Source organism: Maridesulfovibrio bastinii DSM 16055, assembly GCF_000429985.1.
GTDB classification, from domain to species: Bacteria; Desulfobacterota; Desulfovibrionia; order Desulfovibrionales; family Desulfovibrionaceae; genus Maridesulfovibrio; species Maridesulfovibrio bastinii.
This window is the reverse complement of the sequence record NZ_AUCX01000006.1, coordinates 115,344-173,014: the sequence shown is the minus strand read 5'-3', so window position 1 is coordinate 173,014 and position 57,671 is coordinate 115,344. Positions and strand designations below refer to the sequence as shown.

At 44.0% G+C, this 57,671-nt stretch carries 47 protein-coding genes and 1 riboswitch (1 of these 48 only partly in view); of the genes, 23 read left to right on the top strand and 24 right to left on the bottom strand.

Translation table 11 applies throughout. The features are described 5' to 3' along the window. Positions 1–296: 296 nt before the first annotated feature. The gene (locus tag G496_RS0101850) at positions 297–2,372 is read left to right on the top strand and encodes a S16 family serine protease (protein ID WP_034632032.1); all 2,076 of its coding nucleotides are present in this window, start codon (positions 297–299) and stop codon (positions 2,370–2,372) included. A 10-nt stretch (positions 2,373–2,382) separates the two neighbouring features. On the opposite strand, the gene G496_RS0101845 is transcribed toward G496_RS0101850, so the two are convergent. Next, positions 2,383–3,714 carry a sigma-54-dependent transcriptional regulator gene (locus G496_RS0101845; RefSeq protein WP_027177774.1) on the bottom strand — a complete coding sequence of 444 codons (1,332 nt, stop codon included), beginning with the start codon at positions 3,712–3,714 and terminating at the stop codon, positions 2,383–2,385. Continuing rightward, a complete protein-coding gene (locus G496_RS0101840; protein WP_027177773.1) occupies positions 3,714–5,123 on the bottom strand; it encodes a sensor histidine kinase in 1,410 nt (469 codons plus the stop codon). Before G496_RS0101840 ends, G496_RS0101845 begins: the two co-directional genes overlap by 1 nt. 327 nt (positions 5,124–5,450) lie before the next feature. Further along, positions 5,451–5,581, top strand: a riboswitch (cobalamin riboswitch). 223 nt (positions 5,582–5,804) lie between these two features. Here G496_RS0101840 and G496_RS0101835 point away from each other — a divergent pair. From G496_RS0101835 to G496_RS18510, 4 genes are all read left to right on the top strand, one after another. Then, a complete protein-coding gene (locus tag G496_RS0101835; protein ID WP_027177772.1) occupies positions 5,805–7,865 on the top strand; it encodes a ribonucleoside triphosphate reductase in 2,061 nt (686 codons plus the stop codon). A 130-nt stretch (positions 7,866–7,995) separates the two neighbouring features. Beyond that, positions 7,996–8,238: a hypothetical protein gene (locus tag G496_RS0101830; protein WP_027177771.1), complete on the top strand. Its 243-nt coding sequence runs from the start codon at positions 7,996–7,998 to the stop codon at positions 8,236–8,238. Between the two features lie 157 nt (positions 8,239–8,395). Continuing rightward, positions 8,396–10,711 carry a methyl-accepting chemotaxis protein gene (locus tag G496_RS0101825; protein WP_027177770.1) on the top strand — a complete coding sequence of 772 codons (2,316 nt, stop codon included), beginning with the start codon at positions 8,396–8,398 and terminating at the stop codon, positions 10,709–10,711. A gap of 339 nt (positions 10,712–11,050) precedes the next feature. After that, positions 11,051–11,965, top strand: a complete 915-nt coding sequence (locus G496_RS18510) for a cadherin repeat domain-containing protein (protein ID WP_051294763.1) — start codon at positions 11,051–11,053, stop codon at positions 11,963–11,965. 133 nt (positions 11,966–12,098) lie between these two features. Here the strand turns inward: G496_RS18510 and nhaB are convergent, their stop codons facing one another. The 7 genes from nhaB to G496_RS0101785 form a co-directional block, all read right to left on the bottom strand. Further along, positions 12,099–13,589 carry a sodium/proton antiporter NhaB gene (nhaB, locus tag G496_RS0101815; RefSeq protein ID WP_027177769.1) on the bottom strand — a complete coding sequence of 497 codons (1,491 nt, stop codon included), beginning with the start codon at positions 13,587–13,589 and terminating at the stop codon, positions 12,099–12,101. 51 nt (positions 13,590–13,640) lie between these two features. Continuing rightward, positions 13,641–15,077 (bottom strand): transferase, encoded by a 1,437-nt coding sequence (locus tag G496_RS0101810; protein ID WP_027177768.1) that lies wholly within the window; start codon positions 15,075–15,077, stop codon positions 13,641–13,643. 131 nt (positions 15,078–15,208) lie between these two features. Further along, entirely contained in the window at positions 15,209–16,675 is a 1,467-nt protein-coding gene (locus tag G496_RS0101805; protein ID WP_027177767.1) for an SLC13 family permease, read from the bottom strand. A gap of 20 nt (positions 16,676–16,695) precedes the next feature. Next, positions 16,696–17,247 carry a CBS domain-containing protein gene (locus G496_RS0101800; protein ID WP_027177766.1) on the bottom strand — a complete coding sequence of 184 codons (552 nt, stop codon included), beginning with the start codon at positions 17,245–17,247 and terminating at the stop codon, positions 16,696–16,698. 47 nt (positions 17,248–17,294) lie between these two features. Next, on the bottom strand, positions 17,295–17,675 hold the full coding sequence (locus tag G496_RS18505) for a response regulator (protein ID WP_051294762.1): 381 nt from the start codon (positions 17,673–17,675) through the stop codon (positions 17,295–17,297). A 245-nt stretch (positions 17,676–17,920) separates the two neighbouring features. After that, the gene (locus tag G496_RS0101790) at positions 17,921–18,268 is read right to left on the bottom strand and encodes a NifB/NifX family molybdenum-iron cluster-binding protein (RefSeq protein WP_027177765.1); all 348 of its coding nucleotides are present in this window, start codon (positions 18,266–18,268) and stop codon (positions 17,921–17,923) included. A gap of 1 nt (position 18,269) precedes the next feature. Further along, the gene (locus G496_RS0101785) at positions 18,270–19,667 is read right to left on the bottom strand and encodes a sigma-54 interaction domain-containing protein (RefSeq protein ID WP_027177764.1); all 1,398 of its coding nucleotides are present in this window, start codon (positions 19,665–19,667) and stop codon (positions 18,270–18,272) included. A 148-nt stretch (positions 19,668–19,815) separates the two neighbouring features. On the opposite strand from G496_RS0101785, the gene G496_RS21035 reads away from it, so the two are divergent. From G496_RS21035 to G496_RS0101770, 3 genes are all read left to right on the top strand, one after another. Beyond that, a complete protein-coding gene (locus G496_RS21035; RefSeq protein WP_156900570.1) occupies positions 19,816–19,953 on the top strand; it encodes a hypothetical protein in 138 nt (45 codons plus the stop codon). Between the two features lie 126 nt (positions 19,954–20,079). Beyond that, positions 20,080–21,075 carry a glycosyltransferase family protein gene (locus G496_RS0101775; RefSeq protein WP_027177763.1) on the top strand — a complete coding sequence of 332 codons (996 nt, stop codon included), beginning with the start codon at positions 20,080–20,082 and terminating at the stop codon, positions 21,073–21,075. Between the two features lie 63 nt (positions 21,076–21,138). After that, on the top strand, positions 21,139–21,954 hold the full coding sequence (locus G496_RS0101770; protein WP_027177762.1) for a TatD family hydrolase: 816 nt from the start codon (positions 21,139–21,141) through the stop codon (positions 21,952–21,954). Between the two features lie 117 nt (positions 21,955–22,071). Here G496_RS0101770 and G496_RS0101765 read toward each other — a convergent pair whose 3' ends face one another. Next, positions 22,072–23,121: a lipase family protein gene (locus G496_RS0101765; protein ID WP_027177761.1), complete on the bottom strand. Its 1,050-nt coding sequence runs from the start codon at positions 23,119–23,121 to the stop codon at positions 22,072–22,074. 550 nt (positions 23,122–23,671) lie between these two features. Between G496_RS0101765 and G496_RS18500 the strand changes: the two genes are divergently transcribed. Together G496_RS18500 and G496_RS0101755 are read left to right on the top strand one after the other, a co-directional pair. Then, positions 23,672–24,676 carry a polysaccharide deacetylase family protein gene (locus tag G496_RS18500; RefSeq protein ID WP_051294761.1) on the top strand — a complete coding sequence of 335 codons (1,005 nt, stop codon included), beginning with the start codon at positions 23,672–23,674 and terminating at the stop codon, positions 24,674–24,676. Continuing rightward, entirely contained in the window at positions 24,669–25,415 is a 747-nt protein-coding gene (locus G496_RS0101755; RefSeq protein ID WP_027177760.1) for a WecB/TagA/CpsF family glycosyltransferase, read from the top strand. The genes G496_RS18500 and G496_RS0101755 overlap by 8 nt, the downstream gene beginning before the upstream one ends. A gap of 27 nt (positions 25,416–25,442) precedes the next feature. Here G496_RS0101755 and G496_RS0101750 read toward each other — a convergent pair whose 3' ends face one another. From G496_RS0101750 to G496_RS0101735, 4 genes are all read right to left on the bottom strand, one after another. Continuing rightward, a complete protein-coding gene (locus G496_RS0101750; protein WP_027177759.1) occupies positions 25,443–28,085 on the bottom strand; it encodes a cobyric acid synthase in 2,643 nt (880 codons plus the stop codon). Positions 28,086–28,189: 104 nt separating this feature from the next. Then, complete coding sequence (locus G496_RS0101745; RefSeq protein WP_034632027.1) at positions 28,190–29,212, bottom strand: sensor domain-containing diguanylate cyclase; 1,023 nt, start codon at positions 29,210–29,212, stop codon at positions 28,190–28,192. A gap of 129 nt (positions 29,213–29,341) precedes the next feature. Next, a complete protein-coding gene (gltA, locus tag G496_RS0101740; protein ID WP_027177757.1) occupies positions 29,342–30,760 on the bottom strand; it encodes an NADPH-dependent glutamate synthase in 1,419 nt (472 codons plus the stop codon). Continuing rightward, entirely contained in the window at positions 30,753–31,589 is an 837-nt protein-coding gene (locus G496_RS0101735) for a sulfide/dihydroorotate dehydrogenase-like FAD/NAD-binding protein (RefSeq protein ID WP_027177756.1), read from the bottom strand. The genes gltA and G496_RS0101735 overlap by 8 nt, the downstream gene beginning before the upstream one ends. A 279-nt stretch (positions 31,590–31,868) precedes the next feature. On the opposite strand from G496_RS0101735, the gene G496_RS0101730 reads away from it, so the two are divergent. The 4 genes from G496_RS0101730 to G496_RS0101715 all read left to right on the top strand — a co-directional run bounded on the left by G496_RS0101730 (position 31,869) and on the right by G496_RS0101715 (position 36,987). Then, positions 31,869–32,285: a hypothetical protein gene (locus tag G496_RS0101730; protein WP_027177755.1), complete on the top strand. Its 417-nt coding sequence runs from the start codon at positions 31,869–31,871 to the stop codon at positions 32,283–32,285. Positions 32,286–32,782: 497 nt separating this feature from the next. Next, a complete protein-coding gene (lepA, locus tag G496_RS0101725; protein ID WP_027177754.1) occupies positions 32,783–34,588 on the top strand; it encodes a translation elongation factor 4 in 1,806 nt (601 codons plus the stop codon). A gap of 41 nt (positions 34,589–34,629) precedes the next feature. Further along, the gene (gene lepB / locus G496_RS0101720) at positions 34,630–35,232 is read left to right on the top strand and encodes a signal peptidase I (RefSeq protein WP_027177753.1); all 603 of its coding nucleotides are present in this window, start codon (positions 34,630–34,632) and stop codon (positions 35,230–35,232) included. A gap of 225 nt (positions 35,233–35,457) precedes the next feature. Continuing rightward, positions 35,458–36,987: a YifB family Mg chelatase-like AAA ATPase gene (locus tag G496_RS0101715; protein WP_027177752.1), complete on the top strand. Its 1,530-nt coding sequence runs from the start codon at positions 35,458–35,460 to the stop codon at positions 36,985–36,987. Between the two features lie 119 nt (positions 36,988–37,106). Here G496_RS0101715 and G496_RS0101710 read toward each other — a convergent pair whose 3' ends face one another. Next, positions 37,107–37,685: a flavodoxin family protein gene (locus G496_RS0101710; protein ID WP_027177751.1), complete on the bottom strand. Its 579-nt coding sequence runs from the start codon at positions 37,683–37,685 to the stop codon at positions 37,107–37,109. Between the two features lie 123 nt (positions 37,686–37,808). Here G496_RS0101710 and G496_RS18495 point away from each other — a divergent pair, with 123 nt between their 5' ends. Continuing rightward, on the top strand, positions 37,809–38,225 hold the full coding sequence (locus G496_RS18495) for a winged helix-turn-helix transcriptional regulator (protein WP_051294760.1): 417 nt from the start codon (positions 37,809–37,811) through the stop codon (positions 38,223–38,225). Positions 38,226–38,286: 61 nt separating this feature from the next. Here G496_RS18495 and G496_RS0101700 read toward each other — a convergent pair whose 3' ends face one another. The 3 genes from G496_RS0101700 to G496_RS18485 all read right to left on the bottom strand — a co-directional run bounded on the left by G496_RS0101700 (position 38,287) and on the right by G496_RS18485 (position 43,860). Then, a complete protein-coding gene (locus G496_RS0101700; protein WP_027177750.1) occupies positions 38,287–42,015 on the bottom strand; it encodes a hybrid sensor histidine kinase/response regulator in 3,729 nt (1,242 codons plus the stop codon). Between the two features lie 5 nt (positions 42,016–42,020). Beyond that, complete coding sequence (gene modA / locus G496_RS18490; RefSeq protein ID WP_051294759.1) at positions 42,021–42,800, bottom strand: molybdate ABC transporter substrate-binding protein; 780 nt, start codon at positions 42,798–42,800, stop codon at positions 42,021–42,023. 274 nt (positions 42,801–43,074) lie between these two features. Continuing rightward, the gene (locus G496_RS18485) at positions 43,075–43,860 is read right to left on the bottom strand and encodes a ParA family protein (RefSeq protein WP_051294758.1); all 786 of its coding nucleotides are present in this window, start codon (positions 43,858–43,860) and stop codon (positions 43,075–43,077) included. A gap of 212 nt (positions 43,861–44,072) precedes the next feature. Here G496_RS18485 and murI point away from each other — a divergent pair, with 212 nt between their 5' ends. After that, entirely contained in the window at positions 44,073–44,903 is an 831-nt protein-coding gene (murI, locus tag G496_RS0101685) for a glutamate racemase (protein WP_027177749.1), read from the top strand. Here murI and G496_RS0101680 read toward each other — a convergent pair. From G496_RS0101680 to G496_RS0101665, 4 genes are all read right to left on the bottom strand, one after another. Next, positions 44,900–45,487 (bottom strand): TetR/AcrR family transcriptional regulator, encoded by a 588-nt coding sequence (locus G496_RS0101680; RefSeq protein WP_027177748.1) that lies wholly within the window; start codon positions 45,485–45,487, stop codon positions 44,900–44,902. The genes murI and G496_RS0101680 overlap by 4 nt on opposite strands. Positions 45,488–45,632: 145 nt before the next feature. Next, positions 45,633–45,911, bottom strand: a complete 279-nt coding sequence (locus G496_RS0101675; protein WP_027177747.1) for a DUF4911 domain-containing protein — start codon at positions 45,909–45,911, stop codon at positions 45,633–45,635. Between the two features lie 139 nt (positions 45,912–46,050). Then, positions 46,051–47,127, bottom strand: coding sequence for a M24 family metallopeptidase (locus G496_RS0101670; RefSeq protein ID WP_027177746.1), 1,077 nt, complete (start codon positions 47,125–47,127; stop codon positions 46,051–46,053). Between the two features lie 6 nt (positions 47,128–47,133). After that, entirely contained in the window at positions 47,134–48,483 is a 1,350-nt protein-coding gene (locus G496_RS0101665) for a protoporphyrinogen/coproporphyrinogen oxidase (protein WP_027177745.1), read from the bottom strand. A 217-nt stretch (positions 48,484–48,700) separates the two neighbouring features. Here G496_RS0101665 and G496_RS0101660 point away from each other — a divergent pair, with 217 nt between their 5' ends. From G496_RS0101660 to pstA, 3 genes are all read left to right on the top strand, one after another. Continuing rightward, entirely contained in the window at positions 48,701–49,519 is an 819-nt protein-coding gene (locus tag G496_RS0101660; RefSeq protein ID WP_027177744.1) for a PstS family phosphate ABC transporter substrate-binding protein, read from the top strand. Positions 49,520–50,126: 607 nt separating this feature from the next. Further along, a complete protein-coding gene (gene pstC / locus G496_RS0101655) occupies positions 50,127–51,020 on the top strand; it encodes a phosphate ABC transporter permease subunit PstC (RefSeq protein ID WP_027177743.1) in 894 nt (297 codons plus the stop codon). A gap of 84 nt (positions 51,021–51,104) precedes the next feature. After that, positions 51,105–52,019 carry a phosphate ABC transporter permease PstA gene (pstA, locus tag G496_RS0101650; RefSeq protein WP_169725720.1) on the top strand — a complete coding sequence of 305 codons (915 nt, stop codon included), beginning with the start codon at positions 51,105–51,107 and terminating at the stop codon, positions 52,017–52,019. Between the two features lie 63 nt (positions 52,020–52,082). Here the strand turns inward: pstA and G496_RS0101645 are convergent, their stop codons facing one another. Then, positions 52,083–52,559, bottom strand: a complete 477-nt coding sequence (locus G496_RS0101645; protein WP_027177741.1) for a methylated-DNA--[protein]-cysteine S-methyltransferase — start codon at positions 52,557–52,559, stop codon at positions 52,083–52,085. A 1-nt stretch (position 52,560) separates the two neighbouring features. Then, complete coding sequence (gene mnmL / locus G496_RS18480) at positions 52,561–53,544, bottom strand: tRNA modification radical SAM protein MnmL/YtqA (protein ID WP_034632022.1); 984 nt, start codon at positions 53,542–53,544, stop codon at positions 52,561–52,563. A 246-nt stretch (positions 53,545–53,790) separates the two neighbouring features. Between mnmL and G496_RS0101635 the strand changes: the two genes are divergently transcribed. From G496_RS0101635 to mrdA, 4 genes are all read left to right on the top strand, one after another. Then, positions 53,791–54,831, top strand: coding sequence for a rod shape-determining protein (locus G496_RS0101635; protein WP_027177740.1), 1,041 nt, complete (start codon positions 53,791–53,793; stop codon positions 54,829–54,831). A 147-nt stretch (positions 54,832–54,978) separates the two neighbouring features. Further along, positions 54,979–55,833, top strand: a complete 855-nt coding sequence (mreC, locus tag G496_RS0101630; protein WP_027177739.1) for a rod shape-determining protein MreC — start codon at positions 54,979–54,981, stop codon at positions 55,831–55,833. Then, entirely contained in the window at positions 55,833–56,297 is a 465-nt protein-coding gene (locus G496_RS0101625) for a hypothetical protein (protein WP_027177738.1), read from the top strand. The genes mreC and G496_RS0101625 overlap by 1 nt, the downstream gene beginning before the upstream one ends. Next, a protein-coding gene (gene mrdA, locus G496_RS18475) for a penicillin-binding protein 2 (protein WP_034632019.1) crosses the window boundary here: on the top strand, positions 56,281–57,671 show its 5' portion. 433 nt of this gene lie beyond the right edge of the window; only the first 1,391 of its 1,824 coding nucleotides appear in the window; it begins with the start codon at positions 56,281–56,283; the stop codon falls past the right edge of the window. Before G496_RS0101625 ends, mrdA begins: the two co-directional genes overlap by 17 nt.

Sequence of the window (57,671 nt, the reverse complement as noted above, 5' to 3'; positions counted from 1 at the left end):
AATTGCGTTTAAATATGCAACACTATATTTGGCATTTAACCTCAAAATTGGCTTGAATTTGTTTCAATCTGAAAATTTTTTATGTTTATTTGCGGACTCATTTGCGCGGCTGTTTTAAAAAATGCAATAAAAACAAATATATAAATAATGTAAAAAATAATTGTTAGATTATTCACATAGTATATCCTGCTAAATGGTATTTTGTTGCGTTATGCAATGTTAACAGCCTTAATGGCCTGTGTTATTTGGTTTATATTGAAGTATAGTCAATCTTAATCAGGGACCGGGAGCTATATATGTTCGGTTTTTTTAAAAAAGAGAAGGCGGATGCTGTAGAACTTGAAAAAAGTGAATCTCCAACTCCTGTAAATCCTTCAAATAAAGGTGTTGAAGAGTCCAAAGCCGGTTCGTCAATTTTGCGTGACCTTAAAAGACGAATTGATAATGCCGGACTTCCTGAAGCGGTATATGATTCAGTTACAGCAGAATATGAGAACCTTATGGGTATCCAACCCGGTGGTCCTGAATTTAATATTTCAATAAACTATCTTGAGTTTGTGATTTCTTTACCATGGAACGTCCTTACACGGGATGATCTTGATCTGGAAAAGGCGGAATCAGTGCTCAACCTCCGCCATCATGGTTTGAGTCAGGTAAAAGAAAGAATACTGGAATATCTGGCTGTAAAAAAACTCCATACCCAGAACAGGCGTAGTATCCTTATAGTTGATGATGAAGAAATAACCCGCGAAAATCTGTCCTATGTTTTTGATCAGGATGGCTATGAGGTCAGAACAGCTTCTGACGGAGTTACAGCTATTGAAGCCATGGCAGCAAAACCGGCCAATGTTGTTGTGACTGATCTGAAAATGCAGGGCATGGACGGACTCAATCTGACCGGAGAAGTGCGCGAAAGATGGCCTGAAACAGGTATCGTCATGCTTACGGGGTATGCTTCTGTTTCAACTGCTGTCAGTGCCATGAAGCAGGGTGCTGATCATTATATGAGTAAACCCGTCAACCTCGGAAAACTGAGAGAGCACGTTGACGAGCTGGCCAGTAAAGGCGGCAGTTATCTGAATCTGAATGGCCCTGTGCTTTGTTTTTCAGGCCCTCCCGGAACCGGCAAAACTTCAATAGGCAAGGCCGTTGCTGAAGCTCTGGGCAGAAAATTTATCCGTATTTCTCTTGCCGGATTAAGGGATGAGGCGGAACTGAGAGGCCACAGGCGAACTTATCTTGGAGCTTTACCCGGCAGGATTATACAGGAAGTGCAAAAGTGCGGAGCCAGAAATCCTGTGATTATGCTTGATGAGATGGATAAAATTATCAAGAATTTTGATGGTGATGCCACCGCAGTGCTGCTGGAATTATTGGACCCGCAACAGAACAGTGCTTTTGTTGATAATTATCTTGCCGTTCCTTTTGATCTATCTGAAGCCATGTTTATCGCCACAGTAAATGACATAAGCAGACTTTCAGCTCCATTGATAGACCGTATGGAGGAAATAGAATTCACAGGATATTCTATTGAAGACAAGATTCTGATTCTCAAGGATTTTCTTCTTCCTGATCAATTGCACCGTCATGGCCTTGGTAAAAAACAGGTCAACATAACTGATGATAGCGCGCGTTATCTTATTTCCAGTTATACCCGTGAAGCCGGGCTGCGTGGGCTGGAAAAAGAAACCGCTTCATTGTGTCGTAAGTTTGCACGGCTCTTCCTTGAAGAGCAGGTTTCCGGCGATGAAGAACAGCTGGACCCGGAAAAGATAAACAGTCTGCTTGGCCCTGCTAAATTCGAAAAATCAACGGCTTTCAGCGGTGCGCGGGTGGGGATGACAACCGGCCTTGTCTGGACCAGAGAGGGCGGGGAAATTATTTTTGTGGAAGCTGCCGGAATGAAAGGCAGCAAACAACTGATGCTGACCGGTTCTCTTGGTGAAGTAATGCGTGAATCGGCCAAAACAGCTTTAAGCTACATCCGCAGTAATGCTGCCGATTATGGAATTGATGCTGATTTTTTTGAACATAGTGACATTCATATTCATATCCCTGCCGGAGGTGTCAGCAAAGAAGGTCCGTCGGCTGGAGTTGCAATAGCTGTTTCACTTCTGTCGCTGCTGACCGGAAGAGCTGTAAGACAGGACACCGCCGTGAGTGGAGAACTTTCACTTCTGGGCGAGATTTTGAAAGTCGGAGGCATCAGGGATAAACTTCTGGCGGCTTCCAACGCTGGAGTAGCCAGGGTTGTGCTTCCTGAAAAATGTCGAGTTGAAGCATCCGGTCTGGAATCAAAGATTACCGCTTCTTTGGAATTGATTTTTGTTAAATCAATGAGCGAGGTTGTCGAGGCAACTCTTGAAAACTGATCGGTAAGTGTTATTCAATCTGGTATTTTTTAAGTTTTCTCCAGAGTGAGACTCTGTCTATTCCCAGAACCTCGGCGGTTTTGGTTTTATTGCCGCGCATTGCTGACAGCACTTTGCGGATATGCTGTTTTTCAACATCCTCTAAAGTTTCAAGGGGTTTCTGGCTGACAGAGCGATATACTTCCGAAGGCAGCAGGTCCGGGATGAATTCCGTTCCACCGGCTAAAGCCAGAGCCCGTTGAACGATGTTTTCAAGTTCGCGGACGTTTCCGGGAAATGAATACTGCATCAAAATATCCAGAGTTTCCTGCGAAATCGAGTTTATGGAAAATTCTTTAGTTCTGTATTGCTCCAGAAAATGTCCGACAAGAACAGGGATATCATCTTTAAGTGTTCTGAGCGGTGGAACATTAAGGGTGACAACGTTCAGTCTGTAAAAAAGGTCCTGCCGGAATCTTCCCGCGTTGACCTCTTCCGCCAGATCGCAGTTGGTTGCCGCAACAACTTTGATATCTACCGGAATTTCTTTGGTTCCGCCGACTCTTAAAAAATTTCTTTCCTGTAGAACTCTAAGCAGTTTGACCTGCATGTTCAGCGGGAGTTCTCCTATTTCATCAAAGAAAACAGTTCCACCGTCAGCGACTTCCAGAATACCTTTCTGCCCTCTGCTTGCCCCGGTAAAAGCCTCCCTTTCGTGTCCGAAAAGCTCCTTATCCATAAGTTCCGTGGTAAAGGTTCCACAGTTGATGGCCATAAAGCGTTCCGATGATCTGGGGCTGAGCATGTGAATACTTTTAGCAACAAGCTCCTTTCCTGTTCCTGTTTCTCCCTGAATCAGAACGTTGCAGTTCATCTGGGCAACCTGAGCTATTTTCCTCTTCAGGTTTCTAAGGGGAGTACTTTGACCGACAAGCGGCAGGTCCGGTCTGCCCTGAGCTATCATTTTACGCAGGCGCAGTACTTCAACGGAAAGGGCGCGCTGCTCCAGAGCTTTTATAACCTGAGTTTTCAGCTCTTCAATGTTGAGAGGTTTGGCAATATATGAATGGGCTCCTTTCTGCATGGCCTTTACAGCAGTTTCGACAGTGGCGTGGCCGGTGATAACGATCACTTCGGCCGAAGGGAGCATTGTTCTAACTTTTTCCAGAAGCTCTATTCCGCTCATACCCGGCAGCATGAGGTCTGTGATGATCAGGGCATATTCCTGCTGGGAGAGGGCATCGAGAGCCGCTTCAGCGGTTTCTACTATGGTCGGAAGATAGCCTTCCTGCTGAAGAATCCAGGATATATTTTCTCTAGCTATAACTTCATCATCTACAATTAAAATTTTTTCCGCTGTCATTAGCTGTCCCTGTTCAGGGGTAGGTTTATAGTGAAAGTTGTACCCTGATTCTCAATGCTTGAAACAAGTATTTTTCCGCCGGCTTTTTCAATAATTCCATAAGCGATGGAAAGTCCCAGTCCAGTACCCTGACCGACTTCTTTTGTTGTATAGAACGGATCGAAGATGCGGCTCATAACGTCAGGGGTCATGCCCTGACCGGAATCTTTAACCAGAATCTGAATGCCGCTTTCTTTGATTGATCCGGAGACACTTATTTCACCTTGATCCGGTTCAATGGCCTGAATTGAATTCAAAATAAGGTTTATGAAAACTTCCTGCATGTGCTGGGCGTCAACCGGGATGGTAATATCCTGCGGAAGGTCTATGTTCAGTTTAATATTGGCAGGCAGCCGGCTTGAAACAAGCCCTTCGACTCTTTCAGTCACAAATCTAAGACTTGAATTCGAAGGAGCATAATCTTTCTGCCTTGAAAAATCGAGCAGTCCCTGAACGATATCCCTGGCCCTTAAGGTTTCCTGACTGATATTCTTCATCATTTTATCGGCGAACGGGTCTTCTCCTGATTTGTTTTCCATAAGAATCTGGCAGGAAGTTGAAATATTGTTAAGTGGATTATTAAGCTGATGTGCCATTCCCGAAGCCAGTGTTCCTATGGAAGACAGTTTGCGGGCCTGTATCAGTTGCTCCTGCCTTTTATTCAATTGTTCAACCATGCTGTTGAGTGCTGCGAATACCTGCTGAATTTCATCATGGTCATTATGTATTTCAAGGGGCTTGAATGTTCCTGAGGCTATTCTGCGTGTTGCGTTTTGCACCTGTTTAAGCGGTCTGAGTATGTTTTTGAAAAAGAAAAATACGAGCAGAACCATAATCAGTGCAACACCGGTCATGGAAACCATGAGGTTGGTGCGGAGTTTTTCATTAATAGTGAAAATTTTCAGTCTTTCACTGGCTGAGATTGATTTAGCGGTTTCAACAAGTGTTTTTCCGCATTCACGGAGATTTTCCTGACTGTTGGCAGGGAAAATTTTGAAGTTTTTTGCCGAATATTCCATATTAGAAATTATGGTATCGTAATTTTGCAGCTCATCCTTCATTCTCGCTGTAAGAATTGCGGCATATTTCATTTCTTTTTTAGCTCTGATTGTGTCCAGCAGAGCGGAAATCTGTTTTATGTAGCCACCGGCCTGAGCGAAAAAGCGTTTGTCCTGATAAAGGAAAAAGTTTTTTTCAACCCGGCGGAGTTCAAGAACAAGATTCGCGATGTCGTCAGTTTTTTCAACCAGAGCTATGCTTGTCTTGAGTTGACCCATGTTGGAGAATGAAAGCAGAGCAACACAACCGAAACAAACTGTGAATGTTATAATGGCGAAGATGATTTTCTGGCGGATGTTCAACCTTGGCATCAAGTTATCTCCGAAGTCGATGGTTGTTAATTGTTGAATGTTTTATCTTATCGATAAATATCCTGACCGGACAATTAGGTCAAAGCAGATAAAATGATAATAATTGTGGTTCTAAAAAATAGATTGATTTTGTGTATAAAAATAATTTTGTCGGTTTTTATCTATTAAATATCAAGAGACTATATACTTATAAACATCTTTTTGAACAACTGTGGAAAAGGTCTGTTCAATCCTTTTCATCCTTACTCCCGCAAGGGCTGAAAAGGAAGTTTCAAGAAAATTTCTAGAGACTATTGATACAAGTTTTTTCCTCTGCTAGATTGAGCGAAGTCGATTTGTCCTTCAGGAGACCTTTATGAGGACGCCACAGGAAATCCGGTTAAAATCCGGTACGGTTCCGCCGCTGTGTTTCAGCATGTCTGAAAAGTCAGCACTCCTGCCTGAAGTATCCTTCAGCCTTTTCCGGCTGAGGGTCAATCAACAAACGCCAACAACCCCGCGATTCGGGGTGAGGCTGCAATCAGTCCTGCGGTATGAGCCTTCCGGGCCAGCCGCGATTCACACATAAAGCGGTCCATTCGGTTGACCTTGTCAGGGTGCCTTATATGCACCCGTGGTTTCATGCGCCTAATTGCATACCGTAGGCCCCTTTGTGCGGACAACATTTAAACGGAAATTAAAATGCCTAAACAGATTCTCAAACGTGACGGAAGATTAGAAACATGGTCCACTGAAAGAATTTCAGATGCGATCTTCAAAGCTCTTAAAGCCAGCGGAATCAAAGATCCGCTCCTTGCCAAAAGACTTGGCAGAAATGTTGAAAAGAAACTCGAAGGAGTCGATGTCCCGGAACAGGAACATGTTCAGGACATGGTTCAGCTGGTACTTATGGAAGGAAGGCTTTTTTCCGTTGCTGAACGGTACATCATCTACCGTGAGAAACGTCGTGAACTGCGTAAGCAGGACGAAACATATCTTGATATAGCAGGAACAATAGAAAGTTATCTTGATCGTTCCGACTGGCGTGTAAATGAAAACTCCAACATGGGCCATTCCTTTCAGGGATTGATGCTGCACATGTCCGGAGCTGTTCAGGCCCGCTACTGCCTTGAAAAATATCCTGAAGAAATCAGAATGGCCCACGAGCACGGCTATTTTCATATTCATGATCTCTCCTTCGGCCTTGCCGGTTATTGTGCCGGCTGGTCTCTGCGTGACCTCCTGCTAGAAGGATTCGGACTTCGCGGCCGTTGTTCTTCCGGTCCTGCAAGGCACTTTGATTCCGCCTGCGGACAGATTGTGAACTTTCTTGGAACCCTCCAGAATGAATGGGCCGGCGCACAGGCTTTCAATAATATTGATACCTATCTTGCTCCTTTCATCCGTCATGACGGTCTTGATTACGATCAGGTCAAACAGATGGTTCAGAAGCTTATCTTCAACCTGAACACCACTTCACGCTGGGGCGGTCAGAGTCCTTTCACCAACTTCACTCTGGATATGGTTCCTCCCAAGCATATTGCCAAAGAACCTGTAATTATCGGCGGTGAGCTGCAGGATACTACTTACGGTGAATACGCCGAGGAAATGGAAATGTTCAACAAGGCTTTTGTCGAAGTCATGCTTGAAGGTGACAGCGACGGCCGTATTTTCTCTTTCCCGATTCCTACATATAACGTTACCCCGGACTTTCCGTGGGAGTCGGAAGTAGGCGAACTGCTTCTTAAAATGACTGCCAAATATGGTGCTCCATATTTCCAGAACTTCATTAATTCAGATCTTAACCCTGAGGATGTCCGCTCCATGTGCTGCCGTCTACAGATGGATCTGCGTGAGATTCGCAAAAAAACAGGCGGACTGTTCGGTTCCGGAGATCTTACCGGTTCTATCGGTGTTGTTACCCTGAATCTGCCCAAGCTGGCTTATCTTGCTCAGGGTGAAGAAGATTTTCTGGATCTGATTGCAGAATACGCAACTCTGGCTAAAGATTCGCTTGAATATAAACGTAAACTCGTTACAGCAAATCTTGAAAGTGGAATGTTCCCGTTCACAAAACGTTATCTCAAGAACGGATTTAAAGGTCATTTCAGCACCATCGGCCTGATCGGTGGTAACGAAGCATGCCTGAACCTGCTTGGAAAGGGTATTGAAACCGATGCCGGACTCAGGCTGATGACCCGTGTTCTCAATCACCTGCGTTCACTCAGCGTTAAATTTCAGGAAGAAACCGGCAACCTTTTCAACCTTGAAGCAACTCCCGGTGAAGGAACCTGCTATCGTCTGGCAAAGATTGATAAATCCCTTTATGCGGACATTCAGACTTCCGGAACAACAGATCCTTATTACACAAACTCCACTCTGCTGCCTGTAGGTATCACTGAGGATGTTGTCTATGCTCTCAAGCATCAGGACCAGTTGCAGACTCTGTATAACGGTGGAACAGTATTCCATACTTTCCTTGGCGAGGCTGTTGCTGATACCACCGCGCTTAAAAACTTCATTATCAAAGCTATGACCAATACCAAGATTCCTTATATCTCGGTTACGCCTACTTTCTCAGTCTGCGAAGATCATGGTTACATTTACGGTGAGCATTTTGAATGCCCGGAATGCGGTAAAGAAGCTGAAGTTTATACCAGAATTGTCGGTTACTATCGTCCTGTCAGCCGCTGGAACAAGGGAAAACAGGAAGAGTACAAAGAACGTACCGAGTACAGCCGTACTTCCTGCGCCTGCTCGTAATCAGTTTATTCCATACAGTATCTCTATTAAAGGGGCGGACGTGAATCCGCCCCTTTTTTTATGATCGCCTAATGGGTATAGTGGCGATGCCTCCAACCATGTTTAACATGAAGAATTCAAGGAAAATTTTATGATACTGACAGCAACACAGCTTAAAGCCCTGCGCCAGCGCAATGATGAGGAATTACGCAGAGGAGACTATGTAAAACTCGGGTATCCCGCCGATACGATACAGGATCTGCTGCATACAATTGAAGCCATTAAAAGTGAGAAAAAGAAGTGGAAGAAAGTTGCACAGGAGCGTGGAGAGATGCTTGGGAGAATTTCCGAGACAATAGATAAATATAATGCAAACAGGGTCAAAAATGATTGATCTTACGTTTTTTATTCGATGTAAAAAATAATTGCCGCATAGCTTAATGTTACTATTCTTAGTCGGCCGTTGAAAATTCTTGATTTTATTCCATGCACGGGCAATGGTATTTAAATTTTAATTAACGGTGTTTTATTCTATGGCTAAGGAGAGGTAAATGAAGTTCAATAGTCTCAACAGTAGGGTTGGCGGGATTATCACTTTGGGTGTGGTCATTTCCGTTGCTATTTTAATTTTTGTAGTCAGCACAATGACTAACAGAGCTGTCTTCTCCATTCAGGAGAAGAATATGCAGGAAATGAATTCTGTACTGGTAGATGAATTGGAGCAGGTGGTACGTTTAAATCTAGTCCTTTTAAAAAGTCTTTCAGTTAATACCACATTTAGAAAATCAATAAGAGATACAAATTTTTCAGCTTACACCAACAAACAGGTTCGGTCACTTTTAAAGCACTTCGATAAGATTGAATTTATAGGAGGCTTTAATGCTGATGGAGTTTATTCATTTGGAGAAGATAGTGGGGGTAAAGATCTTCAAGGGATAAACATTAGTTCCAGAGATTATTATAAGGCAATTATGGCAGGTGATAATTATACATTATCAAAAGTTGTAAAAGCCTCTGACGGAGAAGGTAAGCTGTTCATGATTGCTGTTCCTGTTAAAGATCCTACTGGAAAAGTTCTTGGCGGTCTTGTTGTGGGGCTTGACTGGGAAAAATATGAACAGGAACTGCTTGGCAAGGTAACCATAGGTAATGACGGCTATGGCTTTATCCTCGACAAAGACGGTACGATGATCGGGCATAAGACGAATAAAAGTCTTTTGTTGCAAGATCTCACCAAATATAAGTTCATCCGGGATATTTTGAGCATTGGCTCAGGAACTATGCAGTATGAATGGGAAGGGGAGCTTAAAAAAGTTACCTTTATGAAGGTTCCTTCCACAGGCTGGATCATGTGTATGACTGCATACGAGCACGATCTGACCAGTGCAGCTACAAGTCAGAGAAATATTTTAATTGTTATAGGCGTTGTTGTTGTCGTTCTCCTTGTGCTCATTCTTGTTCTTTTCCTCAAAAGCACAGTTATCAAGCCTATAAGCAGAATTATGGAATTTACAGGAAGGATCGCTAAAGGAGATTTTCAGGCTTCACTGAAAGGTAAATATTCCTGCGAATTTGCCGACCTGTCTGCCGATATAGTTTCTATGGTCTCTGAATTAAAGAATAAGCTTGGTTTTTCAGAAGGCGTTCTGAATGGTCTTTCCATTCCTTCCGTTGTGGCTGATTCTGAAGAGAAAATACTTTTTGTAAATAAAGAAATGCTTAATCTCTGTGATCATGAAGGAGTTCCGGAAAATTATCTGGGGATGACCATTGGTGAGCTGGTTTATGGTGATCCGGGCCGTAAAACAATTGCCGGTAAAGCTATTTCAGAAAATAAAGCACAGCATAATGTTGAAGTTGAGATAAAAAATTCAAACGGCGCCATAAAAGAAACCTTGATCAATGTTTCCCCTCTGTTTGATCTTGATAATGAACTGATAGGTGCTTTTTTAATGATAACCGATATGACTGAAATAAAGCAGCAGCAGTTACTCATTGAAAGCAAAAATAAGCAGATATCAGAAGCAGCCGCAAAAGCTACATCCATTTCCAGACAGGTCTCGGAATATTCATCAAGCCTTGCCTCCCAGATTCTGCAAACCAGCCGTGGTGCCGAGCAGCAGAGAAATATGGCTGAAGAAACAGCCACAGCCATGGAGCAGATGAACTCAACCGTACTTGAAGTTGCCAGAAATGCCGCTAATGCCGCCGGAACAGCAGAAGAATCAAAAGATAAAGCCCATCAGGGTGAACAGATAGTACATCAGGTTGTTGAAACTATTCACCGGGTTCGCAACATGTCTGAGGAGTTACAGTCCAGCATGGCCGATCTTGGTCAACAGGCCGAAGGAATTGGTACTATCATGGGGGTTATCAGCGATATTGCGGATCAGACCAACCTGCTTGCTCTTAACGCGGCTATTGAAGCAGCAAGAGCCGGAGAAGCCGGCAGAGGCTTTGCTGTTGTTGCCGATGAAGTCAGGAAACTTGCTGAAAAAACCATGACCGCCACCAATGAAGTTGGTGGTTATATTAAAAGTATTCAGGAAAGTGCTCGTAAAAATATTTCGAGCACAGAAGAATCCACAGAAGCTGTTAACAATGCCAACGACCTTGTCAGCAGATCCGGAGAGGTGCTTGCTGAGATTGTTTCAATGGTTTCAGAAACAACTGATCAGGTCAGGAGCATCGCTGCCGCAAGTGAAGAGCAATCTGCCGCCAGTGAGCAGATCAGCCATTCCACTGAAAGAATTAATTCTATAGCACAGGAAAATTCAGCGGCAATGGAAGAGTCGGAAGATGCAGTAAAGCAGATGTCTTCTCTAGCTGTCGAATTGAATGACGTTATTATCACCATGCAGAACTAACAGTATAAATTATCGAAAAGCCTCCCAGCCTGATAGGTTGCGGAGGCTTTTCTTATGCCTGCTGTCCGTAACTAAGTTTATGTGTTGGGGCGGTTTAACTAAGACTGAAAAGTTGAATTTCCGGGAAAATTCTTATTTGCAGAGAGTGTTATATTGGAGCAGGAAACAAAAATAAAACACATAAATGTAGCAGGAAACAATTATGTCTTGCCATCAATGGTTTTTATTTAAAGTTTAAAAAGTGCTTTTTGACATCTATCATATTGTAATATCTAATCTATATAATAAAACAATGAAGTTGGCCTTTGTTTTGCAATATCTTTTGCAGAGGTGATAACCATGTCAATCGTTGAAACAGTATTTGGTTCGATAGAAGCCAGACCCAAAATGGAATATTATCCTTCCGGAGTTATCAGAGCCTGTTCTCCGCAGAAAGAAAGTCCGCTCAAGACAGCGTACGGGGTTTTTATCCCCCAGTATTGCGGTGATGAGCTGAGAAAAAGGCAGACTCCGTATCTGACATATCATGAAAATGGTATGATCAATGTACTTCCTTTGCAGGAGCAGGCAGAGGTTGAAATTCCTCAAGGACGGATTCCAGTTGAGAAAGTTACATTCTATCCGGATGGTAAGCTGAAACGTCTTTTCCCTCTTGATGGCTGCCTTAGCGGCTACTGGGGAGAGGAAGATGAACGTGGACTTGCCCGACCCATTAAATTAAAAACGCCGGCAGGAGAGTTGGAAGCTCTCATAATTTCAATATATCTAAGTCCGGAAGGGGAAATCAGGAGCCTTACTTTCTGGCCCGGAGAGACTGTTAAGATTTCAACTCCGGTTGGTGAACTGAGTGTTAAGACAGGAATTTCCTATTACGATTCAGGACAGTTGAAATCAGTTGAACCTGAAAATCCGGTCAGCGTGGAGACCTCTGTTGGAAAAATTCTTGCCTATGATCCTGATGCAATAGGTATAACCGGTGATAGAAATTCTATTAAATTTTCTGAAGCAGGTGAGCTAATTTCTCTGAAAACTGTTTCAAATATGTTTGTAGTGAAAGAGGACACCGGAGATATTAAAAGAGTTGAGCCTCCTTTAAAGTATTCTCCACTTGATGGAGAGACTCTGGAACCTTCGCCATTGACCGTGACCTTTATGGAAGGTTTTGTCTGTCTTTCCGCAGAAAAAATGCAGGACGTTGTCGCCAGAACTGAAAATGTTACGGCAAGACGTTATGCTCAGCTGTTCGCCATGTAGTTTTTGATTGAATTTAACAGCAGGGATAAACCTACCAGCCATCCCTAGACCAGCTATAAAGAAAGGCAGAACCGTTTTTACGGTCCTGCCTTTACTTTTCAGAGGCTGATTGCAGCTTTTATATCTTTTAGTGCTACAGAATCCACCATACAGCCGCAAGTCCAGTCAGACTCATCGTAACTGTATAAGGGAAAGCCATCTTGACCATTTCTCCGTAAGAAAGCCTGATAAGCGGAGCTATGGCTGAAGTTAACAGGAACAGAAATGCAGCCTGTCCGTTTGGAGTCGCAACACTTGGAATATTGGTTCCGGTATTGATGGCAACTGCGAGCAGGTCGAACTGTTCCTTGCTGATGATGCCATGGGTAAAGGCTGCCTGTGTTTCCGAAATGTAAACCGTGGCAACAAATACGTTGTCTGAAATCATGGAAAGAAGTCCGTTGGCAGCGTAATAAGCGGCCAGCTGAATTTTTCCTTCAAGGTGCAATACGTAGTCAATGATCGGAGCGAAAAGGTGCTGATCATGGATAACTGCTACAATTGAGAAGAAAACCACCAGCAGTGCGGTAAAAGGCAGGGCTTCCTCAAATGCATGTCCGATGCGGTGTTCTTCCGTAACTCCGTTAAGGGCGGTAAGCACTACAATGATGGTCAGCCCGATGAGTCCTACTTCTGCAAGATGAAGGGCCAGAGCGATTACAAGGAAGATTGCTGCCAGTGCCTGAATCAGCAATGCCGCTTTGTGCTTGTAGGTCATCTCTTCATCATTTTTCTTGTCCTCATTTTCAAGGATCAGGCGCACTCCTTCGGGAAGTTTGAATCCGTAACCGAAGATTCCTGTTATTTCCAGAAGGACACAGGTCAGCAGACCTATAAAAAGAACCGGTATGGATACCGGGGCAACTTTTATGAAAAATTCCACAAAGTGCCATTGCATGACGTGCCCGATCAGCAGATTCTGCGGTTCACCTACCAGCGTGCATACTCCACCGAGAGCTGTTCCGACCGCACCGTGCATCAGTAGATTTCTCAAAAATCCTCTGAATTCATTCAGATGATCGTGACATTCTATTTTGAGCTGGGTGTCATCGTTGACAGAGCATGAACCGGAAGACGCAAAACGGTGATAGATGCCATAAAACCCGTAGGCCACAGCGATTATAACCGCAGTTACGGTAAGGGCATCCAGAAATGCGGAAAGAAATGCTCCAGCAAAGCAGAATATCAGAGACAGTGCAATTTTTGACCTTACTTTTATCAGAAGCTTGGTGAAAGCGTACTGCAGCATGTCTTTCATGAAGTAAATTCCGGCCACCATGAACATCAGAAGCAGAATTACCGGGAAATTGTGCAGTGTCTCATTGTAAACTGTATCGGGGCTGGTCATGCCGAGGGCTACTGCTTCGACAGCAAGCAGCCCACCGGCAGGGAGCGGATAACATTTAAGGGCCATGGCCAGAGTGAAAATAAATTCACCGATTAAAACCCATCCGGTGATGAATGGTCCTGCCAGTTCCATCAGGATGGGATTTAAGATGAGAAACCCGATTATGGTCAACTTATACCATTCAGGTGAGTTGCCAAGCAGGTTTTTCTGGAGGGCTTGTGCTACGGTCCTAGGCACTGGGTACTCCTTTTGGGTGTGTGTTTTTCGTCCATTTTGCTGAACCCCGCATTAAAGATCGCTTGGTTCAAGCGGGTTGATAGCAAGTTCTGGATAAAGACCCTTTAATATTCCTTCCGGATAGGGCTGGAGGATATTGAAAGAAATATCCTGAGTCTTCTGTGCATGGCCTTTTGTTTCTTCGGTGCCGTTGTAAAAAGCTCCGTTCTCCTCAAGAATATGGGCTATGCGGTGCCTGAATGCATCCACGAACTTGGCTCCTAAGCCTTCAAACTTCATATCTCCGAGCTGGAACTGTCCTTTGATAGAAGAAAATTCTTCAAGTGACAGCGAGTGCAGCTCAAGATCCTCCTGCTTTGTTATATAACCCCATACAATGCAGTTTTCAGGAATATCCAACGGCTCCTGAGCATCAATTATTGTATGCGGCATAACTATTGAGTTGGACCCTATTTTTATGCGGGCATCTTCCTTACCGTTTACGAAAGAGTTGAAGCCTACAAATATATTTTTGCCAAGGTTGCTGTATATAACTTTTCCGCCGTGAGCTGTTACGTCGTAACCTTCATAGGTGGAGTTTATTATATAGCAGTTTTCCTGAGCATTTGATCCGGGTCCGAGTTTAGAATTGTCTATGTATGATCTTTGAGCCACCAGCACGTTTTTATCAACACTGCACACACCTTTTATGACCGCATAGGGGCTTACGGCAGCGCCTTCGGCTTCTATTGTGTTTTCAGTCTGAACCGCCGAGTATATTGGAACAAAGTCTTCCTTTTTATCTTCAAAAAAGTCTATCAGCTTACCAACCGGACGATGATTTTCCATACGGATATAATCGGGGAGAATCTCTTCAGGGAAGTGATATTTGAATTCAAAGAGACCGGGGGATTTAACCCAGACTCGACCGGGTTTTATCCTCTTATGTGAAAGCTCTCCGGCCTGAACATAAGAAAAAGCTCCTACAGCACAGTCATGGCATACGGACAGATCAAGCGAAGCAAAAGGTTCGAGGAAACATCCCTCAAGAGATGTTCCGTGAATATTTGCGTAATTAAGGGATACTGTGTTCGCTATTTTAAATGTTTCCAGATTTTCCGGGTCGTGCGACTTGTTATGAACAAGCGTTTTCATCAGATAACTGTCTCTGATGCTGATAATTTCGTCATCACGCAACTTGATATCCTTTCCATTGCAGTTGACGATGCTTCCTTTTCTTTTAAGTTCATCTCCTCTTATATCGCTTTTATATAAAATGGAGTGATCAACTTCACATTTACCTAAAAAGTATGTTCCTCCGACACTTGAATGTCTGAAATGGAATTTTAAAGGGTGTGTTGTAGTAATTGAATAGAACGCATAATAAAGTGAAAAACTGTCTCTGGGTATCAAACCTCTAACAAAAGGTCCGACATCAACAAGCGGTTCACGAAGATTTATATTAACTCTGTTAACAATATGTTCGATAAGTTTATTCAGCTGTTCCATGATAGTCTCTTACATTGGTTATCCGATAAGTAATCAACGTTACGCGGATGGTTAAAATAAAATATATAGAGCCCGTGTTTTATGGTTGCGGTCTCCCATTCTATTAAATATTTCATATACTGTTATCGTAATTATTGCAAGGTAATGGGCATTCCCATTACTGGCCAAATAACCAGAATGGCTAGTCCTACTACCAACATCAGCATTATACTGGCAGGAATACCGTACAAGAAAAATTCTCCGGTAGTGAACTGCCCTGAATCATAGGCTATTGCATTCGGTGCGGCTCCAACCAGCAGGAGGAAAGGCATACCGGCTACAACAAGTGCTGCAAATAGAATTACTTCCGGGGCAACGCCGAGATAAGGCGCAATTACCAGCGCTACCGGGAGTGATATTGCAATTGCCGCAACGTTCATGATGAAGTTTGTCATTATCATCACGAAAAAGGCTATGGACATAACAAATATAAACCAGTGCGCGTCCTTGAACATGGCCAGCCAGTTTACAGCCAGCCACTTGGCTGCACCTGTTTCCCAAAGGCAGAAGCCGATGGACATTGCACCTGCAAAGAGCAGGATGATGTTCCACGGAATATCTTCCAGATCATTTATATCCAGTATTTTGAAAATAAAAAATGAAATTGATGATAAAAGGATAATGGCTGTCTTATCCAAAGCCTGAAGTGCCGGAACAAATGATCTCAGGCTCATAATAAGAATGACTCCGCCCACGAGAACCGCAGCGAGAATCTCATTTCTTGTCAGAGGTCCCATCTGGTCGTTCAGTTCACGGGCTTTTTCACGGAGTCCGGGGATGGTATCCTTTTCAGGCTTCATAAAGATCATGAAGAATCCCCAGAGCAGGAATACGATCAGCCAGCCAACCGGTGCCATGTACCATGTCAGCTCGAAAAAGGTTATGTCCTTGTGGACAATTTCCTTAAAGAATCCAAGAGCTACAGCACCTCTTGCAGCTCCAAGCAGGGTTATGATTGATCCTGCTCCGGCAACAAAAGCCATGCCCATAAAAAGACCCTTTCCGAACTTGGTCGGCTTATCTCCCTCTCCATAAAGTGAATAAATAGCTAAAAGCAGCGGGTATACAGTTGCTGCAACAGCAGTGTGAGCCATGATATGGGTAAGCAGGGCTGTTACAACAAATACGCCGAGATAAATACGGCTTGTCTTTTCGCCCACGATTATGAGCATTTTGTATGCAAGTCGTTTCGTCAGTCCTGTCTTGGTAAAAACAAGTCCGATCATAATTGAAGCGAAGATAAAAAGTACCGATGGGTCCATGAAGTCTTTAAAGGCAACCTTTGCCGGGCGAATAAAAAACAGGACCTGAAGAACTCCGATGGCGAGCGAAGTTATTCCGATCGGTACGACCTCAAAAACCCACCATGTTCCGGCCAGCAGAAAAACAGCCAGCGCGCCTTTTGCTTCCTTGGTGAGAACAAAATGCTTTCCGAGAGGATCAACCGCGTCAGGCAGAGGCGGACAAAAATAAAGTACAGCAAAAAACAACACCCCCAGAAGCATGAAGAAAAGTCGCTTCATGTCAAATCCGGGACGGATAACAGTTGCGGCGTTCATGTGAGCTACTCCTTGGAATATTATTTAATTTCGCAGGATAGAATACCCTGCCTGACTTTTTCGTATACGTCCCCCAGACGAAGCACCCCGACTACAGTTTTTTCCCGGTTTGTAACCAGTATGGGCTGATGGACACCCATAATGTAGCGGTGCAGGGCTGAATCAAGCGTAGCTTCATCATTTACGAGGTCTGCTTCATTCAGTCTGTGCATTATCTTTGAAATTTGAGCCGAAGCCGCTTTATGGCAGAGATTGCCAAGTGATTCCGACCACAGGTTGAAGTCCTTGAAAACCTTCTGAACAAAAGATGATTCAAGGACATGGCTGGCAACAGGTGTAATTATTTTTTTGTACTGCGGTTCCATGAAATTGATAATATCGATCATGGTAACCTTGCCGATGATTTTCCCGGTATTCTCTTCAACAAGAAGATCATGGTGGGTTCGGCTTCCTCCGTTTTGCTCCAGTTTTTTCTGCAGCAATTGCATTGCTTCATACAGAGTTTCATTTTCCCTGATCCGTATGTACTCGGAAACAGGGATCATAACATCTTTCACAGTGATATTGTTCACGCTTTTCCCCCTGAAATTGTTATGACAGCATACATCTCTCCACGATTCTAGCTTACTTCCCGTGACCGTCCGGGCTTTGCAGCCGCGGCGAGAAGTTTTTTGTTCAAGATCGCTATATCCACCGGCACGGCGATTTCATCATATGCGCCGAGCTTCATGGCTTCTATCGAAAGTGGAACATTGTCCTTTCTTGTTATCAGAATGAACTTGATTCCCGAGTCCCTTCTCAGAACATTCTGCATGAATTCAAGAGATTGCCTCCCAAACCCTGAAATATCGAGCACAACATATTTAAGACCGAGTTGTGTGATTATTTCCTCTGACTCAATGAGATCTCCGGACCCGTAAACCTCCAGACCGGATTCATTGAGTCTTTGTACCAGAAGTTCCCGGAACTTATTATTTTTTTCAGCGATCAGTACCTTCATGTGGCAGATATCATGTTGTCTTCAGCTGCTCCGTTAATTCGGAGACTGTTATAATCTGTAAGAGCATTCTATATGCCATTTAAATTGATAGTATAATATTTCAGTTTGTTGAAGGGGGAATTCAAAAAAAATAGTGTCGATTTTGTTTCTTAATGAAACAAAATGAAATAGTGAAAAAAATAACTTTTAAAACAATATGAAACAATATGAAACGTAGGGCTTATGAAGGGAATGATATTAATGCCTTAAGCTGAGAAAGGATGGTGGTAAAGATTGGTCCCTGAAGAAAGTCTGCCCCGGCGAAGCTCGTGAACAATTCTATCCACTGGCCCGGTCACATCATCATATACGGTTATACCTTTCCAGACCAGATACTGATAATATTCTTCACCTATGCCTCCGCAGATTACAACATCCGCGTTTCCTGATGTTGCCAGCGCGCAGAGGTCCTCGGATGAAGCCTGCGGGAGCACGATAACACTTTCTGAAACTTTACCTGTTTTGTCATATTCCACGGTCATTACGTCCGTAGCCAGATCGAATCTTGGGGCGACTTCATTGTTATATAGCGGTATGAGTACTTTTCTGGACATTCTAATCCTCAATAAGATGCTTTTTAATCTTGCGCCAGAGGGTGCTTCTGCTCCAGCCGAGCATTTCTGCGGCATCGCCCTTGTGTCCACCGCATTTTATCAGTGCTTCCATTATCATATTGCGTTCAGTGTCGTTCCATGTCCCGGAATAATGTTTTCCGGCAGGAGGTGTTTCAGGAGAAAAGTCAACGTGCTCACCTGCTGATGACATTATTGCAGGTTCAACAAGATATGGGGGCAGATGTTCAGGATTGATAGTATCACCGTCACAGAAATTAACGGCATATTCTACAATGTTCCTGAGCTCCCGGACATTGCCGGGGTAAGGATATTCAGCCAGTATTCTACTGGCCTGTTTTGAAAATTTAGTAATTTTTTTATTGAATCGGGAACAATATTCTTTAAGGAAATGTTCCTTTAACAGAATTCGGTCTTCGCCGCGTTCTCTAAGCGGCGGCAGGTGCATTCTGACCACATTGAGGCGGAAGAGCAGATCGGAACGGAAAGTACCGTTTTTAACCATGGCTCTGAGGTCTCGATGCGTGGCAACGATAATACGCACGTCAGCGTTGAATCCCTTGGAACCACCAACAGGATAGATGACCCGGTCATCAAGAAATGAAAGCAGTTTTACCTGAAGTGAAAGCGGAAGATCGCCGATTTCGGTCAGGAACAGGGTTCCGTTATTAGCCAGCCTGATCCTTCCGGGACGGTTTTCGTCTGCCCCGGTGAAAGCTCCTTTAACATGACCGAACAGTTCAGATTCCAGCAGAGTCTCAGGAAGCGCTCCACTGTTTATCTTGATAAATGGCGATCCTGCGCGCTCCGATGCATTATGTATTGCCTCGGCCAGCATATCTTTACCGGTTCCAGTCTCGCCGGTGATGAGTACGGAAGAGTCGGTTCTGGCAATGCTGGGAATCATATTGAAAACTTTGTCCATGCTGGTACTTGCGCCTACCAGCCCGCTGAAAGAGTAGGCCTTGCTGGCTATTCCGGTAAGCTCGGAGACCTGACGCATGTCCTGAATTGTTTCAATATATCCTGCAAATTCATCATCTTTTGTAAAAATAGGGGCAAGGGTCAACCGGATGGGTATTTTAGCTCTGGAGCGGTCAATAATATCCGCTTCACGGGAAATGGGAGTGAAAGATTTTTCCCTGTTCATGACCGGGCAATCTTTAAGACAGAAATCAGAGCGCAGCCCGTGAATACATTTGACTCCAAGCATGGAGTGCATATCCGCCCCGGTGAGGGTCTGCCACGCCCTGTTTACGGTTTTCAGCATACCGTCCGCATCAATTACCGCTATCCCGACCGGAATTTCATCCAGCAGGCTCGGCAGATTGACCTGTCTTTCCAGCAGGTCGGAGATTTTAGTTATTCTTTTATCTTTCACAGCTGACTGATAACACGGGTTTTAACAGCACTCAATGAGGTGCTGGGGACCTAAGCCTAAAAGGTTTTAACGGTCCTGTTTCAAAGCTGACTCCGGGCTTCAACAATAATCTAATAAACCGGGTTTTGAAACAAAACGGAGGCCTGAAATGTTTAATAGATATTTTGCCCAGCTGTTGAATGTTGTTGCCGGAAATGAAAAAGCCATAGTGGAGCAGCTCCTGATAATTTTTGCAGCCGTTGCTGCCTACGGCATTGTTGAAATAGCCGGAAATGTAATCTTATAAAAATATCCGGTATCTTTTTTGAATATTTCAACCGGTCTTGCAACCACGCCCGGCCTGATTTACTGTCTGCGCTGATTGCAGAAGTTTTAGTTGAATTATTCAAACTCCAACAACAGATACCGGTATATGAAAACATATATTTTTATTCCACCTGTTAAGAGTACTGCCGGCGGAATTACAGTCCTGTGCCGTATAGGTTCCATTTTAAAATCGCAGGGGCGTGATGTCGCTCTTGTTCTGCGTGACGCGGCCTCATGGATGCCGGAGAGTGTTGAGCAGATGCCGGGTATTGTGCTGTGGGAAAGTCTTGAACTGGAAAAAGATGATATCTGGCTTGTTCCCGAAGGCTGGGTAAACAGTCTTGCTCCGGGACTTAAAGCCGAAGCCCGTTGCATTTCATACTGTCAGAACTGGGCTTATTTTTTCTCATCCCTGCCTGAAGGAGTGCATTGGAACAGTCTTCCGGTTTCATTTATAGCTGTATCCGAACCGGTCAACTGGTTCATGGAGCAGACTATAGGGAAAACATCTCCAATTTTAAGGCCGGGAATTGACACTTCCAATTTTTACCCTGCTGAAAAAAAGTCCACCGATATTATCAGGATCGCCTACATGCCACGTAAGAATAAGGCTCTCGTCAAGCAGATAAAATCTATTTTTGCGGCAAGAAATCCTGATTTACAGGTTCAGTGGGTTGAAATCAGCGGTATGACTTCTGTTCAGGTGGCTGAGAGCTTCAGGTCATGCCATATTTTTCTGGTAAGCGGTTTCCCGGAGGGATGCCCTCTGCCGCCTCTTGAAGCTTTAAGCTGTGGCTGTATTCCGGTTGGCTTCTCCGGTTTCGGTGGCTGGGATTATATGCGCCAGCTTGATGGCGCATCGTTCAGACCATGGTGGCCGGTGCGTGAAGTAGAGTGGGGAGGTAACGGCTACTGGTCTGCTGATGCTGATGTGCTTGATGCTGCCCTCAATCTGGAAAAAGCTGTGAAACTGTGGCTTGAGGGCGGTCCGACTCTTGACAGGGCCCTGAATGCGGGGCAACAAACCATCCGCAGCTACACTCTTGAGGCTCAGGCAAAAAGTGTGGATGCCCTCTGGACTGAGTATGAGTCCGGAAAATAGAAAGCAGCCTGATTATATATTTTAACAAAATGCCATTGCTACTGATGGTTATGTCATATCTCCATGTCTAAAAAGAAAAGAGCACTTCCCCAGACGGTCGGTCTTAATTGTCCCGGTGTAGAAACCCATGCCCATCTCGATATTGAAAGCTTTCCTGATGAACTTGATGAAGTTATTCAAAGGGCGCGAGAATGTTCCATAGCAAAAATAGGTAATGTTTTCCTTGGAATAAGCGGTTATGAAGAAAACAAACATCTTTTTGAAAACTACCCGGAAGTATTTTTTATATTAGGTGTGCATCCTAACGAAGCTGAAAGTTTTACAGACCGTGAACTTGAGGCCATCGGGGAAGCCTGCCGCAGTGATTCCCGTATCAAGGCCATAGGAGAGATCGGACTTGATTTCTATTGGAGTGAAGTCTCTCAGACCGCGCAATATCATGCTTTTCGCGCTCAGCTGAGCCTTGCAAAAGAGCTTGGTCTGCCTGTGGTTATTCACAGCCGGGATGCCAATGAGCAATCCATAAGGACTCTTGAGGAAGAAGGCTTTTCAGGTCTTCCGCTGTTATGGCATTGTTTCGGGGCTGATACTGAAACCGCAAAACGTATTATTGATAACGGCTGGTATATTTCAATCCCCGGAACGATCACCTACAGGAAAAATGAACTTCCTCAGGAAGCCGTGAAAACCATACCTCTGGATCGTCTTGTACTTGAAACTGACAGCCCTTTTCTTGCTCCTGAACCTTGGCGTGGAAAACGCAATGAACCTGCTTATGTAGCATTTACAGCACGCAAAGTGGCCGAGCTGCGGGGAATGGATGTAAACGAGCTCTGGGCTGCCTGTGGTGAAAATGCCAATAGATTTTTCAAACTGTAAAAGTATTTCCGCACTCTTACAGGCTGAGTAATCAGCTTGGGAGATAGAAGAATACTAAGATAGTTGTTTCCCGTCCCCATATCTTTAAAAAAGATATGGGGACGCTTGTTTTCAAGGTTAGAGATTAAATCTTTCCAGAGCGTAGTCGCCCAGCTTTTTGCAATATCCGGCAATAAAGTGATCGGTGAAGGTCGCTTTACCCCTTGTCTTAATCCAGTGTGGAAGAATTACCTGAAGTGCAGCTTTGAAAATTGTAGGACTTTTATAAATTTGAACTTTAGAGCCAGCAGCTCCTGCGGAAAGCAGGGTCATATTTCCATAGTGGGTATATCCTGAAAAATATTTGCGGAAAAATTCAGAGATAACTTTTGTTCCATTTATGGGTATTAACCTGATTATTATAAGAAGAAGCGTCAGCCCTGACCCGAATGGTACTCGGGCAACACCATCGGCAGCATTCACAACGCGGTAGACAGGCGTTTTAATGCATTTGAAAAAATCATCATCAGCTACTCTGGGACAGCCGAAGGTATATGTGGCTCCCAGACTGTCGTTGCAAAGATATCTGGTTGCGACCATAGCCAGCGCACCTCCTAATGAATGTCCGGTGATATATACCGGAGTGGTGCCTGCCTTTTTGAGATCTTCACTTAGTAGTCTGTCAATTTTTTCATAGGCCGCTTTGAATCCTCTGTGGATTCTTCCTCCACCTTTCGCCGGAACAAGATCTGCTTTGAGATCTGATTTAATATCCTTAATGGAATTAATTTGCGTTCCGCGGAAAACAATAACAAACATTCCGTCAAATCCCGCTTCTTTATTCTGCGGAAATTCAACGATCATAGCCTCGGTTCCTTCTTCCGAGTATGATTTGATGAGCTTTATTTTTTTGCTGGCTAAAACTTTGCTGACATCGCTTTCTGCTGATTCGCCTTTAATAGTTGCTAAAACTTTTGAAGCTGTAAATTTAAGGTCTGATTTCTCCACACCTTCCAGAATTTGCTTCGAAAGCCTGTCCAAAAATTCTTCAAGTTCTTTTTCCGATGGTAAATGCTCATAAACAAGTCGTGATAACTCCGCCATGATCCATGCTGTTCTGTCGGAATAAGCGGCCCGCTTAATCGGCGGGGATTTCATTAATTCCTCATGTTTAAAATAGTCATCCATGATCCTGACCCCCCTGTTTATAATTAATAGCTGCGTGTGTATTAGTCAGGATATAATTATATGATTTTTTTTATTGTATGGGAATATGATTCTCTGCAAGAACAGTGGGAGCAGATTAATTAAAGTTTTCTATATTGTATTCCAAAATTTTATTGATATTAGTGTATAATTATAAAATGTTATGGTAATATGATTGTATATTGTGATAAGCCCTTTTAATTAAAGCCGGACTTGTTTTTGACTGTTTAAGAGTCCCGCAGGCAGTGCATATTTTGTTATTTGCGATTAATTTAAGTTTTTAATTTATTATTTTCTTAAGTAGTTTTACTGTCACTTTTTTAATCCAACTATTCATCTAAAAAATTGAATTTAGAGATTTCCTGAATATTTTTCAGCGTAAGGATTCAAAACAGTCATCAGATTGAAAACTTTGCTGAAGATGGGAAAGTTTTCTCAACTTTCTGGATTAGAATGACTTTTTATAAAATTTAATTGTCCGGGCCAGTACTGCAAACGTTTTGTCCGGCGGCAATAAATATTTGGAGAAAAATTGAAAATTCTGCTTACCTTTGATTACGAGCTGTTCTTCGGTTCAGATACCGGAACTGTTCAGCATTGTATGATTGAACCTACCAGACGACTGCTTGAGATATTCAGACGCCACAATTGCAAGGTGACTTTTTTTGTTGATGCCGGGTGTGTCCTCAATCTGTCACGGGTTGCCGAGCATGATGAACAGGCGCGTGAAGATTATGATCAGATAGTTTTACAGCTTAATGAGATTGCAAAAGAGGGCCACGATATTCAGCTCCATGTGCATCCGCAGTGGGAAGATGCTGTTTATGAAAATGGAAAATGGAATATTCCGTCTGAAAGGTTCAGGCTCCATGATTTCAGCTCTTCGGAAAGAGTCGAGATATGCAATCGTTATGCAGAGGCCCTAAGACCGTTTGCCCAAAATACTATCAACGTATTTCGTGCAGGAGGCTGGTGCCTGCAACCCTTTGATGAAATAAAGGAATCGTTGGAGTCAACAGGTATAAAAGTTGACAGTTCTGTTTTCAGCGGGGGATACAACAGCAGCTCTAAGCTCTACTATGATTATCGGCGGGCTCCTCAAAAAAGTTGTTACAGGTTCAGCTCGGACCCTTTGCATGAGGAAAGCGACGGTCAATTTCTGGAGATGCCTATTTCTGATATTCTGGTTTCTCCATTTTTTTACTGGAATTATGCCTACCGCAAATATAGAGGAAGAGACGAGCATCAGACTTTTGGCGACGGCAGCACTGTTCAAAGCAGTTTTAAGCATTTGGCAAGGCTGTTGACCAGATGCAGTCACAGTGTGGTTTCCTGTGACGGTTTTAAAAGTAAACTTTTACAGAAAGCTTTAAAAAGACAGCAGTGGAAGTTCGGAACCGTGGGCAATTTTGTTGTCATAGGGCATCCCAAGGCCGCAACTGAATTTTCCCTTAAGCATCTGGAAAAATTTATAGCATTAAACAGGGATCATGAATTTATTCCTTTCAGCGAGCACCCGGCGGTAAAAGATGATTGATGGTGACGGCGTAATAGAGTTTATGGGCATAAAAATGCATGCCTGGACCATGAGTAAAACTGTAGCTGAGATCAGAACAAGAATAAGCTACGGACTGTTTACCCAGCATGTTGTTGTCAATGTCGCTAAAATAGTGAATATGGGCCGGGACAGTAAACTGCTGAACTCTGTTGAGTCATGCGATATTATAAATATTGACGGTATGGGCGTTGTCTGGGGGGCATCATTTCTTGGCTGCAATATCCCCGAAAGGGTTGCCGGGGTGGACCTTTTTCATAATCTGCTAGAGATGGCAGGAGCTGAAAAATATCCTGTTTACCTGCTCGGGGCGAAGCAGGACGTGCTCGAAAAAGCTGTTGAAAATATAGAAAAAAAATTTCCGCAACTTGAAATTGCCGGATATCATCACGGCTATTTCTGGGATGATGAGCAGAAGGTTGTTGAAGATATTTCCCGGAGCGGTGCAAGGCTGCTTTTTGTAGCTATCAGTTCTCCTAAAAAGGAAAATTTTATTTCCCACTGGCGTGAAAAGCTTGGAGTTGATTTTGTCATGGGAGTGGGCGGAACATTTGATGTTGTCGCCGGTAAATCAAAGCGGGCACCAGTTTTTATGCAGAAAGCCGGTCTGGAATGGTTTTACCGTCTGCTGCAGGAACCGCGCAGAATGTGGAAACGCTATCTTTTTACCAACAGTGTCTTTGCCGTGAAGCTTTTAAGATTCAAATTTTTAGGATTTTGAGCCATTTTTAGGGACTTATGAGCTGATCTAAATCCCCAGAGCTTTGTACACTGCTTTCATATCGGTATTTTCACGCACTATGTCCGCAAGGCGGTCCAGTGAATCTTCAATACCATACGAAATCTGTATTTTACCCAGTTTTTCAAAGCCCTTTGCAGTACGCAAAGTATCGATGAACCATCGCCTGAAACCGTCAGCGTCAAACAGTCCGTGGAGATATGTACCCCAGACAAGGCCTGATTTTAAGCCGAACCCGAGTGCTTTTGAAATGCCGATCGGTCCTTCTGAGCCTTTAGGGGTAAGAACCGCTCTTATCGTTGGTAGCAGCGGTTCAGTTACACCGTGGTGTATTTCATAGCCGTATACATCAAAGCCGCTGCGCGGATGGCTTGCCGTGGTTCTGGTCAAAGTTTTTTCAGGGGCCAGAGTAGTTTTTATGGGTAGCAGACCCATTCCTTCGTAGATTTCTGAACTACCGCCCTCGGACTCAATTCCATCCGGGTCAGCAATATGCTGCCCTAAAATTTGAAAACCACCGCAAATACCTACTATTGTTGATTTACCCAGAAGTTCTTTGACTGCTTTTTCCATGCCTGTGCGGCGAAGATGCAGCAGATCGGAAACAGTACTTTTGCTACCGGGTATTATAACTGCGTCAGGCCGTCCAAGGTCATCAGGATTGTCCACTACTCTGAGATTTACATCCGGCTCGCATTTCAGGGCATCAAGGTCAGTGAAATTTGAAATTCGCGGTAGATCAATGCAGACGATATCCACGCAGTCGCGTCTTGTGGAATTACTGCTAGATTTGTGAATGTCCTCTTTAAAGGAAACTGAATCTTCGTCTGGAAGCCCCAGATTGTTAATATATGGAATTACTCCCAGCACTGGTTTTCCGGTCTCCTGCAGGGTAAAATCAAGGGCCGGTGTAAGAAGTGACTGATCTCCACGGAATTTATTGAGCAGAAAACCGCAGACGGTATCCCGTTCGTCTGTTTCCAGAAGGGCCATGGTTCCGGCAATGGAAGCAAAGACACCACCACGGTCGATATCTCCGGCCAGCAGAACCTGTGCCTGAGCGTAGCGGGCCATAGCCATATTAACAATGTCGTGCTGTTTCAGGTTAATTTCCGCAGGGCTTCCGGCTCCTTCTATAACCATAATATCATATTCAGAACTAATTGAATCATAAGCTTTTTTTACAGCTTCAAAGGCTTTAGGCTTATATTCAACATACTTTCCAACCTTCATATTGCCCACAGGTTTTCCCATTACTATAACCTGTGACCCCAGATCACTGCCCGGTTTCAGGAGCACCGGATTCATGCGTACATCCGGTTTCAGACGGCACGCCAGAGCCTGAGTGACCTGTGCTCGTCCCATTTCACAACCGTTTTCAGTTACAAATGAATTAAGGGACATGTTCTGGGCTTTAAATGGAGCTACCTTGAATCCGTCCTGAAGCAGGATGCGGCACATGGCGGCTGTAAGGATACTTTTACCTGCATTGGAGCAGGTTCCCTGAAGCATCAGAGCGGGTTTTTTCGCTTTGTGGATTGTCTTTTTCTGTAATCCCGAAAATTGTCTAAGCTCATCAACGAGAAGTCTGTTTTCAGCATCTGTCCGCACTGCAATGCGGAAGTAGCTGTCATCCAGTCCATCAAAATTATCGCATTGCCTTACGGCTATTTTATTTGAGATCAGATGGTTTATTATCGCGGAGGCATTCATACCGACCCGTTGAACCTGACATAAGAGGAAATTTGCTTCCCCCGGAAAAACTCTAAGACCGGGAATTTCGGACAAACCAGCAACAAGTTCATTTCTGAGGCGGGTTGTCTCTTTTTGCGTAAGTTCAGAATAATCCGAATCTTTTAAACAGCGTGTGCCGACCCTCTGGGCCATAAGATTAACAGACCAGCAGGGCATTATTTCACGCATTTTCTGAATTATTTCAGGTGATGAAAATGCCAGCCCGAGGCGCAGTCCCGGTATGGCGTAAAATTTTGTCAGCGAAACAATAGTAATTACATTTTTAGGGCGTTTTTTTACAGTGCGGTCCAGATCTTCAACGAAAGCTGCGAATGACTCATCGATTATAAACCTGCTCTCGCTATAGCGGTTGGCAAGTTCACGTAACTTCCCTGTATCGAAAGTTGTTCCGGTGGGATTATTCGGCTGGGCCAGAAAAACAAGAGCAGGTGATTTTTCCAGAATAGCAGCAATAGCCTCAAAATCAGGTTGAAACCCGTTCTCCATGCCAAGCTGTATCTTTTCAATTTTTAATCCGGCAAGGGTACAGGCCCGCTCATAGTCAACGTAGCAGGGAACAGGTATCACAGCCTTTTTAAAACCGCCGAGCCGGGCTGCAATACATAACAGTTCTGAAGCTCCGTTTCCGGCAATGCATTCATTCGGCCATACTGAAAATTTTTCGCAGGCTGCCAGAGTAAGTTCCGAACATTCAGGATCAGGGTAACATTCTATCTCATCAATGGAGTGCAGTATTTCCTGCCTGAGCCATGACGGAGGGCCTATAGGATTTATATTGGCTGAAAAATCAGTAATTTCACATCCCGGGCAGCCGGCTTTGTCTGCCAGTTTTTTAATATTTCCGCCGTGATTGAACTTCTGGTCTGGAGCAGTAGGATCTGTTTTTAACGCAGGCATCTGTTTCCTCCGGGAAATGAAAATTTTTCAGTATTAATCTGTATAGGCATATCCCGTAACGGTATCAAATAAAAGATCCTTCAGTGAAATAGACTGATCCTGTTTCAGCCGGAACAAACGGCGCAGTTTCTGCCACGTTTTTTGGCTTCGTAAAGTCTTCTGTCCGAGAGATCAATAAGGTCGGCAGCGATAGGCATATCGCATTCTGCCAGACTTGCTGCTCCTGCGCTGACACTGATATTTATCATGTCGTTAGGGAGTTCTATGAGGGTTTTGCAGCATTGTGTACAGATTCTTTCCGCAACGGTTTCCGCGGCTTTGATGTCTGAAGAAGGCATGAGCACTGCGAATTCTTCTCCGCCGTACCGGCAGACGACATCAACGCCTCTTCTTGAATTTTCAAGTATGATTTCAGCTATCTGTTTTAGGGCCATATCCCCGGAGCTGTGTCCGTAGCGGTCGTTGATATTTTTAAAGTGATCAACGTCAAGCATCACCAGTGACAGCTCACCGCCACGGCGTCTGATTCTGGTGACTTCGTCATCCATGCGTATTGAAAGGTATCTTCTGGTATAAAGGTCCGTCAGAGGATCGGATATTGCCAGTCTGAAAAGTTTGGTATTTTCGATTGCAATGGCTGCAACTGTGGAAAGTATCCCAATCTGGAAAAGCTCGCAGTTGCTCCACGGTCTTTCCACTTCACGTTTGAGTGTTATGAAGCCTTTGACCATATCGCGCGAGCCTACAAGAGGAACACAGAGACAGGTTGAGTTTTCACACGGAGAATTTTTGCCTGAGGGGATGGGAAATTCAGACATGGGGCAGCCGTTTATTATAACCGGTTTCTGAGTGCTGGCAGCAGTTACCAGTGCGCCTTCAAATGGAACTTCCTCGTCAAGAAACATGCGTTCATAATCAATGCTGGCGCCTACAAGCGTAAGTTTTTCATCGCGTTCTTTGTTGATAATAGCGGCGTCTCTGCATGAGCCGATATCACAAAAAGCTTCAAGAGCACGGTCAATCACCGAGTGGTAATCAAGCTCCATTGCCAGCAGGCGAGTCGCGAAACTTACCGTAAGGAGTGTCGCGTCGAAATCAAACTGGTCAAGATTGCATTTGTTATCCATCAACTGGCATCCTGATTTAAGTGATTATTTAATTGGCTATTATCTAACTAACCCGACTACGCAGGAAAAACAACAGCCCCGCAGTAGATTTATAATCAAACTGCGGGGCCTGATAGCATTTTTAGGGAATTACACTCCGAGTCTGGCAGCAATTTCCTTGGCTGCTTTGCGGCCTGCACCCATTGCGGAGATGACTGTGGCTGAACCACTGACGATATCTCCACCGGCAAAGACGTTCTTAATAGAAGTTTCACCAGTTTCGGGATCGGCTTTGATGTAACCCCACTTGGTGAGATCAAGATCGGGTGTTGCTTCAAGCAGAATCGGATTAGCTCCGGTTCCAACAGCAAGGATGACCATATCCACATCAAGCTCGGAAGTTTCACCTTTGACAGGGACCGGTCTGCAGCGACCTGAATCATCTGGTTCGCCAAGTTCCATAACCTGAAGAGTCATGGATTTTACGCGTCCGTTTTCATCCCCGTTAATACTCATGGGAGATGTGAGAAGCTGGAACTTAACTCCTTCCTCTTCCGCATGATGCAGTTCTTCAGCTCTGGCTGGCATTTCGCCCATTGTGCGGCGATAGGTGATGTAAACATTTTCCGCACCGAGACGAAGGGCCGTTCTGGCTGCATCCATTGCTACGTTACCGCCGCCGATGACCGCTACATTGCGGGGGTGCGGAGCGGGAGTATCATAATTCGGGAAGTCGTAAGCGCGTCCGAGATTTATGCGGGTCAGGTATTCATTTGCGGAATATACCCCGACAAGATTCTCACCCGGAATATTCAGGAACCATGGCAGGCCTGCGCCTACTCCGATAAAAATTGCATCGTATCCATCGTCTATGAGGTCCTGAATAGTGATAGTACGTCCGCCTACCCAGTTGGGCATGAATTTAACACCCTTGGTCCAGAGTGCGCTTATTTCTTTGGCGACGATTTCTTTGGGCAGTCTGAATTCCGGTATTCCATAGACAAGAACCCCGCCGAATTCATGGAGTGCTTCAAAGATAGTAACCGGAACACCTCTGGCGGCAAGATATCCTGCAACAGTCAGACTGGATGGTCCTGATCCGATACAGGCAACTTTAAGATGGTCGTTTGGAAGACTGCAGGCCACATCACCGGTCAGCATTTCACAGGCTGAATCAGCTGTAAAAGTGTCGGCAACAAAGCGTTCAAGCCTTCCTATAGCAATAGGTTCACCTTTTTTACCAAGAATACAGGAACCTTCACACTGAACCTCCTGCGGGCAGACACGTCCGCAGACAGCAGGAAGGGCGTTTGTATTTTTGATAACCTTGTAAGCTTCGGGAATGTCACCCTCAGCTAAATGGCCGATAAAAGATTTAATATCGATTTCAACCGGGCAACCGCTCTGGCAGAGTGGTTTTTTACACTGTAGACAGCGTCCGGCTTCTTCGAGAGCCATTTCATAGGTGTAGCCAAGTGTTACTTCATTGAAGTTGTGACTGCGTTCTTCGGCCGGCTGTTCCGGCATGGGTACTCTGGGCGACTTGGGATTTTTTTTGTTATCAGCCATGGTCTTTCCTGAATAACTCAAGCGAGGTTCTTTCCTGATCCTTGTACTGGGACAGACGCATTTTCAGTTCGTTGAAGTCGACTTTGTGACCGTCGAATTCAGGGCCGTCAACACAGGCAAAGCGGGTTTCGCCGCCAACGCTGCATCTGCAGGCACCGCACATGCCGATTCCGTCAACCATAATGGAGTTCAGGCTGACAGTTGTTTTAACGCCGAAAGGTCTGGTTACATTGGCCACAGCTTCCATCATCGGAACAGGACCGATTGCAACAACTTCGGAAACATCTTTGTCTTTTTCAAGACGTTCTTTTAAAATATCGGTTACAAATCCTTTGTGTCCGTGGGTTCCATCGTCTGTAGCTATAAGAAGTTCAGGACAGAAACATCCAAGTTCGTCACAGAACAGGAGCAGATCTTTGCTTCTTGCACCTACAATTGCGACAACGTGGTTTCCTGCCTGATGGTGTCCTTTTGCAATGTGGTGCATGGCGGCAATTCCGGTTCCGCCGCCGACACAGATTACAGTGCCTGATTTCTCAATATGTGTCGGTTTGCCAAGAGGACCGCAGACATCAGGAATGCAGTCACCTTCTTTCAGGGTCTCAAGCATTGCCGAGCTTTTACCGACAACCAGATAAACAATGGTTATGGTTCCTTTTTCAGGATCGGTATCCGCGATGGTCAGTGGGATACGCTCACCTTTGTCGTGCACTCTTAAAATAACGAAGTTCCCTGGTTTGGCCTTACGGGCAATCTGTGGTGCGTCAATTACCAGCATGCTTGTCTGGCCGGGGATAAGTGACTTCTTTACAACTATTTTATTTTCCATGTTCTCCTACCCGTCTGATTTGGAGGGCAAAGTTAAAGCGTTGGAAACTATATTGCAAGACCCTTTTTAAAACGACAGAACTTGCTAAATTTTTATTTGCAAACTAATAAGAATAAAAAGTCAGTGTTTATAAACTTAGAGCTTCCACGGATGGAAGCCGGACCCAACCACGAAATAATCATGGATGAGGGCGTGTAAGGCCCACGGTGAAGCAGTTTTCCGCTTTTAAACGGAGACCGTGGTCTTTATTTCGTGGCCGGAAAAAATCCGGAGGAGCAAATGAGAATTGCCCCGAAAGCTCTTGAGCAATACAACTCCGCAGCCAGAGAACAGACTGCGCTAAAAAGATCCGAGGCCCTTAATCTTCAGGCCCGTGTTAAAACCAGTGAAGTAGGTTTTAAAGCCGGATCCTTTGGAGTCAGTTTCACTTCCCGCAAGGTTGAATTCGAGCAGGATGAAGCTGGAAAAAGTTCTGAATTTCTACGTTCTAAATCGTACAGCCATACTCAGGACGAAGAACTTGATATAATAAGCCTTCGGCATGAAATGAATTCAGGCTCACACACAGAGGACCGCAATTCCGATCTCATGGGGGTGGACATCCCCCGCTATCTGCGTACTCGCGCTGTTTCGGCATACCGGTCCCTTGCCTCTGTCAGTGAATATATTCCCGGCAGAGCTCTAGGGAAGGTTTGAATATTTCTGTACTAAGGGATCAAATTGTCAGGAGACCTGCCTTTGACAGGCCGTATAGTTCTCATTATGCACGTTGCGGTGATTATACCTATTTTGATGCACGAATCAATTGTTTAAGAGATAATAGCTCTGTTTGCTATATAAATCAAATATTTCAGTATATTGATAATTTGTATAATCCTGCCCGGAATAATCCGATTTTAAGATTACATGGCAGATTGGTTTATTGGGGAAGACTGCCTGCTACCTGCCCGAATGAAGCTATTGTTCAAAGTTGATGTTTATAATATGAAAACAGTTTGAATAAGATGATGGAGCTTCAGGGAGGGGGATTTCCTGTCTTCATTTTCCTTAAAGTGTTAGCATTAGACAGTTGGAGACAAATACCGTAAAAAGTCTTCGCTCAATTTCAGCGGTATCTGATTTCAAGGTACGGCAAACATTTCGAAAAAGGAGCCGCCGGGGCATAATTAAAAACCTCTGGCGACTGTTTTTATATGGACAAACTTAAAAGAATAAGAAATTTCAGCATAATTGCTCATATTGACCACGGCAAGTCCACTCTGGCTGACCGCATACTCGAACTGACCGGACTAGTTTCGGAAAGGGAGAAAAAAGCTCAGTATCTCGACAGAATGGACCTTGAACGCGAGAGGGGTATTACTATCAAGTCCCAGACTGTGCGCATCCCGTACAAAGCCTCGGACGGAGAAGAGTATATTCTCAATCTTATTGATACCCCCGGACATGTGGACTTCAGTTATGAAGTCTCCAGAAGCCTTGCTGCCAGCGAGGGGGCTTTTCTTGTTGTCGACGCAACACAGGGAGTTGAGGCGCAGACTCTGGCAAATGTCTTTCTGGCTCTGGATAACGATCTGGAAATTGTTCCGGTTCTCAATAAGATAGATCTGCCGAGTGCGGACCCTGATAAAATTTCACAGGAAATTGAGGAAGTCATCGGACTTGACTGCTCAGACCCTATTTGCATCAGTGCCAAAACAGGCGAGAATGTAGACCGGGTTCTTGAGTCTATAGTCAAAGATCTTCCCGCTCCTGAAGGGGACGCGCAAAAGCCGCTTAAAGCTCTGATTTTTGATTCATGGTATGATTCATATCAGGGTGTTGTCGTTCTTTTCCGAGTGCTCGACGGTGAGCTGAGAAAAGGTGACAGGATTCAGATTTATTCTTCCAAAAGGACTTTTGATGTCACCCGCATAGGTGTTTATTCACCTGAAGCTCAGGATATCGATGTACTGGGACCGGGTGAAGTTGGCTTTTTATGCGCCAGCATGAAGGAGCTGAATGATGCTCCGGTGGGCGATACAATTACTCTGGCATCCAATCCGACTAAAGAGCGTTTTCCCGGTTTTCAGGTCGTAAAGCCTATGGTTTTCTGTGGACTTTATCCTGTTGAGCCTGCCGAGTATGAACCCCTTAAGGTGGCTCTTGAAAAACTGCAGTTGAATGATACCGCTTTTTCATACGAGCCGGAAACCTCTTCTGCTCTCGGTTTCGGATTTCGCTGTGGTTTTCTTGGTCTGCTTCACATGGAGATTATTCAGGAAAGGCTGGAACGTGAATTTCAGGCCAAGCTTATCGCCACAGCTCCTTCGGTTATTTATAAAGCCACTCTCAAAACCGGAACAGTTGTGGAAATCGATAACCCCAGCAAACTTCCTGCCGCTGGTGACCTTGAAACTCTTGCGGAACCGTATTGCCGTCTTGAAATACATGTTCCAAATGAATTTGTGGGCAGTGTGCTGGCCCTGTGTGAAGAAAAGCGCGGTATCCAGAAGGATATGCGGTACCTGACTTCAACAAGGGTTATCATAACTTACGAAGTTCCTTTTGCTGAAATTATGTATGACTTCTTCGATAAGCTGAAATCCCAGACCAAGGGATACGCTTCACTCGATTATGAAGTCATCGACTATCGCGAATCAAATCTCGTAAAACTTGATATATTGATTAACGGTGATCCTGTGGACGCTTTTTCGGTTATTGTTCACCGTGAAAACGCTTATCACTATGGTAGATCCATCGCTTTGAAACTCAAAAGAGCTATTCCGCGCCAGATGTTTGAAGTAGTTATTCAGGCTGCTATCGGCAACAAAGTCATTGCCAAGGAACGTGTGGCTCCGTTTCGTAAGAATGTTACTGCGAAATGTTATGGCGGAGATATTACCCGTAAGCGCAAACTTCTTGAAAAACAGAAAGAAGGAAAGAAGCGTATGAAAAAAATGGGTAATGTTGAAATTCCGCAGGAAGCTTTTCTTGTGGTTCTCAAGGCTGGAGACGATTAACGATAATCTCCGGGTAACCCCGGTGTAATAAGGACATATTCATGAATCCCAGATGGCAGAGCACATTCAAAGAATACCTGGAAGCACTCATAATTGCGCTTGTTCTGGCGTTTTTCATCAGGACTTTTATTGTTCAGGCTTTTAAAATTCCGTCCGGCTCAATGCTCCAGACTCTTCAGATAGGCGACCATCTGCTGGTCAAGAAGTATGAGTACGGGGTAAAAATTCCGTTTACCGATCACGTTCTGATCCCGATACATGATCCCAAATACAAGGACATTATCGTGTTTAAGTATCCGGGAGACCCGAGTATCGATTATATCAAACGTGTCATTGGTGTACCGGGAGATACTGTTGAAATTCGCGACAAAAAAGTTTTTGTAAACGGCAAAGAGCTTGATGAACCCTATGTGCAGTATACTGATGCCGGGCATATCTCACCCATAAGAGATAATATGCCGCCCCGCAGAATCCCTGAAGGCGAGTATTTTGTCATGGGTGACAACCGTGACGGCTCCAACGATTCCAGATTCTGGGGCAATGTTCCCCGTGAAAATATTCTCGGAAAGGCCTGGGTGATCTACTGGTCATGGGAAGGTCCTCAGAATATCCGCTGGAACAGAATCGGACAATTTACCCGTTAGAGTATAATTTCGATACGTTATAAAATGTATTTTAAAAGGCTGAACACCTCTGGGTGCTCAGCCTTTTTTGTTTCGCTTAGATTTCATCGATATTTTTTTGCTGATACTCCCATGCTCAATTTTGAGTGTGTAATTTATATCTTATCCCGCTAAACCGGGTTGCAAGCTGTCTTGATTAATTCTATCACTTTGCAAATGTTAATAAATTAAATCAGGAAGTTTTCCATGATAGCCAGAGTATTATGTGCCGCTTTAATGGGCATTGACGCTTTCAAAGTCGATCTTGAAGTTGATCTCGCCAGACAGGGCATGCCTGCTTTCACAATGGTGGGGCTGGCGGAAGGTGCGGTTAAAGAATCCAAAGAACGCGTCTTTTCAGCTCTTAAAAACAGCGGTTACCGTCTGCCTCCTTCAAGGATAACAGTAAATCTGGCTCCGGCAGACATGCGCAAAGCCGGGTCAGCCTATGATCTGCCGCTTGCAGTGGCTCTGCTGGGTGCTGCCGGAGTGATAGACCCGGAAATCCTAAGTGGCTGGTTTTTTGCCGGAGAACTTTCACTAAATGGTGAAATAAAGCCTGTTAACGGAATGCTGCCGGTAGCAATTGAAGCAAGACGGAACAAGGCTAAAGGACTGGTTGTCGCTCCTGAAAATGCTGATGAAGCCGCTGTGGTGGAAGGGCTGGACGTTTATTCTATCAGGGATTTAACCTCAGTAATTTCATTTTTAACTGCGGAAACGGAAATAAAACCACATTTGGTGGATACGCAGAAATTATGGAATGGTCGTCAGAATTTCGGTCTTGATTTCCGTGAAGTCAAAGGTCAGGAGCATGCAAAAAGGGCTATAGAAATAAGTGCGGCCGGCAACCATAACATTCTGTTCATAGGGCCTCCCGGCAGTGGAAAGACCATGCTGGCTCAAAGAATCCCCACCGTGCTGCCGCCTCTTGATTTTGAGGAGGCTTTGGAAGTTACAAAAATTTACAGCGTGGCCGGACTTCTTGATCGTGATAAATCCCTTATGGTTTACAGACCATTTAGAGCACCACACCATACCATAAGCAATGCCGGTTTAATCGGAGGCGGCTCATATCCTCGTCCGGGCGAAGTTTCGCTGGGGCATAGGGGAGTTCTTTTTCTGGATGAGTTGCCCGAGTTTAAAAAAAATGTGCTTGAAGTTCTGCGCCAGCCGCTGGAGTCGGGCAGCGTAACCATATCCCGTGCGGCGATGTCACTTTCATATCCGGCTGACTTTATGCTCGTGGCCGCTATGAATCCGTGTCCGTGCGGATATCTGACTGATGACCGCCATCCCTGCACTTGTTCTCCTGCTGCTGTTCAGCGTTATTCCTCACGCCTTTCAGGTCCGCTTTTGGATCGTATCGATCTTCAGGTTGAAGTTCCTGCTGTTGATTACAGTGATCTCAAGGGCGGGCATGGAGCTGACTCCGCCGGGATGCGCAGCAATATTGAAAGAGCCAGAAAGGTTCAGGCTGAAAGATATAGCGGAATGGAGATACATACCAACAGTGAGCTTTCAGGGTCATCACTGGAAAAATATTGCAGCCTGACTGAAGCTGAACATGGTTTTCTTGAAAAAGCTGTTCAAAATCTGGGTCTTTCCGCGCGTGCATACACGAGAATTCTTCGCATTGCCCGCACTATAGCCGACCTGTCAGGGGATGCTGACATCAAGACTTTCCATCTAGCGGAAGCAATAAACTACCGCAGTATGGACAGGCAGAATAACTGAATTAATGTAGATGAATCACCGTGTCATATTTGAAATAAAAATGCTGAAATAAGAGGGACATCCTCATATTTCAGCATTTTTATTGCGCTTATATCACATCAATAGTTAAACGGATTGAATTATTTTTGAGCTGTTTTCTGCAGGAACCAAACCATGTTTTCACCAAGGTTGACCATGTTCTGCATTGCTTCGTTATCATTTTCAACTTCACCGGGATTCAGGCCGTATCCTATGTTCCAGTATGTTGATCCTGCTGTAAACATTTGTGAAATTCCGAAAAGACGGTTGATGCTGTCATAAACCTGAGTTCCGCCTCCGCGTCTCACTGCAACAACAGCTGCACCAACTTTGCGCTTGAGCAATGCTCCATTGGCAAGCGTTACATAGCCGGCACGGTCTATGAGAGCTTTGATTTCTGTGGAAACATTGGCAAAATATGTTGGTGAACCAAGAATAATGCCATCTGCTTCAACCATTTTTTCAATACATTCGTTAACGAAATCATTATCAATGGAACACTTGCCGTCTTTGTTTTCAAAACATTTCTGACAGGCCATGCATCCGTGGACTTTTTTACCGCCGATATGCACGAGTTCTGTTTCTATGCCTGCTGCTTCAATTGTTTCCAGAACTTTTTTTAAGAGATGTTCAGTATTTCCACCTTTTCTGGGACTGCCATTAAATGCGACAACTTTCATTTTTTTCTCCTTAATATCTTTATTTGAATTTGTTCACTTCCTGTATTAATAGCTTATACAGATTTTTTAGCAAGTACATACCAATTAGTATGGTAGTTTCTAAAAAGAAACTAAGGAGAAAATATGAGCTGTAAAGTTAAAGTGCTGGGCGAAAAAAAATACAGATGTTTTTTTGAATTGACTCTGCAGGTAATAGGCGGGAAGTGGAAACCCATAATTATTTATCATCTTGGCAATGAGGGGACTTTACGCTTCGGGGAACTAACCAGAAGCATTGGCGGGATAACCCAGAAAATGCTCACCCAGCAGCTGCGTGAGTTGGAGAAAGATGGTCTTGTGAACAGGAAGGTTTATAATCAGGTTCCACCAAAGGTGGAGTATTCTCTTACCGATCTGGGTAAAAGCCTGATGCCTATTCTCGATCAGCTCAGAGACTGGGGTATAGGTTACGAAGATGCTATCATTGGAGATTCGTTTGAAACTGAGGGATATGAATCCCGTGAAATCAGGGTCAAAGCTGAAGACCAGCCTCTTTCATAGCCAATCCTGCAAAGTCTGGTTTTGAGCGTGGATTGCCGTGAATAAATATTCTCAAGCTGAGCTATTTGAGGTTTTCCAGTCTGATACGGGCTGTTTTAAATATTTCAATAGCCGCTACGGAATTTTCCGGGAGCATTTCATCAATGGCAGAAGTAAGATCTTCTGCTGCTGCAATTGATTTTAGCTCTTTTACAGCTTTTTCCAAATTTGTTTCAGAAAGCTCCGAGGCCGCGAGAATTTTATGGATAATCGGCTCTGCTGTTTTTTTATCCAGCAAGGTGATTCCGTGGAGATATTTTTCCAGAGCAAGATAACCGTGGCTTATTTTATAAGATGACAGCAGTTCTTCATAAAGTTTGTTAAGGTCTCCGCTTTTATCAGCCGCGGCAAAATCTTCGATTCTGGCGGCAGAGTTCATTACGGAAACAACTCCGAGACTTCCGGCCATTCCTCTAAGCATATGTGCAGTGCTTATCAGCTGATTTCTGTCTTTAAGTTCAAGCTCGCTGCCTATTTTTTCGATGTATTCAGGAGCCTTTTCAAGGTAATGTTCGGATAGCGAAAAAATAAGATCAAGGTTTCCACCGATCCGCTTCATGGTCCCGGCAAGATCAAGGTGCTTATTTTCGTATTCCGCCTGAGGTCTTATCTGCTCCGGTGAAGGCTTCTCTGCTTTTTCTGCAACCTGTTCCTTTTGCTTAGTGATGTGATCAGGGAGCCATTTAGCAATAGTTGCATACATCTGGTCCGGGTTTATCGGCTTGCTCAAAAAGTCATTCATTCCACTGTCAAGAACCGCATTACGGTGCTCGTTCATTGTGTGCGCAGTCATCGCTATGACTGGAATATTAGCTGTTTTACTTATTTTGCGTAGTTCTTTTGTTGCGGTATATCCATCCATAACCGGCATTTGAACATCCATCAGGATCAGGTCATAATCTTTTTGCTCAATCATTTTCAGAGCAACTTTTCCGTTCTGAGCCCATTCTGAATCAATGCCGAATCCTGAAAGGACTTCTTTGGTTATACTCCAGTTTATATTGTTATCTTCGACAACAAGAACATCAGCCCTGATAAATTGTTTCTGCTCTTCTTCAGGTTCTTCTGTTTCTTTAAAAACATAACTGTCCGGGTATCCGAGAATCGAATTCAATGCCTTGCCAAGGGTTTCTTTTCCAAACGGTCTGGTGAGTATGGCCCTGACTCCTGATGCAGCAAGGTCAGCTTCGTGGACCCGTATATCAGGACTTGATCCGGTAATTATAAACTCAGGACATCCGTCAGGATTGCTGTCACGGGTTTCAGCTATAATCCCCAGACCATTTATGCCATTCTTTTTATAGATAAGGTCTATGATAACGGCAGAGTATTTTTTTCTGCCGACTAGTTGCGGAATATTTTTTATATCCTCAATTTCTTCATATTCAAGTTGGAATTTTCTAAGCAGCTCACCGGTATATCTTCTTACTTTTTTATTCTCATGGGCCACAAGTACTGGTAATTCAGGTATCTCTGAATCTTGAGTATTTTCAAGGTCATCTTCAGGCAGATAACCCATCTTTACAGTAAAAATGAAGCTGGTGCCTTCTCCTTGAGTGCTGGAGATATTTATGGAACCTCCCATAAGCTCAATTAGATTTTTGCTTATGGTAAGTCCCAGCCCGGTTCCCCCGTATTGGCGGGTTATGGAGTTATCGGCCTGTGAGAATGAATCAAAGAGGTTGCCGATTTTATCTTTGGGAATTCCTATTCCGGTATCAGCAACCACGAATTCCAGTATAACTGCTTTTTTATCTGTCCATTTAAGGTCGCATGAAATAGTTATTTCACCCTGTTCGGTGAATTTTAGAGCGTTGCCGGCAAGATTGGTGAGAACCTGCCGTAACCTTAAAGGATCTCCTGAAATTTTTTCGGGAACGCTGGGGGATATGTTGATAATGCGTTCAATTCCTTTTCTCTCAGACTCCACGGCAATGAATTCAAAAGCATCAAGTATAACGCTTTCAGTCTCAAAAACAGTTTTTTCCAGATCAAGCCGTCCGGCCTCAATTTTAGAAAAATCAAGGATATCGTTCAGCAGTCTTAACAGGGAGTTGGCAGATGAAAGGATTCTTGAGGCAAATTCTTTCTGTTTTGTATTGAGATCGGTCTTGATAAGCAGATGTGAGAGGCCAATGACTCCATTCATTGGAGTTCTTATTTCGTGGCTCATATTTGCCAGAAAAATACCTTTGGCTTTGTTGGCCTGATCAGCCGTTTTTCTGGCTTCTTCCAGTCTGCGTTCAATATCTTTCTGCCTTGATATGTCCGTAAAGCTTTCGATAAGAAGTGTTTTGCCGTTAAGATTTGTTTTAACGGCACTTTTTAAAACAGGAATTACTTCTCCGGTTCTGGTGATGAGAACTCTTTCGGAGTTATCAACTTCCATATCAAGGTCTATAATAGGGCAGTTGCCGACCTGCTCCGGGCAGATGAAATTATGACAGGTTTTATTGATCAGCTCTTCACGCGGAGCTCCGATGAGATCAACCGCTGATTTGTTGATATCGGTTATGGTGTGCGTTTCCGCATCAATAACAATTATGCCGGTGGGAACAGAGGCAAACAGAGCCTGAATGAATTTTTCTGATTCCCTGACTTTCTGCTCAGCTTTATTTTTTTCGCTGATATCCATAAAGGCTTCGAGAATGACTTTGCGTCCATCCAGAAGAATCGGCAGGGCATTTTTGATGATGGGAATTTCTTTTCCGTTCAGGGTACGGAGTTTTAATTCCATATTATGGTTTAAAAGTTTTTTTTCACTTATGGGACAATTACTTCCCGGTGCCAGTCTGAAAAGATCAGAACAGCGCTCAATATGAATGTCATCTATGCTTTCTGCTCCCAGCATATCCAGACCGGCTTTATTGATCATGCGCATGGTTCGGTCAGATTCCATAAGCACGACTCCTACAGGAATGGAGTCGAGAATGGTCTTGATGCTTCTATGGGCCTCTTCAAGTTTGACATGCCGGTTTCTGCGTTCATCAAGGATAGCTCTGATCCGGTACATGATACGCAGAAAAAGTATGAAGCAGGTCAGACTTAAAATAGTTATCGAGACATGATGCCATAACGTTAGCTGCTGTAGGGCTTTCTTTCTGTCTAATTTTATTTTTTCTATATTTTCATGTGCTTCATAAAATATTTTATTGGCACTTTCCGTCGATCTGCGCAGCAGTGAATCAATTTCCATCATCATCATTTTAGATTTTTCAGCCGCAGCAGAAGTGGTGCGGTCCTTCCTGATGGATATTCTTTTGTTTCTGTATATGCTTTTTATTATGTCCTTTATCTCAATTATTTTGGGAGTCAGATTGAGAACTTCAAGGTCATATCCGTTATTGGCGTCAGGTTGATAGCTGATGTTTCTTTTAAAAGAGTCGATGTCGTAAAAATTTGCCTTAAGTTCCTGAGAATAAACGCCACCATCCCTTAAGACTTTTATTATTCTTTCAATGTTGTTTACATTGATTTCCGTTTTGTGGGTGAATATATCCAGCGTCCTCAGATCGTCAGCGTTATACATTGTCTGAAGAGTTAATTCGATATGCAGCAGATTATTGATTATTGACCGTCCGAGATCGTAACGGGAAATCTGATTTTCCAGATTATGTCTGAAGTTGTTATCAATTTTGAGTGAGAGATGCTCAAGCCCCCCCATGATCAGGATAGCCAGAGTCAGGGAAAGGGTCAGATAAATAATCTTTCTGGTTATCTGCTCAGAAAGTAAGCCTCCGACGAAATTCATTCTTTCTACCTTATCTCGTACAGACCGAATTTGTTGAAAATTTTACGCCCTGCATCGGAAGCTGCAAAATCAAGAAATTCTTTTGCCAGATCGTGGTGTTTGGAGACCGTGAGAACTCCGAGAACCAGCTTTTTTTTGGCTGCATACTTTTCGTCAATGGGCAGAACCTCGACGAAATCTTTGTTTTCAGGCCATGTTGAAGTTGCAAACCAGTTGATGACCAGATCAGCCTCCTTATCCTTGATAACCCGGATAAGGTCCTTGGAATCTGTTGTCATCTGTCTTGCGTTTTTAATTACCTGATCAAAGTTACCATATTTTTTGAGAATATTTTTGGTTTCTCTGCCTATACTGCCGCTTTTAGGATTTCCAATAACAACATAATATGAACTGTTGGCAAGGGAGGACAGATCCTCCGGGATATTCAAGGGGTTGCCTTTCAGGGTCATCATAGCAGCTTTATTGAATCCTACAGGAGCTGTCTCAGCAACGAGACCTGATGATACTGCTTCTTTGATATAAGTTTCCGAGCCCGGCAGGTAGAGATCGCCTACCATATTTGTCTTTATTGATTTGAGAAGATTACCGGACCCGCCTTTGGTGATGACAACCTTGCAATCATGCTTTTTTTCAAAAATTTTAGCAATTTCAGCCATAGGTCTGATCATTGTTATTCCGCAGTAGATCAATAGATTTTTTTGAGATTTCTGTTCTTCAGGGAAACATGAAGCAAGGGATAGTGTGATGCTGAAAATGACTGCTACGGAAATTAATTTTTTTATCATTTTATCAGGTCCCGTTTATTAAAATCTTAAAAACTATATTGATGAATGCCATTCTACCATGAAAATCAAGTTAATGGGAGACCGTAATTCAGTAATTTTCTATATATGATTAATTTTATCAGATCAGGGGCTTCCGCTTTGCGCATCCTGAAAGATTAAATCCTGCCCAGTGCTGAATATTTCCTGATTTTATAAAATAAAACCAATTTGTTATCCAGAGTGACAAGATTTTCCATTGCAAAATCAGTTTACAATATCGTTCAGCTATAATCTGTCAGGAATGTTTGCTCTCATCAAGTACTTTAACATTATCTATTAAAGCTTTGCGGTTTATTTCTTTCCAGAGAACATTAAAGTATAAAGCTGCTTCTGATTTAGGTTCAAAGGTGAAAACCGGAGCTTTTTCCAGTCCCATTCTTTCAATTGCAGCTCTTGCAGGAATCTGATTTTCACAAATGATGCCCGGAAATTCCTTACGGCATTTCAGCATGACTGCATGATGCACTGATTTTCGGCGGTCATACATATTAAAAAATGGTATGAGTCTGGTTTCTTCACCGGTGATTTCTTTGAGGTAGGACTGGATTTTTAAAAATGTCTGTCTGGAGAGTTCTGCTGGAACCATCGGCATGATGATATTTTTGACGGACATGAACACGGCATCGGATAAAGCTGAGATGCTTGGTGGACAATCAAAGAAAAAATAATCATATATATCAGCCATTGATTCCACGAGGCGTATCAATTTTTTGGCCGACTTTTTACTGTCTTCCATAATAAGATCGAGGTGACGAAATTCAAATCCTGCGGGGATGATATCTAGATTTTTATAAGGAGTGGGGCGAATGCAGGCTTGAAGTTTTTTGCGGTCTTTAATAATTTTTTTAACCTTGATGTCTTCAAAAGCAGGATTTCCAAGATGAAATGTTGCAGCTCCCTGAGGGTCAAGATCCCATATAAGTGTCTTATTTCCCGATTGCGCAGCGAGATAGGAAAAGTTTACAGCTGAAGTTGTTTTACCCACACCGCCTTTCATATTGTAGCATGCAAAACTTTTCATATTTTCTCCTGAAGATTCTTACGATCGCTAATAGATTAAATTTAATAATTATTTTTTTACTGATTATTACATTTCCTCTTATTGAATGTTAAGATTATGTTTCATTTTTTTATTTTAAATAAAATTAATAAGGTTATCAGTATTGTAGAGTCAGTTTAAGGGGTGTATCCACTGGCAATCTCAGTTATTGATTCAGTTAAAAGGATTCTGGTTTGAATAAGACAATTAGTGATCTGCCTATCGGTGTTTTTGATTCAGGTGTCGGTGGTCTTACGGTTCTGGCTGCACTGCGCAATCTGCTTCCTGAAGAAGATTTTTTATATCTTGGTGATACCGCACGGGTTCCATACGGGACCAAAAGTGCTGAATCTGTTTCCAGATATGCGGTTCAGGCCGCCGGAGCTTTGGTAAAACGCGGTATAAAAATGCTGGTTGTCGCCTGCAATACGGCTTCTGCTGTATCCATCGAACCATTAAAAGACTATTATCGTCAACTTGACGTTATAGGCGTTGTCCGCCCCGGTGCCAGAGCTGCATGCAAAGCTACTGAAAGTGGCAATATTGCCGTGATTGCAACTGAAAGCACCGTTAACGGCGGGGCATATGAAAAAGCAATTAAAAGCATCAGGCCTGATGCCCATGTTATTTCAGCTCCCTGCCAGCTTTTTGTCGCCCTTGCTGAGGAAGGGTGGGGTAGTGGGGAAATTGCCGAAGCTGTAGCCAGAAAATATTTAAATCCGCTTTTTGCTTCATTTGGGAATGAAAAACCTGATTCGCTTGTTCTCGGTTGCACTCACTTTCCGGTTCTTAAAACTGCTATAGCTGCTGCGGCCGGTCCCGGTGTTCAGCTTGTTGATTCTGCAGGAACCACTGCTCTGGAAGTAAAGCAGATGCTTGCCGACAGGGATATGTTTCATTCTAAAGGGCATAAGGGTGAGTATGCTTTTATGGCTACTGATTGCGCTGAACGGTTTGCAAAAGTCGGCAGCGCATTTCTTGGCGAAGAAGTGCTTCGGGAACAGGTAGAGATTGTTGATCTTTAAGCGTCTTTAAATAGATATCTGCTGATCATTTCTTTTAATGCCTCGCATTTCTCATTTAATTTTTTGCCATTATTATCAATGAGGCATTTGTGAACGGTTTTTTCAATTGCCGAGCAGATTACATCCGCAGCTGGTTCCAGATTGACTATTCTGATATCTTCATTGCTGTTTTTTAGGATAGCTAAGGTCTTCTCGGTAACGGTTTTTTCTAGCTCTAATTCATGTTTTTTGATGAATTCGAAGCGGTTTACCAATGCTCCTATTTCCTTGTGAAGTCCGGGTGATAAACTGTGGGCATCAATGCTGGCCTGAATCAGCTCCTCTATTGTCTCACTTCCTTTCTGGTGTGATTTTTTTTCTGAGAATCCGCCATAAACACTGCTTATAATCCTGTTTCCATATAAGGCGACAACTTCCTTAAGAAGCTCCTTTTTGTCTTTGAAGTAGCAGTAGAATGTTCCAACAGCCACATCCGCTTCAGTGCAGATTTCTGCAATGGTGCATTGGTCATAGCTTTTATGCGCAAAAATTTTCATACCGCAGACAATTAGAGCTCTTTTTTTCTGCCTGCTTCTTTTCTGCACCGGTTCTCGTGTATTTGTTCCACTCATAATATGAATTTATATTCACATTAAATAAAGTGCAAGATTTTTAAAATATATGAATATGAATTCATATTTATATTGTATAGGCAGCAAATTCAAAACAGGTACTGATCTTAAGATAATTTTAAGAGGAAACTTTAAAAGGAAGGATTGTCAGATTCACACAGTCTTTCAGGGAATCTAAAAATTCAAGCAGTTCCCGCTGCTGATGTCTGCTGTATCTTAACAGCAGGATACCGCGTATTTTATCTGCCACGGTAAATATGGCTATATTGTCTACAGCTTCAAGCATGAATCTGAACATAGCTATATCTGACGGCTTTACCTGTATATAAAGTCTGTCTGAATTCTTGGGAGCAGGTAGAAGCGGCTTTGGTCTTGGTTTTCTGCGTTTGCGGGGCATAATTTCTTTGGGTTGAAGTGGAAAAAGTTCTATTGCCGGAACTCCTGATCAGGGTCAAGAAGGAAAAATCTATTTCAAAGTAAAAGTCAGGCCCCGAATTTAGATAATATCCGGGGCCTGAAAATAAATAGTATAAAATTTAAAGAATTTCGTAGCCGTCTTCAGTTATCAGAGCCATGTACTCCCAGCGGACTCCACCCCAGTCTGAATAGTACAATCCGGGTTCCATGGTGACAACCATTCCCGGTTTCAACTCTCCTCTGGCAGAGGGGCTTACGCTTGGTGATTCATGCGTTTCAAGACCGATACCGTGGCCTAAAGAGTGAGTGAAATATTTTTCCACACCCAATTTTTCAAAATGGGTATAAGCAGTGCGGTAGGCCTGAGAAATAGGCAGTCCCGGCCTTAGGGTCTTGATGGCTGCTGTTTGTGCATCCATAACCTGCTGGCGGACTTCAAGAAATCTGTCTGAAGGTTTGTCACCCACCCAGAAGGTTCTGGTCTGGTCGGAGCAGTAATCATCAACACGGCAGCCCATGTCGATTAAAACATGAGAACCTTCTTTTAAAGTCGTTTCACCGGGAATCGCGTGGGGGAGAGCGGCGTTCTGATCTATCCCTACGATAGTGGTAAACGCCAGCTCACTGGCTCCGCCATTGCGGAAGAGCTGCTCTATTTCCCAAGAAATCTCCAGTTCGGTTTTACCGGGAATAAGCGATGGTTGAATCTGCTCGTAAACTTTATGGTTAAGGGCGCAGGCTTTTTTCATGCATTCTATTTCAGAAGCATCTTTAACCATACGCAATTGTTCAACCAGAGCCGGAGCCGATTTAAGTTCACAAAGCTCTTTTAATTTTTCATGCTCAAAAACAGAAACATCATTGTAGTCAATGAACAGAGATGTGATTTTATTGTAATGGAAAAATTTTTTCAGAGCTTCAAATTTACGCCCGGAATAAATGAATATTTTATCATTATCCCAGACTCTTTTGGCTGCATCGTCATAGCGCGGATCAGTAAGCAGATAGTCATCCCCTGATTCAGTTACAATAATCCACCCTGCGGTTTCGTTGCACTGGGGATCGTGCAGTTCAAAACCACTTAAATAAAATCTGTTTGCTGAAGAGTTTATCAGCAAAGCAGGGATTTTGTATTGTTTCATCAGGGCGCGCAGTTTTTCACGTCTGTTCTCAAAAATTATTTTATCGAATTTCATATTAGTTTAAATCCTGTAAGTGGTTTCAGGTTGGCCGGAAACCATTCTATCAGCCCATTCAACTCCCTGCATTACCGAGTGATCCATATTTGAGACTTCATATTTCCATCCTCCGAAACGACCGCGGGAGTAAATATCGAGTTTTTCAAGTTCCGGCTGAAGTAGTTTTAACGCTTCGTTTCTTTCTAAGCAAGGAACAGGATAACCATAATCAACGTTTATGGACCATCTGGAAATAATTTTATTACGCTCAGCTGTGCCGATGAGTCCGGTGTTGACCAGCCCCTGTTCTATTTCCGCAAGCATGGAATCGAGTTTTTCAGGTTTTTGATTTGAATGGGAGACTTCACACATAAGAGCCCTGCCTGAACCCGGCACAGGTGTGTTATTGGGGGAGTAGTTGTGGAAATTTGTCATTCTGTAAAAAGGACAGTCCCTTTCAGGGAAATACATCCAGCATCTGGAATCAGGTCTGGATTCTGATAAACCGATACCGCCGACAAAAACACTGTTGTGTTTAAGTTTAGCAGCAGCATTAATCAGGCTGGTTTTTGAATCAGGTATGAGTTTTGTAACCAGCAGATCAAGTGGAAGAGTGCTTAACAGATTGTTGTAGCTGAAACTGTTTCCGAGATGATCGGTGATGATTTTCTGCGCGGTATCAATGCGGACTGCCTTGGTATTGTAGATGATATTATCTTCGTACCTAGCTGCAAGTTTGCGGTATATTTCACCTGTTCCACCCTTCAACGGGAATTTAAAAGTATTATTGGGGCCCCATGAAACCTGATCGCGTTCAAGCAAAATATTTTTAAGGACACTGCGGAGGTCAACAATGCTTATTCTTTCACCTATCCATGAGAAATCCATATCCTCGGGATGAGTTGCCCAGACCTTGAAGTTATAAGGGAGCATGAAATAGCGGGCGATTCCTTCTCCGAATATTTTAAGAATCCATTCTTTAAAGTTGGCTGGAGCTTTTTCAGACCTCATTCCCGGTAAAAGTGCTTTCACACAATCCCATCTTACCTCAGGCGGAAGGTGACGAATGTTGTTTTGAAAAGGGTAGGGAACCCATGTCGCAGCCGCTCTGACAAAAGATTCCCGCTGGTGTTCAAGGAAATTGTCACACAAAAGTGAATCAAGGAGCCTGTCATAATATTCATAATGGGAAAAAACGACATGCCCGCCGATATCCCAGATAAATCCTTTTTCGTCCGTAAAGCTTGAAGCCAGCCCGCCGGGATAGGAATTTTTTTCCAGAAGGATAACGGAATCCTCTCCCCGTTCTTTAAGCCTGTGCAATGCTCCAAGCCCCGTGGGACCTGCTCCGAGAATAATATATTCAGCTTTCATTGTGATCACTCCGCTGTAGTTTTTTGACCTTTGAGAAAGCATTAAGCAAAGCTCATGCCTAAAGATTCGCAAGGGGAAAAAAATAAAAAAATGCAGTGTCACCGACCTTTGTCATTGCCGTAACAGGTTTGTAACTGTTTTCGTTTAGACCTCTCGTATCGGTAATTAACGGACACGGTAAACGCGTCTAAATGACAAATTCATTTTGGAGGATCTAATGAAAAAAATTATTGCCCTGTTGGCAGTACTTACTCTGTCTTTTGCAGGATCTGCTTTTGCAGGTTCACTTCAGGTTAAAGGTTCCACTACTGTTCTGCCTCTCATGCAGAAATGCGCAGAAGCTTTCATGAAAGCAAATCCCGGTGTTTCTATTTCAATTTCAGGTGGCGGTTCCAGTAACGGAGCTAAAGCCCTCATCGATGGAACTACTGACATTGCAATGATGTCCCGTGATATGAAATCACAGGAAATTCAGCGTGCAACCGACAATGGCCGCAAACCGGTACAGTTTGTTGTTTCTTACGACTGCATCGTTCCTGTTGTTCATCCCGGCAACAAGGTTAATAACCTTACCCAGATGCAGCTTCTCGGAATCTACACCGGTAAAATCACCAACTGGAAAGAGCTTGGTGGCGAAGACGGTAAAATCGTAGTTATCTCCCGTGACACTTCTTCCGGTACTTATGACTGCTGGAAGCACAAAATCATGAGAGCAGACGGTAACAAAAACCGCGTATTCGCAGGTGCTCTGCTTCAGGCTTCCAACGGTGCTGTTGCTCAGGCCGTATCTAAAAACAAACTTGCTATAGGTTATGTAGGTCTTGGTTACCTCAACAGTGAGCTTCAGGCTGTAAGTGTTGACGGAATCAAAGCCAACGCTGCAAACGCTCTTAACAAAACCTATCCTATTTCCCGCGGTCTGAACCTTTACACTCCCGGACAGCCTTCTGGTGAAGCAAAAGCTCTCATCGACTTTATGCTTAGCCCTGCTGGTCAGAAGCTTTCTGAAGAAGTCGGATTTGTTCCCCTTCACTAATCGCAGACTGGCTTAGGCCGGATTTGCTCTACCGGGTCCGGAAATAAATAAGGAAACCCTCCGGAGTCTGAAAAGGCTCTGGAGGGATGTTTCTCGGAAAACACTTAATAATTCAGCAATAAGAAATTTATATCAGGGGAAACAAGTCGTGATCACGACACGCAATATTTGTCTGCTATTGGTCGCTATAGCAATTGCTTCAGCAGCTTATGCCTACAACCTGGGCAAGCCGACCGATACTGAAAAAATTTTTCTGGCTTCAACTGAAAAAATTGCCAGCCATGGTGATTATTCAGAAAGTCCTGTGAGTGTGCTCAAAAAAGTTATGATGCTTTCCGAGCATGAAATTGCCGAAACTTCCGGTTCTATGGGACTCAGCGAAGTTGAGGCGGAGCAGCGGGCTGACAATCTTACTTCTGAACTCAACGGTCTTTTCGCACAGGTTCGTGCTGATATGAATGTTGCCGGAAGGAAGAACGGAGACAAAGCCGCAATCAAGGAAATTTCCGAATCAGTTCATAATCAGATAAGTTCACGGGCCAGCGGTTATTATATTCTTGCCCTCGTGATCGGTGTTATCGGAGTAGGTCTTTTTACCCTCAATACTATGAATCTGAGCCGCAGATCCATAGAAAGGCTTATTCATTCAGCATTTATGGTAACAGCATTCACTTCGATTCTGATACTATTTCTGATCATGCTCTTTTTGTTTATAGAAGGTCTTCCCATCTTCCATTACGTTTCTGTTAAGGACTTTATTTTCGGTCTGGAATGGTACCCGACCGATGATCCCGCTGCATTCGGAATCTGGCCGCTTATCGTCGGTTCCGGTGCTGTAACTCTGCTTTCATCAATTATAGCCATCCCTCTCGGGGTTATGACAGCTATATATCTTGCTGAAATTGCACCTGATAAAATCCGTAACATTGTCAAGCCGGCCGTTGAGATGCTGGCTGCGTTGCCCTCGGTTGTTATCGGTTTCTTCGGGATGGTCGTTGTTGCGCCTTTTCTGCAGAATTTCTTCGGTATTGCCGTAGGACTCAACCTGTTCAACGCTTCCATCATGCTGGCATTTATGGCTGTGCCTACCATTACAAGTCTCTCGGAAGATGCTCTCTATTCCGTTCCCGTAGAACTGAAGGAAGCTTCTCTTGCTCTTGGCGCAACCCACTGGCAGAGCATATATAAAGTTATGGTCCCGGCATCACTCTCAGGTATTTCCACCGGGGTTATTCTTGGAATGGCCCGCTCTATCGGGGAAACCATGGTAGTTCTGATGGTTGCCGGTGGAGCAGGACTCCTGCCCACATCTATTTTTGATCCAGTAAGACCTATGCCTGCATCCATTGCTGCTGAAATGGGTGAAGCTCCATTTCACAGCGAGCATTATTACGCTTTGTTTGCCATCGGTATGGTTCTGTTTCTTTTTACCATGGCCTTCAATCTTGTGGCTGACTATGTGGCCCACAAGTACAAACAGGTCGGTTCGGCTACTCTCTAATGTGGAAAAAGGATTATAATTTTGGATCACAAAGAGGAAATTATTATGAGTAATTCTGCTGAAACAGTAGAACAGATAGCTGCAATGAACCAGACCGGGGAGGCTGAGGTTATGACAGGAAATAACGTTCCCGGAAAACAAGACAGTTCCCTGCGGTTTATCATACAGAAGGTCTTTTTCTGGCTTTTCCGTTCCGCTGCGGTCATAAATGGTCTGGCCCTTTTGGTTATCTGTGGTTTTGTTCTTTATTACGGGCTGCCTTCTTTAAGCTGGGAGTTTCTGACCGAAGCTCCTAGAAATTCCATGACCGAGGGTGGTATTTTCCCATGTATCCTCGGAACCATAATTCTCAGCTACGGAGCTCTTCTGGTTGCACTTCCATGGGGAGTTGCCACAGCCATATATCTTAATGAATATGCCACCTCGGCCAAAATGGTCAGAATAATCAGGCTGGGAATCAACAACCTTGCCGGTGTTCCCTCGGTTGTATTCGGCCTTTTCGGGCTTTCTCTTTTTGTTACCGTCATGGGCATGGGAGTAAGTATTCTTGCCGGTGTCTTCACACTCGGTGCGCTGGCTTTGCCGCTGGTAATCGGAGCCTCCGAAGAAGCATTAAGATCTGTTCCCCAGACATACCGTGAAGCATCTCTGGGACTTGGGGCAACCAAGTGGCAGACAATCTATAAAGTAGTTCTTCCGGCAGCTTTGCCGGGAATGCTCACAGGTTCTATTCTGACCCTTTCACGCGCAGCCGGTGAAACCGCGGCCATTATGTTTACCGCCGCGGTATTCTACACACCGGAAATGCCTAAATCCATCTTTGATGACGTAATGGCACTGCCGTATCATATCTATGTTCTTGCAACTGCGGGAACTGAAATAGAAAAAACAAGGCACATTCAGTACGGAACTTCTCTTGTTCTGATTACGCTTGTCCTTGGCATGAATCTTATTGCTATCTATTTAAGAGCCAAAATGCAGAAAAGAACAGCTCGCTAAAAGTTGATACGGCTGTTTTTTTATAGGTCCGCGATTCTCCCCTGAGTCGCGGACTTTTTACTTTTATTTACAGCCAATTCCCTCAAGGTGCAGAAGATATTTTTTCATTTCTATTCCTGTTCCACTAAATCCGGTCAGACTCCTGTCTGACCCAAGGACTCTGTGGCAGGGAATGATCAATGGGAAAGGATTTGCTGCCATGGCTCCACCCACAGCTCTGGCTGCTCGGGGTGATCCTGCAAGGGCTGCCAGCCCCCCGTAGCTTATGGAACTTCCCCAGCCAACTTCACGATAGAGTGTTTGGAGCACTTTCTTTCTGAATTCGCTAAGGCCGGAGAAGTCGAATTCAAACTCAGGCCAGCTTACTTTTTTTCCTGAGGTGTAGTCGTCCAGGGCTTTCTGGATTTTTTCAGTTTCAGGATTCATGGAGATGACATGGCTGTCATTGTTCCAATCAAGATTGATGGAAGTAACCTTTTCATTTTTAAGCGTGATTCTAAGGAAAATTCTCCCTGATGCTGCCTGTAAAATTCGATCCATATTAAAATCCTGTTTTATTGATGATCATTTTTGGTGGAAATGATTCCGGCCAGAACCAGTCCGGCGGCTGGGAGCGGCTTCCTTTAAGTGCACACCCCTGCCAGAGATCATTTTTTTCCATATTTTCATTGATGGCAAGGTGGGTTGTTCTTTTGTCCTCAGACCAGTCTGGACTGACCAGCTCTCCCGGAACAGGGTCGGCGCTTATCCGGTGAACAACTATATCCTGACGCAGAAAGGTGATGGCCCGCACAAAAGCCTGAACATATCTCTCACGGGTCCATGGTTCATAACTTCCAGCGCGGTACATTTTTTCGAGCGTTGTATTTTTGCAAACGTAAAGATTGTGAAACTTTATTCCTGATACCGGGAGCGTATTTATGAATCTTACTGATTTTATGAAATCTTCTTCATCCTCGCCGGGAAGCCCTGCAATAACGTGGGCGCAGACTTCGAGCCCATGCGAGTGGGCAAGTTCGACAGATTTTGCAAAAGCAGCACTGTCGTGACCTCTGTTTATTTTTTTTAGGGTTTCGTCATTGGAACTTTGTAGTCCCAAATCCAGCCAGATTTCCGATAATCCGGTGTCTTTTATTGCTTTAAGTTTGTCCGCATCAACACAGTCGGGTCTTGTCCCCAGACAAAGACCAGCAATTCCCTCAAGTTGTGAAATCTCATCCAGAACAGATTTCAGTTTTTCAAGGGGACCGTAAGTGTTCGAATATGATTGCAGATAAGCCAGAAAGAGTCTGGCACTGTATCTTTTGGAAATTTTTTCAATCCATAAATTCCATTGCTCGGAAAGTGGTATTCCCTCTGAAAGCATTCCCGAACCGGAGCCTTCAGGATTGCAGAATATACAGCCGTTTGCTGATATTTTACCGTCCCTGTTGGGGCATGAGAAACCTGCATCAAGGGGAACTTTCTGAACTCTTTCCCCGAACTTCTGTCTGAGTCTGGCTGCTAATCCGTAATAATAGTACATTTGTTAATTTTAGTGATATTAGGGGTTGATTAAATGGTTATTAAAGATAATATCCTCAGGAAAAGATATCACGACAACAATTTCGAAATCAGTAGTACCTAGAATTAGATAATTTTCTAATATGTTGCCTGCTGTTTGTTCTTCTGTTAGTTGTCTGCTTAGCATTTCCGCAACTGAGTGGGAAAAGCAGAATAGTGATAATCAATATAATCAGAAACACATTTTCTTCGGAGTTTCAAACACAACATGGCATCGATTTTTGACAAGATATTAGGATCATTTTCAAGCGATCTGGCCATTGACCTCGGAACAGCGAATACCCTTGTTTATGTCAAGGGGAAAGGCGTAATGCTCAGCGAGCCTTCCGTGGTTGCGGTAAAAAAGGATACTCAAGGCGCCAGCAAAGTTCTTGCTGTGGGACTCGAAGCCAAGAAAATGCTTGGCAGGACTCCAGGAAATATTGTCGCCATCCGTCCTATGAAAGACGGCGTTATCGCCGATTTTGAAGTTACCGAGGCCATGTTGCGCCACTTCATTTCAAAAGTCCATAACAGCCGCAGGCTTGTACGTCCCCGCATCATGATCTGTGTCCCTACCGGGATTACACAGGTTGAGAAGAGGGCTGTCAAGGAATCCGCTCAAAGTGCCGGTGCCCGCGAGGTTTATCTTATTGAAGAACCTATGGCCGCAGCTATCGGAGCCAACCTGCCTATTACGGAGCCGACCTCCAACATGGTCGTTGATATCGGTGGCGGAACAACTGAAATTGCGGTTATTTCCCTTTCAGGTATCGTTTATGCCCGTTCCGTACGCGTAGGCGGGGATAAAATGGACGAAGCCATTATGCAGCACGTCAAGCGCAAATACTCCATGCTCATCGGTGAGAGTACCGCTGAAGACATTAAGATTAAAATAGCTTCAGCTCATCCTCTTGATGAAGAACTTGAAATGGAAGTTAAAGGTCGTGATCTTGTTACTGGTATTCCGCAGAACATTCTGATTACTTCCGAAGAAATCAGAAAGTCTATCTCCGAGCAGATCGACAGTATTGTTCAGGGAGTTCGTGTAGCTCTTGAACAGACTCCGCCGGAACTTGCCGCTGATATCGTGGACAGAGGTATTGTGCTTACCGGTGGTGGCGCATTGCTCAAAGGTCTGGACCTTCTTTTAAGTCAGGAAACACATCTGCCTATCACTGTTGTTGATGCTCCTCTTAATGCTGTTGTCATCGGCTCCGGGCGTGCTCTTGATGAACTTGATATATACAAGGAAGTCACCATCGACTAACTTGTTTCCGTATATTTGTTTTGACAGGGCGGTGGAGAATTCGGTTCTGCGCCGCCTTTTTACGGCCTTAAATTCTATATTTCAGGGATATAATGCTGCTCACAGCATAATATCCCGGATTCATTTTTTAATGCTTGAGGTTGTCGCGTGAGGCTTAAAAAGACGGCTTTAGGGCTTTTAGCAGCTCTGTTTATATATTTAAGTCTGTACTCGTGGAACCTGCGAACCGGACAGCTGGACCGTATTGCGACTTTCACCGGTCTGGAGGCCGTCAAGTGGATCGTGGTGCCCGGTCAATGGGCCTCTGACGAAATTTCAGATTTTTGGAACAGATACATATATCTTGTCGGACTTAAGCAGGAAAACGATCTTCTGAGTTCTCAGAATGATTTTATGCGTCTTGAAATTATCAGCCTTAAAGAAAAAGCCAAAGAGGCCGACAGGCTTGCAGGTCTTCTGGCTTTTCCTCCCGTTGAAGGATGGAATGTTGATGCCGCAAGAGTTATCACTCACCGCATGGGGCCTTCTGCGGCTCTGAATTCCATTGTAATTGATAAGGGGCAAATGTCCGGCGTGCATGATGATATCCCGATAATGACTCCTTACGGAGTTGTCGGGAGGGTTATGCAGACTGGTCTGAGTGCTTCCAACGTTCTCCTTGTTACCGACCCCAACAGCCGCATATCTGTTCGCGGACAATCCCATCGTGCTTCCGGACTTCTGATCGGCGGTGGAGACGGACGCATGCTTCAGCTTAAATACATGAAGCTGAACGCTATGGTGGATAAAGGTGAAATCCTTATAACCTCGGGTCTCGCTGGAATTTTTCCCCCCGGACTTCCTGTTGCACGGGTTACTTCGGTTGAACGATCGGATATTTCCCTTTTTCTGAAAGTTCAGGCCGAACCGCTTGTAGATATTCATAATCTGGAAGCAGTTCTGCTGGTTCGCAAGGATGTTGCAGCAGCTACAAATTCCACATCTGCCTCTGGAGAGCAGTGATGCTTGCTTTTATATGGTGGGCAGGTTTCGCAGTTGTAGCAATCTGGATGCAGAGTTTTGTTCCCGGCGTTGACTTTCTTGCTCCGAGCATACTTTTTTGCCTGCAAAGAGAAAAAAATACTCAGGCGCTGTGGATGGCGGTCATCTGGGTTCTGATTGAAGAAGGCTGCGGAACACTTCCTTTTGGTTACGCTATTATTTCATATCTGCTTATTTATGCTTTGTATCGTTGCGGAATTATGTTTTTTGATGTGCAGAGCTTCATGTTTACAGTTTTATGCGGTGTGGCCATCGGTGTAATGCACCCGGTTCTAATCGGAATAATCGCTATGCTTGCAGACCTCAGCGGGGCAGCGGACCGTTATGTGGCTGAAGGAATCCTTCAAGGATTGTTCTTCCCTGTGGTCTGGCTGCTGATAAAACTTTTTTATCCGGAGCGGTTGAAAAATGAACCACCTGTATGAGTCCAAAACTCAGCAACCTCCGAAGATCGGCCTGATTATCCTTCAGGCTTTAATCCTTCTCCTTTTTTGTGTCTTCGCTCTTCGTTTCTGGTATTTGCAGATCCACAAAGGAAGCTATTTTGCGGAACAGGCCCGCAATAACCAGCTTAGGCAGGATCAGCTTTACGCTCCCAGAGGTTTGATAAGGGATCGTAACGGATATCTTCTTGCCGTGAATGAACCGGCTTATGCTCTTGGCATTGTCCGTGAAGACTGCAAGGACTTTGATTCCACTTTCAAAAAAGTCTCCGAATGGACCGGAGTGGATATTGGCAAGATCAAATCTGTTTTCAAAAAGAAAAAGAAGCGCATCAAACCTTTTGAACCTCTAATTCTGGTTCCTAATCTCAGTTTTGAACAGGTTGCGCTGATCGAAGCCAATTCACTCCATTGGCCGGGACTTGAGATTGTTGTCCGGCCGAGAAGAAAATACAAATACGGCAAGCTGCTTGCTCATGTCCTTGGCTATGTGGCCGAAGTTGACGAAGAAGAACTTGAGAAAGATCATGATCTTTCCGTAGGTGATTTTGTCGGCAAGCAGGGACTTGAAACTGTTCTGGAAAAGCGTTTCCGGGGTATCAAGGGCAAGCGTCAGAGTGAAGTTGACGCGACCGGGCGTAAACTTGAGCAGAGGATATTGAAAAATCCGGTTGCCGGTGAAGATATTGATCTTTCAATTGATCTTGGACTTCAGGAACTCGGTGGGAAACTTTTCAAAGGTAAAGCCGGGGCCGTGGTGGTAATGGATGCTGATAACGGGCAGATTCTGGCCTTTGTCAGCTCTCCTTCCTACGACAGCAATTCATTTGTTACCGGATTGAGCACCAAAGAGTGGAAGACTCTGAGAGATGATCCCATGCATCCCTTGCAGAACAGGGTTATACAGAGTGTATATCCGCCAGGATCAGTATTTAAACTAGCCATTGCCGGTTGTGGATTGCACAACAATATGCTCGACCCGAAAGAAACTCTCTTTTGTCCCGGTTTTTTAAAGCTTGGAAATTATGTTTTTAGGGACTGGAAAAAATGGGGGCATGGTGATGTTGATCTTAAAAAGGCCCTGACTGAATCGTGTGACGTATATTTTTATAAAGTAGGAATGCGCCTTGGAGTAGATCGCATGAGCGAATTTGCCAAGGCCTGCGGATTCGGACAGCGGACCGGAATTTCTCTTCCCCATGAAAAAGCTGGCCTTATACCCACGCGTGAATGGAAAAGAAAACGTTTCCATGACATCTGGCATCCGGGTGAAAACCTTAATATGGCTATTGGTCAGGGATATGTTCTCGTATCACCGTTGCAGGTTACCAGATTTATTGCTTCCATCATAAATGG

Excerpts from the sequence above, each read along its gene's own strand:
- G496_RS0101805 (WP_027177767.1), bottom strand. The coding sequence starts at position 16,675 with ATGAACGCCGCAACTGTTATCCGTCCCGGATTTGACATGAAGCGACTT.
- G496_RS0101625 (WP_027177738.1), top strand. The coding sequence starts at position 55,833 with ATGCTTGCTTTTATATGGTGGGCAGGTTTCGCAGTTGTAGCAATCTGG.
- gltA (WP_027177757.1), bottom strand. The coding sequence starts at position 30,760 with ATGGCTGATAACAAAAAAAATCCCAAGTCGCCCAGAGTACCCATGCCG.
- G496_RS18495 (WP_051294760.1), top strand. The coding sequence starts at position 37,809 with ATGAGCTGTAAAGTTAAAGTGCTGGGCGAAAAAAAATACAGATGTTTT.
- G496_RS18510 (WP_051294763.1), top strand. The coding sequence starts at position 11,051 with ATGTCAATCGTTGAAACAGTATTTGGTTCGATAGAAGCCAGACCCAAA.
- mnmL (WP_034632022.1), bottom strand. The coding sequence starts at position 53,544 with ATGTACTATTATTACGGATTAGCAGCCAGACTCAGACAGAAGTTCGGG.
- G496_RS18485 (WP_051294758.1), bottom strand. The coding sequence starts at position 43,860 with ATGAAAAGTTTTGCATGCTACAATATGAAAGGCGGTGTGGGTAAAACA.
- G496_RS0101665 (WP_027177745.1), bottom strand. The coding sequence starts at position 48,483 with ATGAAAGCTGAATATATTATTCTCGGAGCAGGTCCCACGGGGCTTGGA.
- G496_RS0101770 (WP_027177762.1), top strand. The coding sequence starts at position 21,139 with ATGTCTAAAAAGAAAAGAGCACTTCCCCAGACGGTCGGTCTTAATTGT.
- G496_RS0101700 (WP_027177750.1), bottom strand. The coding sequence starts at position 42,015 with ATGAATTTCGTCGGAGGCTTACTTTCTGAGCAGATAACCAGAAAGATT.
- G496_RS0101775 (WP_027177763.1), top strand. The coding sequence starts at position 20,080 with ATGAAAACATATATTTTTATTCCACCTGTTAAGAGTACTGCCGGCGGA.
- G496_RS0101645 (WP_027177741.1), bottom strand. The coding sequence starts at position 52,559 with ATGGATCGAATTTTACAGGCAGCATCAGGGAGAATTTTCCTTAGAATC.
- G496_RS0101825 (WP_027177770.1), top strand. The coding sequence starts at position 8,396 with ATGAAGTTCAATAGTCTCAACAGTAGGGTTGGCGGGATTATCACTTTG.
- G496_RS18505 (WP_051294762.1), bottom strand. The coding sequence starts at position 17,675 with ATGAAGGTACTGATCGCTGAAAAAAATAATAAGTTCCGGGAACTTCTG.
- pstC (WP_027177743.1), top strand. The coding sequence starts at position 50,127 with ATGAATCTGAGCCGCAGATCCATAGAAAGGCTTATTCATTCAGCATTT.
- G496_RS0101735 (WP_027177756.1), bottom strand. The coding sequence starts at position 31,589 with ATGGAAAATAAAATAGTTGTAAAGAAGTCACTTATCCCCGGCCAGACA.
- G496_RS21035 (WP_156900570.1), top strand. The coding sequence starts at position 19,816 with ATGTTTAATAGATATTTTGCCCAGCTGTTGAATGTTGTTGCCGGAAAT.
- pstA (WP_169725720.1), top strand. The coding sequence starts at position 51,105 with ATGAACCAGACCGGGGAGGCTGAGGTTATGACAGGAAATAACGTTCCC.
- G496_RS0101765 (WP_027177761.1), bottom strand. The coding sequence starts at position 23,121 with ATGGATGACTATTTTAAACATGAGGAATTAATGAAATCCCCGCCGATT.
- G496_RS0101835 (WP_027177772.1), top strand. The coding sequence starts at position 5,805 with ATGCCTAAACAGATTCTCAAACGTGACGGAAGATTAGAAACATGGTCC.
- lepB (WP_027177753.1), top strand. The coding sequence starts at position 34,630 with ATGAATCCCAGATGGCAGAGCACATTCAAAGAATACCTGGAAGCACTC.
- G496_RS0101810 (WP_027177768.1), bottom strand. The coding sequence starts at position 15,077 with ATGGAACAGCTGAATAAACTTATCGAACATATTGTTAACAGAGTTAAT.
- G496_RS0101675 (WP_027177747.1), bottom strand. The coding sequence starts at position 45,911 with ATGCCCCGCAAACGCAGAAAACCAAGACCAAAGCCGCTTCTACCTGCT.
- G496_RS0101750 (WP_027177759.1), bottom strand. The coding sequence starts at position 28,085 with ATGCCTGCGTTAAAAACAGATCCTACTGCTCCAGACCAGAAGTTCAAT.
- G496_RS0101850 (WP_034632032.1), top strand. The coding sequence starts at position 297 with ATGTTCGGTTTTTTTAAAAAAGAGAAGGCGGATGCTGTAGAACTTGAA.
- G496_RS0101845 (WP_027177774.1), bottom strand. The coding sequence starts at position 3,714 with ATGACAGCGGAAAAAATTTTAATTGTAGATGATGAAGTTATAGCTAGA.
- G496_RS0101660 (WP_027177744.1), top strand. The coding sequence starts at position 48,701 with ATGAAAAAAATTATTGCCCTGTTGGCAGTACTTACTCTGTCTTTTGCA.
- G496_RS0101635 (WP_027177740.1), top strand. The coding sequence starts at position 53,791 with ATGGCATCGATTTTTGACAAGATATTAGGATCATTTTCAAGCGATCTG.
- G496_RS0101710 (WP_027177751.1), bottom strand. The coding sequence starts at position 37,685 with ATGAAAGTTGTCGCATTTAATGGCAGTCCCAGAAAAGGTGGAAATACT.
- G496_RS0101670 (WP_027177746.1), bottom strand. The coding sequence starts at position 47,127 with ATGAAATTCGATAAAATAATTTTTGAGAACAGACGTGAAAAACTGCGC.
- lepA (WP_027177754.1), top strand. The coding sequence starts at position 32,783 with ATGGACAAACTTAAAAGAATAAGAAATTTCAGCATAATTGCTCATATT.
- G496_RS0101745 (WP_034632027.1), bottom strand. The coding sequence starts at position 29,212 with ATGGATAACAAATGCAATCTTGACCAGTTTGATTTCGACGCGACACTC.
- G496_RS0101755 (WP_027177760.1), top strand. The coding sequence starts at position 24,669 with ATGATTGATGGTGACGGCGTAATAGAGTTTATGGGCATAAAAATGCAT.
- G496_RS0101790 (WP_027177765.1), bottom strand. The coding sequence starts at position 18,268 with ATGTCCAGAAAAGTACTCATACCGCTATATAACAATGAAGTCGCCCCA.
- modA (WP_051294759.1), bottom strand. The coding sequence starts at position 42,800 with ATGATAAAAAAATTAATTTCCGTAGCAGTCATTTTCAGCATCACACTA.
- G496_RS0101715 (WP_027177752.1), top strand. The coding sequence starts at position 35,458 with ATGATAGCCAGAGTATTATGTGCCGCTTTAATGGGCATTGACGCTTTC.
- G496_RS0101840 (WP_027177773.1), bottom strand. The coding sequence starts at position 5,123 with ATGCCAAGGTTGAACATCCGCCAGAAAATCATCTTCGCCATTATAACA.
- G496_RS0101830 (WP_027177771.1), top strand. The coding sequence starts at position 7,996 with ATGATACTGACAGCAACACAGCTTAAAGCCCTGCGCCAGCGCAATGAT.
- G496_RS0101730 (WP_027177755.1), top strand. The coding sequence starts at position 31,869 with ATGAGAATTGCCCCGAAAGCTCTTGAGCAATACAACTCCGCAGCCAGA.